Genomic DNA, 57671 nt, shown 5'->3' with positions numbered 1-57671 from the left:
GACAAGCAAAAGTGGATGAACTGAAAATCCAGGTTGAAAAAGGAAATTATAAATTGAATGCACAAGCAACGGCTAAGGGTCTCATCGATTTTTACCGGAAATGAATTTTCCATGAAAAAGAAGCTTGAATGAAGTGGACGGAGCAAGTTTCCGTCCTTCATTTATGAGCGGAGGAGGCAGCGAAATGACTGCACGGACCATCATCGGATCGCTTGAAAAATTGATCAAGCTTCATAAAAGCTTCAATCAATTGGCGATACGAAAAACGGCCATTTTGAAAGCGAATGATACCGAGGCGATTACTGCCCTGCTGATTTCGGAACAAAAGCAGATTAAAGCGATTAGTCAGACGGATAAGGAAAGAGAAAGGGCAGTCGAGGAATTTCTTGCAGCCAATGGAACGGCGGGACAGGCAGCCTCCATCCATACCGTGACGGAACTGACAGGACCAGAAGAAACGGAAGTCCTTGAAATGCTAAAAGCGGCATTGATCGATGAAGTGGCAAAGCTGAAGGAGCGGAACGGTTTAAATCAGCAATTGATCTATCAGTCCCTTCAATTATCGGGATATCCAGGAAATAAATAAGAAGAAAAAATCCTCCAATAAATACACGAATCCGTATGAAAGTCTATCAGTGGATGGCGTGTTCTATGATAAAAGAAATTGATTTCCTTACCTTTTGGAGTCCAAACGGTTTCCATGTTAAATATTTTTAAATTTTCTGTAAATAAAATAGGCTTAATTTTTTCTTTCTAGCATAGCATTTGATATAATGGAGCTAGGGCAGACATCAACCCTTTCCAAACCTTCCGACAATTGTTTCATTATTTCGACATATTTCATGATGTGTTTCTAAAAGGAACCGGAGGGGTATTGTAGAATCTAACTGTATAGTCTTAATTTAAGGAGGACTCACTTTATGAATTACAACGTACGCGGTGAAAACATTGAGGTAACTCCAGCAATTCGAGAATACGTCGAAAAGAAAATTGGCAAGTTAGAACGATATTTTAACAATACACCAGATGCAAATGTGTTAGTCAATTTAAAAGTGAACAATAATACTTCAAAGGTCGAAGTGACGATTCCCATGCAGAATTTGGTTCTTCGCGCTGAAGAGGAAAATGCGGATATGTATGCTGCCATTGACTTGATCAATGATAAGCTTGAACGCCAAATTCGTAAACATAAAACGAAGGTCAATCGCAAGTTCCGAAACAATCTATCGACTACACCCGATGCATTCGCCTTCAATACGGAAGCTGACGAAGTGGTGGATGAATTCGAAGACGATAATGATATTGAAGTGGTCCGCAATAAACGCTTTGATTTAAAGCCAATGGACAGTGAAGAAGCTATTTTACAAATGAATATGCTTGGTCACAGTTTCTTCGTTTACACGAATGCGGATACTAATACAACAAACGTAGTGTACCGCCGAAAGGATGGACGCTATGGATTGATTGAACCTAGTTAATTATTATTCTAATATCAAAAAGCACAGCCCAGCCTCTGGGGTGTGCTTTTTTGCATGTTGATAGAATCCGTTAGAACGTAAAAAAGATTTCTTCTTTTGGTTCTCTAAAAAATACAATGTTCACTTAAAAGAACAAAATTTGTTCTTCATTAAGATAAAAAGTTGGTTTTACCTAATCAAATACCCCTATCTTTTGCACTATACTCGAATCATCAGTTCTTTAAAAAGAACAATAAGTTATTTGTAGAAAACAATTTGATCAAGGTGCAGAGGGGTGCGGATTATTTGTATCGAAAGAATTGCCATACATGCCATAGGGCTTCTTTTAGCAGTGCGGAATATGGAAAGTGGCTTTGCCCGACCTGCGGTGAGGATTTGACTTCGCAAAAAGCCCACGATGCACTTACAATCGAAAGAATCAATACACCCCAAAGAAATTTTAAGAAGAGTAAAACGAAATTGAATTAGTCTATGAAAAATCACCTGAACTTCAAATTTTCTTAATATTGTAATATTTTGTCGGATGAAAGTTTTTGCATTTATGTGGATTACCGACATAAAATAGCAATATATGGAGTGTGTATCCGTTATAATATGATTATAGGTAATGTATTTGGTAATAAATACCACGACAAAGGCAAACTCCTTGAAAAATGAGGGCGCAAAGGCACAGGTCTAAGGTCCTTGTGACTAGGATGGCTGGTCTGCCTGAAATACAAGAGTATTTTAGGAGGTAGAAGAGGTGGCTAATGTGGAAATGGATCAAGAATGGGTGAAATTGATTTCTGAAGCAAGAAGCTTGGGTTTCAAAAAAGAGGAAATCATTGCTTTTTTTAAACGGGAAAGCCTTGAGGCAATTTTTGAGGAGAACGATGGAAAATAGGTTCCGAACAAATTCGAGAACATCCCTATAAACAATGGTTCGATCATAGCTGTTTATAGGGTTTATTCTTCCTTGGGATTCTTGTGAGTCTAGCTTATTCAAACTGTATTCTTCAGGATTATGTAAGTAAACTAGTGCACTACCATTCTACTCTTCTTTATCTTTTCTCCATTTATTAAATTCGATGAATTCCCTGAATTGTTGTTTTGAGACACCCGAATTCATGGCTTCCTCAACGATTTTCATCCAGTCATTGTCCAAGGTTTCCTTATTTGGTGCATCGTAAAGCAGGGCATCAACTGGGATGTTAAGTACGGAGGAGATTTTTTCAAGAAATTGAATAGAAGGATTCGTTTGTAAGTTCCGCTCGAGCGAACTTAAATAAGACTTTGCAACACCTGCTTTATCGGCAAGTTCAGTCATCGACATTTTCTTTTCTTCTCGCAGTTTTTTTACACGTTCACCAATCATCAATACCACCTCGAAACATGTTCTATTTATCTTCCGCTAATAAGTTTCGGCAGCCCACCTTATCATTCAAAACATGACGCCTGTATTGGATTACCTTGACATGCTATCTCTAGAGAGGACACAGCATCTAGTGATGGAAGGTTATGGATAATTCACATTTGCATATGGAATAGTGGGGAGTTTGCAACATATTTTTTATACTTTCTCCTATTTTAACAGTTTTACTCCTCATTTATCCATTGTTTTTCGCAAGAATTGCATTCAGGTCTATACCAGCGAAGTGACATGAAGTTGTACCTCTATGATAGAAGTGGTAAAATTAAGCGTGCATTAGTAATAATAGAAGGTGTGTTTCTTCTTACTTATATGAATTTTGTCATTGAACGATCATTACCATAATAGAGGAGCGTTATTGAATGCTTAATATATTAAATAAAGTTTTTGATCCGAATAAGCGAGAAATCAAACGTTTAGAAAAAATCGCCGATCAGGTCGAAGCGCTGGCTGATGAGACTGCTGCGTTATCGGATGAACAGTTGCGTGCCAAAACGGAAGAGTTTAAAGAGCGTTATCAAAATGGGGAAACCGTTGATGATTTGCTTGTCGAGGCTTTTGCGGTTGCGCGTGAAGGGGCAAAACGTGCTCTGGGCTTATATCCTTACCGTGTTCAAATCATGGGTGGGGCATCCCTTCATGATGGAAATATCTCCGAGATGAAAACAGGGGAAGGTAAAACCTTAACATCCACGATGCCGGTTTATTTAAACGCGCTTACCGGTAAAGGTGTACATGTCGTTACCGTCAATGAATACTTGGCACACCGTGATGCCACCGAAATGGGTGTATTGTATGATTTCCTCGGTTTGACCGTCGGGTTGAATTTGAACAGTCATTCCAAAGAAGAAAAGCAGGCAGCGTATAATGCTGACATTACGTACAGTACGAATAATGAGTTAGGTTTTGATTATCTTCGTGACAATATGGTGTTATATAAAGAACAAATGGTACAGCGTCCGCTGCACTTCGCTGTCATCGATGAGGTCGATTCGATTTTGATTGATGAGGCGAGAACGCCATTGATCATTTCCGGTTCGGCACAGAAATCGGCTCAGCTTTATATCCAGGCCAATGCGTTTGTGAGAACCTTAAAGAAAGATACGGACTACACATATGATGAAAAGACAAAAGGTGTTCAGCTGACGGAAGATGGGATGAATCGAGCTGAAAAAGCGTTTAATATCGATAATTTATTCGATATTAGTCACGTTACTTTGAATCATCATATCAATCAGGCGTTAAAGGCTCATGTTTCCATGCATTTGGATGTGGATTATGTCGTCCAGGAAGGCGAGATAGTCATCGTTGACCAATTCACCGGCCGTTTGATGAAAGGCCGCCGTTACAGTGAAGGTCTCCACCAGGCGATCGAAGCGAAAGAAGGACTTGAAATTCAAAATGAAAGCATGACTCTTGCGACGATTACATTCCAGAACTATTTCAGGATGTATGAAAAACTTTCAGGTATGACCGGTACAGCCAAAACGGAAGAAGAGGAATTCCGCAATATTTATAATATGAATGTCATTGCGATCCCGACAAACAGGAATATCATCAGGGATGACAGGGCAGATCTTATATATGCGACAACTGATGGGAAATTCAAAGCTGTTGTGGAAGACATCGCCGAACGTTATACAAAGGGTCAGCCTGTGCTTGTCGGTACGGTTGCCATCGAAACATCTGAGGTCATATCTGCCTATTTATCCAAAAAAGGCATCCCTCACGATGTTTTGAATGCCAAGAACCATGAGCGTGAAGCGGAAATCATTGCGAATGCGGGTAATCAAGGCTCAGTTACGATCGCTACTAACATGGCAGGTCGCGGTACGGATATCAAGCTTGGTGAAGGTGTCAAGGAGCTTGGGGGCCTTGCTGTCATCGGCACGGAACGTCATGAAAGCAGGCGTATAGATAACCAGCTGCGTGGCCGGTCCGGCCGTCAGGGAGATCCAGGGGTCACTCAATTCTATTTATCAATGGAAGATGAATTGATGCGCCGCTTCGGTTCGGATAATATGAAAAACATGATGGCACGCCTAGGTATGGATGATTCCCAGCCAATTCAAAGTAAAATGGTGACAAGGGCCGTTGAATCCGCACAGAAACGGGTCGAAGGCAATAACTTCGATTCACGTAAGCAATTACTGCAGTATGATGATGTTCTCCGTCAACAACGGGAAATTATCTATAAACAGCGTTTCGATGTCATGGAAAGTGAAAACTTACGTGAAATCGTCGAAACGATGATCACGGCATCCATCCAGCGAAATGTTGTCGCGTTTGCTCCAATGGGCGATGAGGAAGGCTGGAATTTACAAGGCCTTGTCGACTACCTGAATGGTAACCTATTCAATGAAGGTTCAATCACTGTGGCTGATTTGGAAGGGAAAAACGAATCGGAATTGGTTGAGTTCATTTTAGCAAAAGTGAAAGAAGGCTATGACCAAAAAGAAGAAGAGCTATCTGAAGAACAAATGCGTGAATTCGAAAAAGTAATCGTTCTTCGTGCAGTCGATAGTAAGTGGATGGACCATATTGATGCAATGGAGCAGCTGCGCCAAGGGATCCACCTTCGTGCTTATGGTCAAATCGATCCGCTTCGTGAATATCAATCCGAAGGTTTTGCGATGTTTGAAGCGATGATTGCTTCAATGGAAGATGAAGTCGCGAAATACATCATGAAGGCTGAAATCCGCAACAATTTGGAACGCAAGGAAGTCATAAAAGGACAAGCGGTCAATCCGAAGGAAGAAGACGGGGGAAAAGTGAAAAAAGCCCCTGCCCGTAAAAAGGAAGACGTTGGAAGAAACGCGTTATGTCCATGCGGCAGCGGTAAAAAATATAAGAATTGCCATGGCAATTTAGGCTAAAGTTAGGTGTATAATGAAGATGAGACGGTTAAGTCCAAGGCTAGCCGCCTCTTTTCATGTTTAGTTTGCATATAATGAATTGGTTTATTGTAATGAAGGGAATCCCTCTTCAGGGATTTTTTTTAACATACTTAATGAGGTGAAGAGAAATGGAATTAGCAGAAATAAGAAATGAACTTGAACGGACAGCGCAGCGATTAACGGACTTTAGGGGGTCTCTTTGACTTAGATGAAAAAGAGGCACGAATCGCACAGCTAGAAAATGAGATGACACATCCCGATTTTTGGAATGATCAGCAAAAAGCACAAACTGTCATCAATGAAACGAATGCTTTGAAAGAACAAGTCAATCAATTGTCCGACCTGAATGAATCATATGAAAATCTGGATTTGACATATGAATTAGTGAAAGAGGAGAATGATCAAGAACTTTTAGCGGAGCTGGAAGAAGAAATTACGGTTCTTGCACAAAAGATGAATGACTTTGAACTTCAACTTTTATTAAGTGAAGAATATGACTCGAAAAATGCCATTCTTGAACTGCATCCTGGTGCAGGCGGTACGGAGTCCCAGGATTGGGGTTCCATGCTGTTGCGCATGTATACAAGATGGGGTGAAAAAAGAGGCTTTAAAGTGGAAACCCTTGATTACCTTCCAGGTGATGAAGCTGGGATCAAGAGTGTTACTTTAATTTTCAAAGGCCATAACGCCTATGGTTATTTGAAAGCGGAAAAAGGGGTACACCGTCTTGTCCGTATTTCTCCTTTCGATTCCTCGGGACGACGCCACACTTCATTCGTTTCATGTGAAGTCATGCCGGAATTCGATGAGACGATCAATATAGAAGTACGCACGGAAGATTTGAAAATCGACACGTACCGGGCAAGTGGTGCAGGTGGTCAGCATATCAATACAACGGACTCGGCGGTCCGGATCACCCATTTACCTACGAACACCGTGGTAACGTGCCAAAACGAGAGATCTCAAATCAAAAACAAGGCCCAGGCCATGAATATGCTGAAAGCCAAATTGTATCAACGTGAAATTGAACAGCAACAAGCGGAATTGGATGAAATCCGCGGAGAGCAAAAGGAAATTGGCTGGGGAAGCCAAATTCGTTCTTATGTTTTCCATCCGTATTCCATGGTTAAAGATCACCGTACTAGTGCGGAGACCGGAAACTTGGGAGCTGTCATGGATGGGGATATCGATATGTTCATTGATGCGTACTTGCGTTCAAAATTATAAGATCAGCCAGTCGGACCGGTTTCCCCGGTCCGGCTTTTTTTATGATTTTCCCTTTTTAATGAATCTTCTGGCTGACATTTACAGGATTGAAAAGGGATGCTCTACCTCGTTCGGCCAATACTAGATAATAATGATGGTTCGAGGAGACTTATGCAAAATGAAGAGAAGATACAGGGAGCAGAGGCACCCTTTCATTCAAAAGTTAACGGAGTATGGATTGGTGATTGTCGGTTCGTCCATAATTGCCATTGGTTTTAATGTGTTTTTACTGCCTAACCAGGTCGCATCCGGAGGGGTCAGCGGGATTAGCACGATTCTCGATTCAACTCTCGGTTGGGAGCCGGCTTATGTTCTTTGGGGTTTTAATATCCCTTTGTTCATTGCGGGGCTTATTATCCTCGGAAGGCATTTCGGAGCCAAAAGCCTGATTGGAACCTTGTTCCTGCCTTTAGTGGTATTTCTGACAAAGGATTGGGAGGCATGGACGAATGATGCATTGCTTGGTTCGATTTGCGGGGGGATGATGGTCGGACTTGGGCTGGGGATTGTCTTTCGCGGCAAGGGTTCCACTGGGGGGACCGATTTGGCGGCACAGATTTTCCATAAATATACCCATCTGTCATTGGGGACCTGTGTGGCTGTCATTGATGGAATCATCGTTTTAAGTGCTGCCATCGTTTTTGATATTGAAAAAGGCCTTTATGCATTGATTGGACTATATGTGACAAGCAAGACGATCGACCTTGTCCAGATTGGATTGAATCGTTCGAAGATGTCACTGATCATCACGAATAAAGAAATGGAAGTAAGGGATGCTATCATACATGAGCTGGACCGGGGTGTAACAGGCATATCTGGGTATGGCGGCTATACGGATGATACTCGTCCAATTTTGATGTGTGTAATAGACCAGTCGGAATTCACCAAATTGAAACAATTGGTGAAACTCGTTGACCCTAAAGCGTTTGTAATTGTAATGGACGCGTCGGAGGTACTTGGGGAGGGTTTTAAACTAGATTGAAATTGGTATAATGTTCTTGTGCTGGTATAAATCAGAGGGGGTAAGTTCAATGAAAATGAAGTGGTTAGCCTTAATTCTGGGTACTTCTTTGGCCTTGGCTGCATGCGGTGGGAACGATGATGCTGCAGATAAAGAGCCTGCAAGTGAAAATAGCGAAACGTCTACGGCAGGTGCCGGTGATGCCGCAAAAATTTATGAAAACAAATGTTCAAGCTGCCATGCAGTGAATCTTGAAGGCGGCGTGGGCCCCAACTTGACGAAGGTAGGTTCCAAGCTATCAAAAGAAGACATTGAAAAAGTCATTGCGAATGGCCAAGGCGGAATGCCAAAAGGTATAATCAAGGGCAAGGAAGCGAGCATGGTCGCTGAATGGCTTGCTGAACATAAATAATGATTAATGAAACGTTCTGCTTAGCGGGACGTTTCATTTAGCCTCTATTAAACCCTCGAAACAACTCACGATCAACCACTTATCAAGCAATCAAATCCTGGAATTATTACATAGATGTTGATATATGTCTAACTGAAATGAAACTGTAATATTTTTTATGCTTAATTTGACAAAATATGATGTTATAATGTTTCTGTGCTCAAGTAAGGGAGATTCCTGTCAGATTTCAGTGAAAATTGTCGAAAAGCTGTAGATACATAGTGATAATCCAAGCAAATTAGGTGGTTTTAGAATGATAGAAATGATAGATGTGAAAAAGACATACCCAAATGGCGTAATTGCCATTAATGGAATCAATGTAAAAATAAAGCCAGGCGAATTCGTTTATGTAGTTGGTCCGAGCGGTGCCGGAAAATCGACCTTCATCAAAATGATGTATAGGGAAGAAAAGCCTACAAGCGGTAATATCTTGGTCAATGGCGTAAGCCTGCCAAGTATCCGCAATTCGAAAGTTCCTCTATTCCGCCGTAATATCGGTATGGTATTCCAAGATTTTAAACTCCTTCAAACATTCACTGCATATGAAAATGTTGCTTTTGCCATGGAAGTTATTGAAAAGGAACCAGAAGAAATCAAAAAGAGAGTCATGGAAGTTCTTGATCTGGTTGGCATTAAACATAAAGCGAGAATGCTTCCTTCCGAGTTATCTGGTGGGGAACAGCAAAGGGTGGCAATAGCCCGTTCGATCGTCAATGATCCCAAGGTAGTCATAGCCGACGAGCCTACAGGTAATCTTGATCCCGAAACATCATGGGAAATCATGAACATATTCGAAGAAATTAATAAACGCGGAACTACACTGGTCATGGCCACACATAATAGGGACATCGTCAACAATATTAAACGACGTGTTATTGCCATTGAAAGTGGAAAAATAGTTCGCGATGAACATCGAGGTGATTACGGATATGAAATTTAGAACATTGCTCCGTCACTTCCGTGAAAGTTTTAAAAATATTGGCCGTAATGGATGGATGACGTTTGCTTCAGTCAGTGCAGTAACGGTCACTCTAACTTTGGTTGGCGTCTTTTTAGTGCTCATGATGAATTTAAATCATATCGCGGGAAATGTGGAGAAAGATGTCGAAGTTCGTGCACATATTGATAATGCGGCGAATGATGACGATATAAAAGCTATCGGTAAGCAAATTACGGAGATAAACGGTATCGAATCAGTGATTTTCTCTCCAAAAGATGAAGAGCTTACTAATTTAATAGATGATTTAGGAGATAATGGTGAGGCTTTTAAACCATTTGAACAGGATAACCCATTAAGGGACGTTTATGTTATCAAAACGAAATCTCCGCAAGATGTCATCAAGGTGGCAAAAAAAATCGAAGGTATGGAATATATCCAAAGTGTTAAATATGGACAAGGCTACGTCGAGAAACTATTCAGCTTTGTTAATATAGCTAGAAACATAGGGATCGTTCTTATTGTAGGCTTACTATTTACTGCAATGTTCCTGATTTCGAATACGATTAAAATTACCATTGTAGCCAGAAGAAAAGAAATTGAGATCATGAGATTGGTAGGAGCGACGAATACATTCATCCGTTGGCCATTCTTCTTGGAAGGACTTTGGTTGGGAGTCCTCGGTTCCATCATTCCGATAGGACTGATTGCAGTACTCTACTATAATCTTTATAAATATGCAGCACCGCAGATTACGTTCAAATTCATAGATTTCCTGCCTGCAAATCCGTTTATTTATCAAGTATCGGCCATCCTCATCGTAATTGGTGCGGTTATCGGAATATGGGGCAGCTTGATGTCCGTCAGGAAGTTCTTGAAAGTTTAAATTGTATCTTTACTCGAAAGCCAAAAGTAGCCAGACATAAATAGAGAGACGTTACAATGCAAGGATGTAACGGGTTGAAAGGGGAAATGAAACGTGAAAAAAAATATCATTGCCATGAATGCCTCCATCATGATCGGGTTGGGAAGCATTCTAGCGGCACCTTCGGTTTATGCTGAGTCTATATCGGATTTAGAGAAACAGAAAGAATCCATCCAGGAAAAACGTTCAGGTGTTGAATCGAATATTTCCGACACGGAAAAGAAAATCGATAGCCTGCAGGATAAGCAAATGACAGCGGAAGACCAAATCGCTGCCATTGAAGCGAAAATCGCAGAGTCCGCAAAAAAAATCGATGCTAAAAATGCTGAAATTACACAAACGAAAAAAGAAATCGAGGCATTGAAAGAAGAGATTAAAGTATTAAAAGAGCGGATCGCGAAACGTAATGAAGTATTGAAGGAAAGGGCACTTTCTTTCCAGGAGACTGGCGGGGACGTGAACTACCTTGAAGTATTATTCGGATCATCCAGTTTTGGGGATTTAGTTGACCGTGTCGGAGCTGTAGCGACAATCGCTGAAGCCGACCGCGATATTTTAAAGCAGCACGAGCTGGATAAAAAGGATCTCGAAGAAAAGCAAAAAGCCGTTGAAACGAAGCTTGCCAGTTTAGAAGTGGCAAAAGCTGAACTATTGGAAATTCAAAAGCAACAAAAACAGCAGAAGCAAGAAAAGGATGCATTGGTTAAAAAATTAAAGCAACAAACTGAAAAGCATGAACATGAGAAGATGGGTCTAGAGGAAGAAAAAGCGAATCTTGCTGCTCAAGAAAAAGCCATCAAATCAGCCATCAGCTTGGAACATCAACGTCTTGCCGAATTGGAAGCAGCTCGTAAAAAAGCGGCAGCCGAAGCGAAAAAACGTGCAGAGCAAGAAGCGGCACAAGCGGCTGCACAAGCAGCATCCCAAGCATCACAAGCAACCGAAACAAAAAAACAATCCACTTCTTCAGGATATAGTGCAAAAAGCAACAGTTCATCATCATCTTCACCCGCTTCGTCTAATGTAAGTCAAGCGCCAGCCGTATCATCGGGTACTTTCACTAGACCTAGTGCAGGATATGTATCTTCAACAATGGGTGAACGCTGGAATAAACAGCATGCCGGCATCGATATAGCTGCTAGTGGAACGGTTCCGGTTGTAGCGGCAGCCGACGGGGTCGTAAGCCGTTCTTACTTCTCAAGTACATACGGTAACGTCGTCTTCGTTACCCACTCGATCAGCGGTCAGCAATGGACTACTGTGTATGCACACTTAAGTTCTAGACAAGTAGGCGAAGGTGCTGTAGTTGCCAAAGGTCAACAAGTGGGCATCATGGGTAACACAGGACATTCATATGGTCAGCATTTACACTTTGAGCTACATAAAGGCTCATGGAATTATAGTAAGTCAAATGCTGTTAATCCATTAAACTATATACCTAATTAATACCCAATATATCAAATGAAAAACAGACCAGGATAAATTCCTTGTCTGTTTTTTTATGTGGTGTCATCATTTTCTATAAGCATATTCTTTTCATTCCCCTCATATAGTGAAATACATATCAGGTCAGAAATGGGGATAAATATGGTCAAAAAATGGGTACTTCCTCTAGCAATCATCATGTCACTAGCCATTGGAGCAGTGGGGGGCATATATTGGACAAGCCTTCCGGCCAAGAATGAAGCAAAGGATGAAAGCCAAGAAATATCGAAGGATAAGGAATGGGCAAAAGTGGAACAAGCTTACGGCTTAATCGTAAGTCAGTATGTAGAGCAGGTGGATGGCTCCAACCTGGTTGAGGGTGCCATCCAAGGCATGCTGTCAGCGCTGAAAGATCCTTATTCCGTATATATGGACAAGGAGACCGCTAAGCAATTCAATGAAACCCTTGACTCCTCTTTTGAAGGGATCGGGACTGAAATCGGAATGGAAGATGGTAAGGTCATAATTGTTTCTCCTTACAAAGACTCGCCTGCAGAAAAAGCTGGATTAAAGCCGAAAGATCAAATCCTCAAGGTGAATGGTCAAAGTGTAGAAGGGCTGGATCTGTATGAAACACGCCTGAAAATCCGCGGCGAAAAAGGGTCACCCGTCAAAATTGAAATAAAGCGGGCAGGGATTGATAATCCACTTGAATTCAATATGGTGCGCGCCGAAATTCCATTGGATACCGTATTTTCATCAATTAAGGAAGTCGGCGGAGAACAAATCGGTTATATCGAGTTGACCACATTCTCGGAAAATACTGCAAGTGATTTCAAAAAGCAGATTAAGAAGCTGGAAAAGACGGGAATCAAGGGCTTGGTCATAGATGTACGCGGCAATCCAGGCGGCCTTCTTTCCAGTGTGGAAACGATTCTTGGCGAGTTCATCACAAAAGACAAGCCCTATTTGCAAATTGCCGAAAGAACGGGGGAAACACAATCGTTTTTCACAAGCCTTAAGAAAGCGAAAAGTTATCCCATTGCCGTCTTGACGGATAAAGGGAGCGCATCTGCCTCGGAAATCCTGGCTGGCGCCATGCAAGAGGCGGGAGGCTATCCATTGGTTGGCGAGAAGACTTTCGGTAAAGGCACAGTACAGCAAGCTGTACCAATGGGTGATGGCAGTAAGATTAAACTTACGTTATATAAGTGGCTGACTCCTTCAGGGAACTGGATCCATAAAAAAGGGATCGAACCGACGATCAAAGTCAAACAACCGGAGTATTTTAATGCCCATCAGCTGGCGATTGAGAAGGTGTTGGAGCGGGATATGAATGATGAACAAATCCAGTATGCCCAAAGCATTCTGAAAGGACTCGGATTTGAACCGGGTCGTGAGGATGGATATTATGATTGGAGTACAGAAATCGCAGTAAAGGCATTCCAAAAACAATTCGGCCTGGAAGTGACCGGTAAGCTGGATGCTAAAACCGCAGCGCATCTGGAATCCGCCATTCTGGAAAAGATCCAGGATGAAGATAATGATATCCAGTTACGCACGGCTTTGAATTATTTAGTGAAGTAACTTGATGGCATCGTTCCCCTTGGAGCGGTGCCTCTTTGCATTTAATCGTTCCTTGCCTGCCAACTTGAGATAAACCTAATTTTTCTGCATCTTAATAGGCATGGAGGCTACATTTTTGATAGAATAGGAGGTAACTGACCAGAACGAAGTTTGACAAAATTTTGATTACTTTTGAGGATGGTGGATAGAAATTGACAACGGATTGGCTGATTGCATGCTTAATGGGATTAGGAAAACTTTTCCTTCACCCTTTGCTTTATGTTTCGATTGCCTATTGCTTATTCATCGGCTATCTTCGCGTTAAACGGGAACGCCATGATTTTAATACGAAGATCTACAGTTTTTCCATGGAGCTGCGTTCCATGCTGCCTCTAGGATTGATAGGGGGATTGATCCTTTCCTTCCTCACGCTGGCCACCGGACTCGCCATTCCTTTGGCGGCAATGTCCATCATGGCAGTGGTTACGGTTTTGGCGATGCTATCCATGAAAAAGAGGTTTGTTTCCCCCGTTTATACAATGGGGCTCACTTTCTTTATCCTGTTCTTTCTATATGATAGAGATATCGAGCTGACGTTATTTCAGGATTCCCTTAATCAGCTAGATCGGTCCGTATATCCGACACTTGTTATTTTAATGGGGTTATTACTGATTGCTGAAGGGTTTTTGATTGTTGCTAATGGAAGTAAAAAGGTCTCTCCTCACCTGGAGGTATCCAAAAGGGGGCAGCCGATAGGTGTGTATGTTTCACAGCGGGTCTGGCTAATTCCCATGTTCGTTATGATTCCTGGAGGACAACTTCCAGCGCCTTTCGAATGGTATCCGGTTTTTACAATCGGGGACATGTCCCTGTCGCCGATCGTACTGCCCATTTTAATCGGCTTTAAGCAACAAGTTCATGGGACGCTCCCGGAACTGGCAATTAAGGCGCAAGGCAAAAAGGTTGGGGCATTGGGAATTGTGATTGCGGTATTGGCTGCAGCTGGTTACTGGTACCCTCCATTGGCAATCATAACGGTTGTTTTGGCAATTCTTTGCCGTGAATTCCTGCATCATTCCCAAAAGGCAATGGATCAAAAGCTTCCATTTTATTTTTCGAAAAGTAAGCTGGGTGTCCAGATCTTAGGCGTTATCCCTCAATCTCCGGCAGATAAAATGGGGTTGCAAAAAGGCGAGGTCATTTCGAAAATAAATGGGGTCGTCGTCAGGGAAGAAGAAGAGCTATACAGGGCGCTGCAAATAAACCGGGCACATTGCAAGCTCGAGGTCATCGATAATAATGAACAGATTCGTTTTGTGCAAAGAGCTCTATTTGACGGGGAGCATTACGAACTGGGCCTCTTGTTCGTTGACGATCAATTGAAGGAAAGCGGACAAGTGGGTTAATGATATAAAATAAAAGGCCTTTTCTCGAATTATATCGAGAAAAGGCCTTTTTCAATGGAAACGTGTTATTACTTTTCAAGCATGATTTTTTCTATATCTTCCAGCATTTTATTAGCTGCAATTACTCCGCCAGCTGTATTCCATGTTGCGTCGCTGACCTCATGGGCATTTCCGTTTTTGACTGCATCAAGGTTTTTCCAAAGTGGATCATTCGTCCATTCTTTTGCTGTGCTTAGGGCTTGTTTGTCGCCTTCAGGAGCGTAGGTGAAGTAGAAGAGAATATCTCCATCCATTTTAGGGATGACTTCTTTTCCAACCTCAATGGCAAGGTTGCCTAATTTATTATCTGCAGTGAAAAGTTCCTTCTGTTGTTCTGCACGTTTAAATCCTAATTGATCGAAAATCACTCCAGAGAATGAATCTGTGTAATAAATACGAGTAGTTCCAGCCATGAAACGAACAATGGAAACTTCTTGATTTACTTTATCACCCAATTTAGCTTTAAGATCTTCAGTATTTTTATCGAATTCCGCAATTACATCGTTACCTTTTTCTTCAAGGTTCAAGGCTTTTGCATAAAGTTTGAAGTTCTCTTTCCAATCTCCTCTTAGCGTTTCCGAGAAAACGGTAGGGGCGATTGCATTTAATTTATCATAAACAGCTTCTTGGCGTATCTTGCTTCCGATAATCAAGTCAGGCTTCAGTGATGCGATTTTCTCTAAGTTAACTTCATGTTCAACACCAACAACTTCGACCCCATCCATATCATCTTTAATATGATCGTACCAAGGGTCACCAAGCCATGATTGAACGGCACCAACAGGTTTAATTCCTAAAGCGATCAATGCTTCAGTACCTTCATTTGTTAAAACGACGACTCTTTTAGGCGTTTCTTTCAACTCGGCAGTGCCCATGGCATGCTCAATTGTGTAGCTTTTCTCCTCTTTCTTGTCTTCAGCTTTATTTCCATCGGCCTTTTCATCCGAATTCCCGCAAGCTGCTAGAAGAAAGACTGCAAATATTGTAAAAAGCGTTAATAAAGACTTAAATCTAAACATTTATGTATCCCTCCCAATTTGTCAGCAAATGATAATCATTCGCACTTAACAGCATCATCATAAAATGAATATACTTTTCTGTCAATATATAATTGAAAATGATTCTCAAATTCGTTGACATAATCCTGTTAACGCCAGTACAATTGAATTAAATACTGATATACAAACGTGATTGGAAAGGTAACTGGATATGTTATTAAAAAATTCATGGCAGAAATGGATGGGGCTGTTCATTACCATTCTTTTGCTGCTGTTTTTACTGTGCTCAAGCATTGTATACGGTTATACGGATACAACATGGAAAATGGCCATCGATGCTTTTACCGATTTCAATGGGACGAATGAACACATTGTCATTCAATCAGTCAGACTTCCGCGAGCCCTGATCGCTTCGGCCATCGGTGCAAGTTTAGCCATCTCCGGGGTTTTGATGCAAACGCTAACTAAAAACCCCCTCGCCTCCCCGGATATATTCGGGGTCAACGCCGGGGCGGGATTGGCGGTGGTCACGGGTGTCACCGTTTTTGGGATAAGTAATCTTCAAGTATTCACATGGCTGTCATTCCTAGGGGCCGCCATAGCCGCGATAAGCATATTTATGATTGGAAGCATGGGACGCGGCGGCTTGACACCGATGAAGCTGACATTGGCAGGTGCAGCCATGACGGCGATGGTAGCCTCACTTACACAAGGTCTTCTTGTTTCTAATGAGGCTCTTTTAGAGCAAGTCCTATTCTGGCTTGCCGGATCCGTTTCCGGTAGAAGCCTGGACAATTTAGTTGCCGTCCTGCCTTATCTTGCGGCAGGCTGGGTCCTTGCCTTGATCATGTCCGGTAAAATGAATGTGTTATCCATGGGTGAAGATGTTGCAAAGGGTCTTGGACTGAATATAGTATTCCTTAAACTGGTCCTGGGGCTGGCAATCATCCTGCTCTCTGGCGGATCAGTAGCGGTTGCGGGTCCGATTGGCTTTATAGGAATCGTCGTTCCGCATCTTACCCGTTCTATAGTTGGCATCGATCATCGCTGGTTGATTCCCTTCTCTGGACTTTTCGGGGCGGTGCTTTTGATTGCAGCAGATGTCATATCCAGGTATATCCTGATGCCTCGCGAAGTTCCGGTTGGAGTCATGACAGCCATAATCGGGACCCCATTCTTTATTTATATAGCTAGAAAGGGGTTCAGCGGTCGATGAAGTCATATAAGAGCTTTCGTTTGTTTAATGAAAAAATATCATTCTTGATGGATAAAAAAGCCATGATCGTGATTTTCATATTATTTTTAGTCACTTCACTAGTGTTTGTGATCAGTACTGGAGTGGGTGAAATGAATATAAATCCCCTAAGCGTTCTCCAGGTCTTTATCGGAGGGGGGACGGAGAGCGACCGGCTTATTATCCACTCTTTCCGCCTGCCTAGAATAATTGTTGCCCTGTTGGTAGGGATGGGCCTTGCTGTAGCTGGGGGTATCCTTCAAGGGATGATTAGAAACCCACTTGCTTCGCCTGATATCTTGGGGATTACGGGAGGAGCGACTGTAGCGGTCGTTGGATTCTTGGCCATTTTTAGCGATAAGAACCATTCATTAACGGTGAGCATCAATTGGTTGCCGGTAGCTGCATTCATTGGGGCGACAGTCGTGGCCTTACTCGTTTATTCATTAGCCTGGAAAAATGGGGTTCCCCCGATCAGGCTTGTGTTGATCGGGATTGGGGTGATGGCTTTAATGAAGGCGCTCACTACGATGATGATGATTCTTGGCCCAGTCTATCAAGCGAGCCAGGCAAACCTTTGGATCACCGGGTCAGTGTCTACCTCCACTTGGAATAATATCGCTGTACTGGCACCATGGACGATTCTATTCCTGCTAATTGCCTTCCTGTATGCCAGGAATATTAATTTACAGGAGCTAGGCGATGACCTGGTAACGGGGCTTGGGGGGCATGTCCAAAAACAGCGGTTTACATTATTGATGATCAGTACGGCCTTGATTGGCGGTTCCACAGCTTTTGCTGGGGGAATAGGGTTTGTGGGATTAATGGCACCGCACATGGCCAGAAGGCTGGTTGGTTCTAGTTTTGGAGTGTTACTGCCGACTTCGGCTTTGCTTGGCGGCATCCTGGTTATGGTGGCGGATTTGATTGGACGGACTTTATTCTCACCTTTGGAAATACCGGCTGGTGTCTTCACAGCGAGCATCGGGGCACCATATTTCATTTATTTACTATATAAAACGAGGAATTCGTAATTCCGGTAAATGCAAAAAGAAGCAGTCATCCTAGGGATGGCTGCTTCTTTATTTCTTTAAGCTTCTTTAGCTGCTTCGATTTCGATGGTAAGCGTGATTTGATCGCCGATCAGTACGCCGCCTGTTTCTAATGCCGCGTTATAGGTTAGACCATAATCACTGCGTTTGACTTTCCCTTTTCCGCTGAAGCCTGCTTTTTCATTTCCCCACGGATCTTTCCCTTGGCCTTCGAAGGTGATGCTGAAAGTTTCTTCTTGTGTAACTCCATTAAGAGTCACATTTCCAGTTACATCGTATTCATCTTCATCCGTTTTCACGATTTTCGTTGATTTGAATGTTAATGTAGGATTTTTTTCTACATCAAAGAAGTCAGCGGAACGTAAGTGATTGTCCCTGTCTGCATTGCGTGTGTCGATACTAGCCACATCAACGGTAAAATCAATCTCTGCAGTCGTTAGATCCGATGGGTTTGCTAGAATGCTTGCCTCGAACTTATTAAAACTTCCTTTTACTTTGGCGATCATCATATGTTTTACGGAAAATTCAATAGCGCTGTGAGTCGGGTCGACTATCCATTTTGTATTAGTCATATTTATTCCTCCTGATTATTAATCTTGAATTTATATATCTTTAATTTGAGATATCTTAACTTAATGTAATTATAAGAGCTGAAAGCAATAGTGTCAACTGAAAGTTTTCCTTAATTTTGAAAACATGAAAAACCCTGTGCATTTATGGGGCACAGGGTTTTCAGAATGTAGACAAACTCGATGAAAATCAAGCTTGTCTCAGTTTTTATGAAGGTTTATAAAACTCGAATGATGATTTCAACTCCAGGCACTCGCTTTCCGCGGGCGGTCCGGAAGCCTCCTCGGCGCTCTTTCCGCCTGTGGGGTCTCCCCTCGACGCGCTTTTCCCGCAGGAGTCTCGCACCCTCCGTTACAAACGACTTTGTTTTGAAATTTTAGGTAGTCTACAAACTCAAACCCTGTGCATTTATGGGGCACAGGGTTTTTAATGAAGAAGGGTAAAGCGGACATCTTTATTAATTGGCCTGTTCTTTCTCTTCTTGATTGGTCACTTTACCCGGCCAAAAAGCACGGCGGCCAAGGAGGGAGGTGATTGCAGGAACAAGGAACGGGCGCACAATGAATGTGTCCATTAACACACCAAGGGCGGTAATGAGCCCGAATTGGACCAATACTTGAATCGGAAGTGTGGCTAGAACGGAAAAAGTGGCTGCCAAGATTATTCCGGCGGAGGTGATGACACCGCTAGTTTCGGCAACGCCCTTTCTGATGGCCTGCTTGATTGGCATCGTTTCTTTCTTACGCCAAATGCTTGAAACCATGAAAATATTATAATCTTCTCCAAGTGCGACCAGGAATACGAAAGAATAAAGTGGAATTGTCCCCTCTATCGCATCGACACCAATGAAATAGTGCAGGATAATCCAACCTAACCCCATAGCTGCAAAGAATGAGAGAATGACTGTCCCCATTAAATACACCATGGCTGTCACAGATCGCAAGTAGGCTAACAGGAGCAGGGAAATCAGGACGATGATGATCGGGATGATCATAAATTCATCGGATTTGACGGTATCCCTCTTATCGAATTGAGTCGCAGTCTGCCCGCCAACCCAAACCTTTTCATCTACGGAAGATATATTGGCGGCTTTCAATTCTTTCTCCGCCATTGTGCGGATTTCCGGAATGGAATCTATGGCCTCGATATCATATGGGTTGATGTTGAATGTGACCTCATAGGATTGCAGATCTTTATTCGATTTACTTGAGACTGGATCGGCAACAGTTTCCACAATATCCATCCCTTTTAATGCCGGTGCTAAATCAATATCTTCACCATCCGTATCGACAACCACTGTCGCCGGTGCCAGTTCGCCTGGTGAATACGAGTCGGAAATGACAGAATAGCCTTCACGGGAGTTCATATCTTCAGGGAAGGAAGAGAGAATATCATATGAATATTTTATTTGTGAAGAATATCCAGCTAAAACACTGAAGATGATCAGGCATGTAAGAATGACGGTCCATGGCTTGGTTGTGACGATATGGCCAATCCAGTTACCGATGCGGCCTTCTTTATGCTTTTTGACGGCTTTTCCCTTTTTCTTGGCCCGTGCTTCTGCCATTTCAGGTGTACGCGGGACGATTGGGAAGAAGGAAGCCCTTCCGAATACAGAAAGCAATGCAGGTACAAGTGTTAAAGCTGCCAGCATCATGATTAAAATCGACAAGCTGAATGGTACAGCGAAACGGTGGTAGGCTCCGTATTTGGCTACAAGCAATGTTAGCAGGGAGATGACGATCGTTAGGCCGCTCATCGCAATGGCGCCTGATGAATCTTTAAATGCTGCGATCATGGCTTCCCGTTTGCTTGCATGATTCCTTAATTCACTTCTGTAGTGAGAAATTAAAAATAGGCAATAGTCCGTTCCGGCACCGAATAATAATACGGTCATGATTGAAATGGCCTGTGAATCGACTGTAATCCAACCATGATCTGCCATGAAGCCAAGGATCGGGCTTGTGACAATATAGGCGAAGCCTACTCCGATTAAAGGAATTATGGCTAAAAGCGGGGAGCGGTAAATAAGTAATAATACGACAAGTACAAGTATTACTGTCGCTAAAAGCAATTTGAAATCAGCACCTGAAAATAAACCCGTTGCATCGACTGATATCCCTACAGGGCCTGTCACTCGAAGGGATAATTCATCTGAATCGGTCGGGACCTTGAATGGGTCCGTTCCAATGCGCTCCGTTACTGCTTCATTAATGCTTTCAAGATTTTTTTCGAGAATTTCAGTCTCGGTCTTTTCTTTAAAGAAAAGCGGCTGTACGAAAGTCGTTTCATCTTCTGAAACCGATCCTTTAAGAGCAGGCAACGGAATTTCATGAAGCGGCGGTAAGAAAGATTGCTGTGTTAATGGATTATCTGTCAGTTCCTTGGAAAGATACTGGATTTCAGCCAAGTCGGCCTGTGTCAGTCCACCTTCCCGATGCCATGTAAGCAGGGCAGGTATTCCAGAGGAATTTGGAAACTCTTCTTTAATAAGTTTATCAGCCACGACAGAAGGCGAGTCTTCAGGCAAGTCTGAGGCATTATTTGCTGTTCGATCATTAACGGCAGGCAATGTGAAGGTTAATGCGATTGCTGCAATTATCCATGCGGCAATGACAATCCAACGACTGGTTTTTCCTGACATCACCCTGCCAAGTCTTCCTATTATTGATTCGTCCAATGAAGGCACCCCGCTTTTTAAATTTTTTATCCTCATTTCATTATAGTGGTGTGATGTTGACTTATACAAAAATGGGTATGCTCACTCCAACTACTAAACTCTTTAAGTTGTTAATGGCATGAAAATAGGCTCATCGATATATAGGGGAAAAGTACTTATTTACCTAATTTCAATTAAATTTTGAAGATCGGAGAGTTAAATATAGGAAATAGGGGAAAGTATAGTAGTATTGTGGCCTTTATTAACAAAGGAGGGATTTTTTTGTCTGATAAATCCAAAAAAACAAATGATGAAACGAATGAAACATTAACGAACAGGCAAGGGCACCCGGTAACGAATAACCAGAGTCTAAGAACTGTAGGGAACAGAGGTCCTAGTACACTTGAGAACTATGATTTCCTGGAAAAGATCAGCCACTTCGATAGGGAGCGCATCCCTGAACGGGTTGTGCATGCCCGCGGTGCAGGTGCGCATGGTTATTTCGTTCCGACAGGTAAAGCGGGGGACGAGCCGATTTCAAAATATACGAGAGCGAAGGTTTTTCAGGAAGAAGGTAAAAAAACCCCGGTATTCGTGAGATTTTCATCTGTTATTCATGGAGGGACGTCCCCGGAAACGTTACGTGACCCAAGGGGATTTGCCGTTAAATTTTATACGGAAGATGGAAACTGGGATCTTGTAGGCAATAACCTGAAAATTTTCTTTATCCGTGATGCTATGAAATTCCCGGATTTGATTCATGCATTCAAACCGGATCCGGTCACGAATATTCAGGACGGCAGGAGGATTTTCGATTTTTGCTCGAGTTCGCCTGAAACATTCCATATGGTTACCTTTGTGTTTTCCCCTTGGGGCATCCCAGCTAACTACCGCATGATGCAAGGATCAGGGGTCAATACTTATAAATGGGTGAATGAGGAAGGGAAAGCGGTGCTCGTCAAGTATCATTGGGAACCGAAACAAGGGATCAAGAACCTGACGCAGCAAGAGGCCAATGAAATTCAAGCTACGAATTTCAATCATGCCACACAGGATCTATATGAAGCGATCGAACGCGGGGACTATCCGGAATGGGATCTCAACGTACAGATCATGAGTGATGATGATCATCCTGAGTTGGATTTCGATCCGCTGGATGATACGAAGATCTGGCCGAAAGATGAGTTCCCATGGCTGCATGTCGGTACGATGGTATTGAATAAAAACCCTGAAGATTATTTCACTGAAGTCGAACAGGCTGCATTCGGTACCGGTGTCCTAGTGGATGGACTGGATTTTTCTGATGACAAGATGTTACAGGGACGTACATTCTCTTATTCCGATACACAGCGTCACCGTGTTGGCGCGAATTATTTGCAACTGCCGATCAATGCTCCAAAGAAACGAACGGCCACGAATCAGACTGGCGGACAGATGCAATATGAAGTTGGCAGAGGCAGCCAAAGCCCCCACATCAACTACGAACCATCCACTGTCGGCGGCTTGAAGGAAGCCAATCAAACGGGCAAAGAGTATACACCTATGGTGGAAGGGAAACTTGTCCGTGAGACAATCGATCGCCAAAACAATACGAAACAGGCTGGGGAAACGTTCCGGGAATTCGAGGATTGGGAAAAAGACGATTTAATTTCCAATTTAGTGGCGGCATTGGCTCCTGCCGACAAGCGCATTCAGGAAAAAATGATAGCACTTGCCGAAGAGGCCGATGAAGAGTATGGCCGCAGGTTGAAAGAGGGACTGGCCGCGGCATCTGAACATACGGAATCTTCAAAACCACTGGGTGGGACGGATAACCCTGAGGACGCCGTTAGAAAAGGACATGGAGCGGATCCATATTGATTGAACTGAAAAGAAGCAAACTTCCTTATAAAGGGGTTTGCCTCTTTTTTTTATGGGCATAATTAATGGATGTGTGGATGCTCTTCCAAGGATGCCTTTTAAAATCAAGCAGGAAATTGATTGGCAAAAAACTTCATAATCATTTAAACTGAAACTACTCTATTTTTCTCTTATAAAGGAGATGAAAAAATGATTAAAATTCTTTCTGCCCTTTTCCTTCCTTGTCTACTTGTCATGCTATTTTCAAGAGTCACCTATAACAATGTCGTAGGCCTTGTTTTAACTGTTGCCTTGATTACAGCTTCCGCATATAAAGGTTATACGCATACAAACTTATTGATCATCGTCGATGCCTTATCCCTGACAGTGGGATTTTGGTTATCAAAAAGAATGATGAAACGTACATCCAAGAGCGCCTGACATCAAAGGTGCTTTTTTTGTACTCAAACTTGTCATTCCCCTCAACACATCATGAAGTTCATTAAAACAAAAAACGAATGGATGTTCGCTTATTGCTGGTTTGTTTTAAGGCTATTGTGGTAGAATGTGTATATATGCTTTATTAAACCGGAATAAATAGAAGGGATATAGGCATGTCCCGTTTTCATATAAAAATATTTCAATAGGAGGCCATGCTTGGTGAAGGATAAGTTTGAGTTAGTCTCAAAATACTCTCCTCAAGGAGATCAGCCGGCAGCAATTGAAATGCTGGTCGAAGGGATTAAGGAAGGCAAGGAAATGCAGACGTTATTGGGGGCAACGGGTACAGGGAAAACGTTCACCGTTTCCAATGTGATCCAAAAGATCAATAAACCGACTCTTGTCATTGCCCACAATAAAACGTTGGCAGGGCAGCTTTACAGTGAGTTCAAAGAGTTCTTCCCTAATAATGCCGTCGAATACTTCGTTAGCTATTATGATTACTACCAGCCAGAGGCTTATGTTCCATCCACGGATACATTCATCGAAAAAGATGCAAGCATCAATGATGAAATCGATAAACTGCGTCACTCGGCCACATCATCTTTGTTCGAAAGGAAAGATGTCATCATCATTGCCAGTGTTTCGTGCATATATGGACTCGGTTCTCCTGAAGAGTACCGGGAGATGGTCGTTTCCCTCCGAACTGGCATGGAAATAGACCGGAATGCCTTGCTGCACAGACTCGTGGATATTCAATATGAGAGGAATGATATTGCTTTCCAAAGGGGGACCTTCCGCGTTCGCGGCGACGTCGTCGAAATTTTCCCGGCCTCTCGTGATGAACATTGTGTACGGGTCGAGTTTTTCGGGGATGAGATTGACCGTATCCGTGAAGTCGATGCCCTGACCGGTGAAATTACCGGTGAACGGGAACATATCGCCATTTTCCCGGCTTCCCACTTCGTAACCCGCGAAGAGAAAATGCGGATAGCCATTCAAAATATCGAAACGGAACTGGAAGAGAGACTGAAGGAATTAAGGGAAGATGAAAAGCTCCTTGAAGCACAGCGCTTGGAGCAGCGGACCCGCTATGATTTGGAAATGATGCGGGAAATGGGCTTTTGTTCTGGGATCGAGAACTATTCCCGTCATTTGACGCTTCGTCCCTCAGGTGCGACACCATACACTTTAATAGATTACTTTCCAGAGGATTTCCTATTGGTTGTGGATGAATCACATGTAACTCTTTCGCAAATCCGCGGAATGTTCAATGGAGACCAGGCGCGGAAGCAAGTGCTCGTCGACCATGGCTTCCGTCTGCCGTCTGCGAAAGATAACCGCCCGCTAAGATTTGAAGAATTTGAAAAAAAGGTCCATCAATCCATATTCGTTTCGGCAACTCCGGGACCATATGAACTCGAACATACACCAGAAATGGTTCAGCAAATCATCCGTCCTACCGGATTGCTGGATCCGACGGTAGAAGTGCGGCCGATTGAAGGGCAGATAGATGACCTGATCGGTGAAATACAGGAGCGCGTCAAAAAGAACGAGCGTGTGCTCATAACGACTTTGACAAAAAAGATGTCTGAAGATTTAACTGATTACTTAAAGGAAATCGGCATCAAGGTCCAATATCTTCATTCGGAAGTGAAGACCTTGGAAAGGATAGAAATCATCCGGGAACTCCGAATGGGCAAATATGATGTACTCGTTGGAATCAACCTTTTAAGGGAAGGCCTGGATATTCCGGAAGTGTCGTTAGTTACCATTTTGGATGCCGATAAGGAAGGGTTCCTTCGCTCGGAACGTTCGCTTATTCAAACGATGGGCCGTGCAGCCCGTAATGCCAACGGCCATGTCATCATGTATGCAGACCGCATCACGAATTCGATGGAAATTGCCATCAATGAAACGAGGCGGCGCCGTGAAATCCAGGAGAAGTATAATGAAAAGCATGGAATAATGCCTCAAACCATTCAAAAGGATATCCGTGATTCCATAAGGGCGACGCATGTAGCCGAAGAAGGCGAAGAGTATAAGGAAGATCTTGCACCAAGCCTTGCGAAGCTCCCTAAAAAAGAGCGTTTAAAAGTGATGGCAAGCATGGAAAAAGAAATGAAGGAAGCGGCAAAGGCACTGGACTTCGAGCGAGCTGCCGAGCTGCGTGATTTATTACTAGAGTTAAAAGCGGAAGGGTGACGAAACATGGCAATGGATAAAATTGTGATAAAAGGCGCCAGGGCCAACAATTTAAAGAATATTGATATCACGATACCGAGAGACAAACTTGTTGTGCTTACCGGATTATCCGGATCTGGAAAGTCTTCCTTGGCTTTTGATACGATTTATGCAGAAGGGCAAAGACGTTATGTGGAATCACTGTCCGCTTATGCTCGTCAATTCTTAGGCCAAGTGGATAAACCGGATGTCGATGCGATCGAAGGTTTGTCACCAGCCATTTCCATAGACCAGAAAACGACCAGTCGGAATCCTCGTTCAACTGTAGGGACTGTTACGGAGATCTATGATTATTTAAGGCTGTTATTTGCACGGGTCGGCAGGCCGACCTGTCCGATCCATAATATTGAAATCACCTCACAAACGATCGAACAAATGGTGGACCGCATTCTTGATTACCCTGAGAGAACCAAGCTTCAAGTATTGGCACCGCTCGTCTCAGGCAGAAAAGGGACACATGCGAAGGTTTTGGAGGATGTTAAGAAACAAGGTTATGTCCGCATTCGTGTGAACGGGGAAATGCATGATCTCAGTGAGGAAATCACTCTCGAAAAAAATAAGAAACATTCGATTGAAGTCATCATTGACCGGATCGTCATTAAAGAGGGGATCATGGCCAGGCTTGCAGATTCATTGGAAAGTGCTTTACAGCTTGGCGAAGGCAAAGTCATCATTGACGTAATGGGTGAGGAAGAGCTGCTTTTCAGTGAACATCATGCTTGTCCATACTGCGGATTTTCGATTGAAGAGTTAGAGCCGAGGATGTTTTCCTTCAATAGCCCGTTCGGGGCCTGTCCGGATTGTGATGGCTTGGGGGCGAGGCTTGAGGTGGACCGTGATCTCGTCATCCCGAATAACGAATTAAGCCTCCGTCAACATGCGATTGCGCCATGGGAGCCGACGAGTTCTCAATATTATCCTCAGCTCCTTGAAGCGGTAGCCAACCATTATGGAATAGATATGGATGTGCCCGTTAAAGATTTACCGGAAGAGAAGATGGATAAGGTCTTGCTTGGTTCAGGTAAAGATAAGATATATTTCCGTTATAAAAATGATTTTGGAAGAGTGCAAGAAGGATATATTCCATTTGAAGGAGTTTTAAGAAACATCGAAAGGCGCTTCAAGGAGACGAGTTCAGACTATATTCGTGAGCAAATGCAGAAATACATGTCAGAACATCACTGTCCAACCTGTAAGGGTCACCGTTTGAAGAAAGAGAGTCTTTCCGTGCTCATTCAAGGGGTCCATATAAGTGAAACGACAGCTTTATCAGTGGAAGATGCGTTAGTATTTTTCGATGAGCTTGATTTGACTGAAAAGGAAGCGGCAATTGCGAGATTGATTTTACGTGAAATTCGTGAGCGGCTCGGTTTCCTGGCTAATGTAGGTTTGGAATATTTGACGTTGAGCAGGGCAGCGGGAACATTATCGGGCGGTGAAGCGCAGCGTATAAGATTGGCGACGCAGATCGGTTCCCGTTTAACGGGAGTCCTCTATATTTTGGATGAACCTTCAATAGGGCTGCATCAGAGGGATAACGACCGTTTGATCGAAACATTGAAGAATATGCGCGAAATCGGGAATACCCTGATTGTTGTCGAGCATGATGAAGATACGATGATTGCTGCGGATTATTTGATTGATGTTGGTCCAGGAGCCGGAGCGCATGGAGGGGAAATAGTGGCCGCCGGTACTCCGGAAGAGGTCATGAATGATCCTAAATCCTTAACGGGTCAATATTTGGCAGGGAAGAAATTCATTCCATTGCCATTGGAACGCCGGAAAAATGATGGCCGTGTCATTGAGATAAAAGGTGCTAAGGAAAATAATCTGAAAAACGTTAATGTGAAATTCCCACTTGGGGTCTTTACAGCCGTTACAGGAGTATCTGGATCAGGGAAAAGTACATTAGTGAATGAAATCCTCCATAAATCTTTGGCTCAAAAGCTGAATCGGGCAAAAGCCAGACCAGGTGATTTCCGCGAGATTAAGGGAGTTGAGCATTTAGATAAAGTCATTGATATTGACCAATCACCAATTGGCAGGACCCCACGATCGAATCCAGCAACCTATACGGGTGTATTCGATGATGTTCGTGACGTATTTGCCTCGACTAATGAAGCGAAGATACGCGGTTATAAAAAAGGCAGGTTCAGTTTCAATGTGAAGGGCGGCCGCTGTGAAGCATGCCGTGGTGATGGCATTATCAAGATTGAAATGCATTTTCTCCCAGATGTATATGTCCCATGTGAAATCTGTCATGGTAAGCGTTATAACCGGGAAACACTTGAAGTGAAATATAAAGGGAAAAATATATCCGACATCCTCGATATGACAGTCGAGGAAGGTGTTAGTTTCTTTGAGAATATCCCAAAAATCAAACGGAAGCTACAAACGATTTATGACGTTGGTTTGGGTTACATCAAGCTTGGACAGCCTGCCACCACTTTATCAGGCGGTGAAGCGCAAAGGGTGAAACTCGCTTCCGAATTGCATCGCCGTTCCACTGGGCGCTCATTTTATATCTTGGATGAACCGACTACCGGACTTCATGTCCACGATATAGCAAGGCTGCTCCAGGTGCTTCAGCGGCTGGTTGACAATGGGGATACAGTTTTGGTGATCGAACATAATCTGGATGTCATCAAGACGGCGGACCATATTATTGACCTGGGACCGGAAGGCGGAGATAAGGGCGGTACGATCGTCACTTATGGAACACCTGAAAAAATAAGTGAAGTTTCCGAATCGTATACGGGAAAATACTTAAAACCTGTACTTACCCGTGATCAAATTCGTATGGAAAATTGGATTGAAGAAAAAGAAACAGAGCATGAACATGCTTAAAAGAACAAGCCATCAGGCTTGTTTTTTTGTAGAAAAATGACGGTGTGCATTTAATCAAACATTTGATTAAAGAATGGGAAAACAAGATATTTCCGGGGAAATCAAACATCTTCCTTTTCGGAAATTGTCATTTACGTTTGTCGAATGATGGGAAAAACGGTATTTATGAAACTTTTTAGATATCTAGGCGTATGTATGAATAAAATGATAGAAGAAAGCGAGGAATGTTCATGCAGGAGGAAAGAAAGAAAATTTTAGAAATGATTCAGGATGGAAAGTTATCAGCGGAAGAAGCCATGGGCCTATTGGAAGAATTAGATAAAGCCAGTCAGGAAAGTGAAGCTAAAGAGCAGAAATTGCAAAATGAATTATCGACGGTAGTCGTGGATAAGAAAAGCGAAGGAAGCAATCAGGATACGTTTAAGAAGAATATCCAGTCATCGAAAGAAAAGATTATGGATTTCGTTGAAAGTGCTTTTAAGAAAATCAAAGAAACGGATCTTGATTTCAATTTCGGGAAATCTGTGGAGGTCAGTCATATTTTCCAGCATGATCAAGATTTCCTGAATGTTGTTGATGTAGATATAGCAAATGGGAAAATGAAAATCGCCGCATGGGACCATGATGATGTCCGGGTGGAATGCCAAGCTAAGGTATACCGTGTGGAAGATATAGAAGAAGCCAGGAAAAACTTTTTGGAAGAAGTCGATTTCACGATTGAAAATGGAAAATTGAAGTTCGAGGTTCGTGAAAAATCGATAAAGGTTGATACGACCATGTACATTCCAAGAAAGGAATATGAGGACATTCATGTAAGGATGTTCAATGGAGCAATCACGGCTGAATCATTGAAATCAGAGAACTTTAAAGCGAAAACGGCGAATGGTGCCATTCATATCATGCAGGGTACGGGTGATTTCTGTGAGCTTGAAACTGGTAACGGGATGATCACCATTTCAGATACCAATTTTAATGACTTGGAAGCCGAGACCTTGAATGGAGCGATTAATGCCGATGGGTACTTCAAGAAATTGGATGTTCAAACGTTCAATGGTGAAGTCATCTGTACGAATTCAGGAATGGATTGCGATTCGATCCATGCTAAGTCAGTCACTGGAAAAGTCCAGCTGACCCTGCCTCCAGGCAAGGCGATCGAAGGAGAGTTGAAATCGAATTTAGGAAGCTTTAATGTAACTTTGGAAGGGATGACGATCATCGAAGAGAAAAGTGATGTGGTTCAGAAGGTCCTTAAGTTCAAGACGGTTAAAGAAGAGGTTCCTGTGCTTCATGTTTTTGCAGAAACGAAGACTGCAGCAATAACGGTTTCCTGAAGAAAGGAAAGATCGTTGATATCACTGACGGAGCAAACTGCAGGCAAACTCTCTGAAAACGAGTTTGCCTGCAGTTTTTTTATGAATTGTTCAAAATTTAATAATAAGGTTGATTGGAGAGAAAGGTACGAGACTCCTGCGGGAAAAGCGCGTCTAGCGGAGACCCCGCAGGCGCAAGCCGAGGAGGCTCCACGACCGCCTCTGGATAAGCGAGTGACTGGAGCGGAATCAACATGCAACTTTAGCGAAACCACACCTAAGGGGGTGCTTGGAGTTGGTTCGGGAATATCATTTGATGAAAGATACGTTTTCCTATCCCTTTTGTCTCCAAAGTGAGCCGGCCAATATAAAATGGCGGGCTTTCTTTTATTTATGTTCATCCTCATCTCTTTCCTGTTCACGTGGCCAATCCGTGCGGAGTGAATAAAAAAACGATAAATCGATAATGCATTGTTTGGTTATTAACAGAAAAATGCTAAAATAGAAAAAGTATCTCAAAAAATAGCATCGCTCCAAAAGGAGGAAAGATATATGGCAAAAGTCCGTACAAAGGATATAGTAGAAGCGTTCGGTCTAGAACTTATCAGTGGGGAAGAAGGAATTAACCGACCGATCGTCACGAGTGATTTATCTCGTCCCGGACTTGAAATAGCCGGTTTTTTTGATTATTATCCCGCAGATCGAGTACAGCTGTTAGGTATGACGGAGATGTCCTTTTTTAATCGGTTGAATGAACCGGATCGAATACAGAGGATGGAAGAGTTGTGCCGGGACTTTACTCCAGGCATCATCATTACGCGTGGTCAGGAAGTGCCGATAGAATTGATCGAAGCTTCTGAGCGGGAATCTGTTCCTGTGATGAGATCCAATATGAAGACGACAAGGTTATACAGCCGTCTGACCAATTTCCTTGAAAGCAGGTTGGCACCAACCACTGCCGTTCATGGTGTATTGGTGGATATCTATGGTTTAGGTGTGTTGATCACCGGTAAAAGCGGAGTCGGTAAAAGTGAGACAGCCCTGGAATTAGTGAAACGGGGTCATCGTCTCGTAGCCGATGACTGTGTCGAAATCAGGCAGGAAGATCAAGATACGCTAGTCGGGAATGCCCCGGATTTAATTGAACATCTTCTTGAAATTAGGGGATTGGGAATCATAAATGTAATGACACTTTTTGGAGCTGGTGCAGTCCGCAGCAATAAAAAGATCTCAATCGTCATCAATCTGGAACTATGGGAAAAAAATAAGCAGTATGACCGGGTTGGCCTTGATGAAGAGAAAATGAAAATCATCGATACGGAAGTGACGAAAATTACCGTACCTGTCCGTCCAGGGCGAAATTTAGCTGTTATCATTGAAGTGGCAGCCATGAATTACCGCCTGAAACGAATGGGAGTAAATGCTGCAGAACAGTTTTCAGATCGCTTGAACCATGCCATTGCAGATCCGGAACATGATGAACTTTAAAAGGTTATAGGAAAAGAGGGGACAAAATGGAACAAGGAATACAGCCGCTGAATCCGATAGCGATTGATCTAGGGCCCATCCAGGTACATTGGTATGGGCTAATCATCGGTTTCGGTGTGTTATTGGGACTTATTATCGCATTAAGGGAGTCTGAGCGAAGAGGTCTTGATAAGGAAATATTTACTGATTTGATTTTATTTGCTGTCCCGATCGCGATCATTAGTGCCCGTATTTATTATGTGATCTTCCAATGGGAGTACTATTCACAAAACCCGGGGGATATCATAAAAATATGGAATGGCGGAATTGCCATACATGGTGCGTTGATCGGATCGGTGCTGACTGCAATCGTTTTTGCAAAGGTCAAGAAGGTCTCATTTTGGAAGCTGGTGGATATTGCTGCACCGAGCTTATTGTTGGGGCAGGCGATTGGCCGTTGGGGTAATTTCATGAATCAGGAAGCGCATGGGGGAGAAGTAACAAGGTCATTCCTTGAAAATATGCATTTGCCTGAATTCATCATAAATCAAATGTACATAAACGGTACGTATTATCACCCGACCTTCTTGTATGAATCGATTTGGAATATCCTCGGAGTCATAATTCTCTTAAGTTTACGGAAAGTGAACTTGCGCAGGGGAGAACTGTTTTTAACCTATGTAATATGGTATTCCATCGGACGTTATTTCATCGAAGGATTGCGGACGGACAGTTTGATGCTGACGGAGTCACTGCGTATCGCACAAGTGATTTCGATAGTGTTGGTAGTTGTAGCCATTGCTTTAGTGGTCTATAGAAGGGTCCGCGGGCATGCAGACAAAAGATATTTAGATGCATAGGTAATATGTGAAAAGGGAGAGGGCATAGTGATAGTAGATTCGGTTAAAAAGGGACTTCTTTCAGGCTTGAATACAACCTGGTCTTTGGGGAAAGTGATATTTCCGGTTACTCTGATCGTCACTGTGCTTCAATATACGCCTGTATTGCCGTTCATCATCAACTTGATAGCGCCTTTGATGAATCTCATCGGTCTTCCAGGGGATGCTGCAATTCCGCTTGTATTAGGGAATTTCCTGAATTTATACGCAGCGATTGCAGGCATATTAACGCTTGATTTGACTGTGAAAGAAGTTTTTATCATCGCTATGATGCTATCTTTTTCACATAATTTATTGATCGAGTCAGGTGTGGCGATGAAAACCGGTGTCAAGCTGTGGGTCATCTTAACAGTACGGATCGGGCTTGCGCTTTTGTCCGCGGTCGTCATCAATCTTGTTTGGCAGGGCGGATCTGAAATGGCCCAAGGAACGGCTATCGGGGAAGCTGCAGAGATTAACGGAACGGGGGCAATCCTTTTGCATGGGGTCATTCAGGCCCTTTCAGGAATTGGCCAGCTGGCGGTCATCGTTATTCCGCTCATGGTGGCGGTTCAAATCATGAAGGATTTAAAGTGGCTGGAAGCCTTCTCGAAAGCCCTTGCCCCTTTCATGAAGGTCCTGGGGATGAAGCCGAATGCTTCTATGCCTTTCGTTACAGGCCTGACTCTCGGTTTGGCATATGGCGCAGGCGTAATGATTCAAGCGGCTAAAGAGGATAATGTTTCGAAGAAGGATATGACGATTGCATTCATCTTTTTAGTTGCCTGCCATGCTGTTGTAGAAGACACACTGATTTTTATTCCGCTGGGGATTCCGGTCTTGCCGCTGTTACTTATTCGGCTGCTCACTGCCATTGTTTTAACGATGGTCGTTGCGTATATATGGAATCGGACTGATAGGGTACAGAGAAAGGAAGCTGTATATGAACAGTAACATAACTACATTATTATTTGATCTTGATGGTACGTTGATTAATACAAATGAATTGATCATCGCCTCTTTTACAGAAACTTTAAACCACTTTTGTCCTGGAAAGTACAAGCGGGAAGATATCATTCCATTTATCGGACCGACTTTGGTCGATACGTTTTCTTCCATTGATCCAAAACGTGTGGATGAAATGATCGCATACTATCGGGAGCATAATTGGAGGAACCATGATTTGCTTGTCACACAATTTGACGGGGTGTTCGAAACCGTTCAAACGCTGAAGCAGAGCGGTTATAAATTGGCAGTCGTTACGACAAAGAAGCGTGATGTCGTCGAAAAGGGCCTGCGTTTAAGCAAACTGGATCAGTTCTTTGAAGTGGTGGTCACACTGGATGAGGTGGAAAAGGCAAAGCCGGACCCAGAGCCTTTGGTAAAAGCTTTGCATCAACTCGGTTCGGTCCCTGAAGAAGCGATCATGATTGGCGACAGTTATCATGATATCATGGGCGGGAAAAATACAGGTACAAAAACGGCAGGGGTCTCCTGGTCCATTAAAGGCCGTGAATTCCTGGAAAGCTATCACCCTGATTATATGCTTGAGCAAATGGCGGATTTATTGAATATCGTTGAGGTTGAAAAACTCACGGAGGCTAGAAAAAAATGAGGCGCACGTCCCGCTATCCAGTTGAAGGGGCCAATTCACTATGGCATGTATATAAGACCGTTCCATTCTGGAAAGTCGTCAAGAATTTTGTGGTGATACAGATAGCACGTTACACGCCTTTTCTGGGCATGAAGAATTGGCTATACAGGACTTTTTTACATATGAAGGTCGGGAAGCATACTTCGTTTGCCTTGATGGTCATGCCGGATGTGATGTTTCCGGAAAAAATATCGGTCGGAATAAATACTGTCATTGGCTATAATACGACGATCCTTGCTCATGAATATTTGATTCATGAATATCGTTTAGGAGAAGTGGTCATTGGCGATGAAGTATTGATTGGCGCGAATTCGACCATTCTTCCAGGACTTTCAATTGGTAATGGGGCGATTGTCTCTGCGGGAACGCTTGTCCATAAGGATGTTCCGGAGGGAGCTTTCGTTGGCGGGAATCCAATGAAAATCATATACACCAAAGAGGAAATGCTTGAGAGAGAGCAGCAAACTTCCTTATGATAAAAGAAAGGACTTGCCCCAATATGCGGCAGGTCCTTTTTTAATGGCATTTTGGGTATAACGGAGTCAGTTCATTCTTTAGATGCTCTATCACTTCGTTGATTGATATATTTTCCTGGTTCACCGTCGCTTCATACGTTTCTTTTAAAATTTGAAAAAACCTTTCCTGTGCCTGTTTTTCCATATTGAGCTTGTCCTCCTATCATCTAGTAAAGATTTATGAAGAGGGAGCTGAACGACTTCAGCCCCGCATCTCATTTATCTATTCCGATTTCAATAAATCGGCAACCAATACGTACCGTTCCGGTGCACTACCAATATATGAAAAAGGGTAGCAGGTTGTTACTGTAAGTGTGGCTTTAGGCTTGGGAACGATCACGGTACGGTCATCCGCATCGACGATACGGACCTTCCTCACTTTATATGTAAACGAACCTGCTTCTGTCTTGGCAATCAGCAAGTCACCCTCGCCGACTTCACCTAGATCTCTGAAAATTGTATCTCGATGACCGGATAAAACGGAATTATCCTTTTCACCGGGAAGGACGGACCCCGCATAGTGACCGACGCCCTTTTCGAGTTCATCTTCGTCCGTTCCGTGATAAATTGGGAGTGTTGCCTCGATTTTTGGGATATAAAGCTCACCCATCAAATCACCTGTCTCCGGTCGTTCTTCATATAGTTCAAGCCCATCGGGACTATTTGCTTTCGTCTTCGGATCGGGGAGCTTAGCCGTCGCTTCCGTCGTGTCAGATTCATTCCATTTATATAGGGCATAGCCTTTTAACAGCGTATAAGCGTTTGTCGTTGTAAAATAAAAACCTAAGGTTAAAAAGCAAACAGCAGTGATAAGCAACGATTTTTTCTTATGCCTGGATTGCCTATTTTTGCTCATCTTAATTAGTGAGTCTCGCTTTTCTAATTAATCCGAAAGCGATACCCATCAACACTAAACCGCATAAAGCACCGAATAAATAATTACCTGCCGTTTTAGGAAGCACTCCGCCTTTTTCCGTTTTATGCTCAGGCTTCAAAGGTTTCTTCTTTTCTTTTTTTAACTCAGCCACTTTAGAAATGACCTCGGTGGACTGTTTCATGTCATTGCCGGTTTCTTTCACTAAATCGGAACCGATCATTTCACCAGTCAATGTAAAATCGAGCAGGAAATGGCCGTTTAAATCATAAATGGAAACTAGTAAACTAGCATTCGTCAATTCCTTAAGCTGGAATAATGCCTCAAGGGATAGGTTTGTCGTGACACCAGCCTGAATTAAAGAAAATTTGAATTGAATTTGCAGCAAGCTTTGAAGATCATTATATATCGAAAGCAATTCTGCCACTTGTTCTGCAGATAATTCATCAATTGTTTCAAAATACTCTAGTTGATTCATCCTATCGGAGATCGCCATTAAACGAGATTCAAAAGAAGGGTCTTCGACGATAGGCAAAAGGTGGTTCATGAATCTGTCGAGCTCTTCGTCAGTAAGGCCGATCTCAGTAAAGAGACCATCCATTAAATCGCTGATCTCTTCCTCGTCATATTCTATCTCTTCCTCATCATAATCCATTTCCAAATCGATGATATCCTCAATGTCGTAAATGAAATGGAAGGTATCGATGATGGAATCACCCTCTTCCAGTTCGCCGTATTCCATTAATAATTCAGTAAGTTCAGCTTCTGTCATTTCATATTGTTTAAGTAGATTCTGTAAGGTCTCAGGAGTGACGGCAGGTCCTAATGTTTCACGCAACTCTTCTGCCGATTTCAGTTCATTCAATGTTAAGTCGTAATAGGATAAATACTCTTCCAATTCTTCTTGCGTCATTCTAACTTCAGAAAGGTATGCATTAAGCTCATCCTGGTTGATCTTAGTTGCCGCAAAACCTTTCGTTCCGCTTGAACCCAGTGAAAAAAGAACGATAAGTGCCACAAAAAACGAAAAATATTTCTTCATTCCCATATCCCCCTAAATTTCTCTAATATTGCCAAACACCTATGTATTATAAAACAGCTAAACCAAAAGGTACACATTAATAACAATGAATGGCTAAAGATAGGAAGAAGTATCCGGGGAAAAGGGCTTAAACTGATCATGAAGAATATCCAAGACCGACGTGGTATTGAAGGAATGGGATTAGGCATATTTTCCTTGACGTGAGGTGGGGGCAGGGGTAAACTATTAATAACTTCAACCTGCTACCATATTAGCGAACTAAAGTGATTTAATAGATTATTGCGATTATTTATAGGATTATGTCATTTTATTTGATACTATTTTTATATGTTATCCGAAATTTGGATTTAAGCGTGAAAACCTTGGAAAGATAAAGGATAAACAAAATAGGGAATGGGTGCATCGGTTTTTGCCTATAGGCGGACCGATTGGATATAGATAGTAATCAATATTGCAAAAGGATGTGCAGTCGTGACAAAGCCATTTATGTTTGAAAAACCATTAGGCATGAGAGATACATTGCCGGTGCTGTATGAAACGAAAGTGTCGGCCAGAAATAAAATGAGTGATGAAATCAAGAAGTGGGGCTATCAATTTATTGAAACGCCAGCTTTGGAATATTATGAAACAATTGGCGAGGCTTCAGCAATATTGGATCAACAGTTGTTTAAACTTCTTGATTCCCAGGGGCATACGCTCGTACTCCGTCCCGAGATGACAGCGCCCATTGCACGGGTCGCAGCATCCAAACTGCTAAAACAGCAAATTCCGCTTCGCCTGGCCTATTCCGCGAATGTATACCGGGCACAGCAGCGTGAAGGAGGCAAGCCGGCAGAATTCGAACAGATTGGCATTGAATGTATCGGAAATAAGTCAATAAGTGCCGATGCTGAAATGATTGCCCTGCTTGCGGATGCTCTAAAGGCTGCAGGGCTTCAGGAATTTAAAATTTCCATTGGACATATCGGATTTCTGCAAGAGTTTTTCTTGAGCATTCTAGGTACGGAGGAAAGGGCCTCTATATTAAGGAAGTTTTTGTATGAAAAAAATTATGTTGGTTATCGCGAGCATGTTAAATCACTTCCGCTTTCATCCATTGATAAACAACGGCTTATCGAATTTACCTCCTTACGTGGCGGTGAAGGAACCATGGAAAAGGCGCTTGGGTTGGTTGAAAATAATAAAGGGCAAGATTCTTTGGCTGAACTGAAGGAATTGTCTGCACAGCTAAAAGAATTTGACGTTGAACAATATGTGAGCATCGACCTAACATTGGTCAGTCATATGAGTTATTACACGGGAACTTTATTTGAAGTGTATGCCGGACAAGTCGGCTCTCCAATCGGCAATGGCGGCCGGTATGATAATCTGCTTGAGAAGTTCGGCTGGAATGCTTCAGCCACAGGTTTTGCAATCCGGGTGGATCGTCTTGCAGAAGCTCTTGGGGAGCCGATTCAGCCTGTCGCGCCAGAATGTATTTTATTCAGTCCCGAACGAAGATTGGAAGCGATCGGTTTTGCAAGGGAAAAACGCTCCGAAGGGAAATCGGTAACGATTCAAGATATTACTGTCGTCCAAAATGTCGATGCTTTTACACGGACATTTTCTGAAGTTCATTTATTCGTGGGTAACGGGGGGAATGGAAAAGATGAATAATAGCTTTTTAACGATTGCCATGCCGAAAGGGAGAATATTTGAAGAAGCGGCAGAGCTATTAAGAAGGGCCGGTTTTCGTCTCCCTCCCGAGTTTGATGATTCCCGGAAATTGATCCTTGAGGTGGAAGAAGAGAATCTGCGGTTCATTTTAGCTAAACCGATGGATGTCGTAACCTATGTGGAACACGGCGTCGCTGACATTGGAATTGCAGGGAAGGATGTCATGCTTGAGGAAGAACGTGATGTCTATGAGTTACTTGATTTGAAAATCAGTGCCTGCTACTTGGCTGTAGCTGGACTGCCTGGTACGAAAATAAGTGACATCGCCCCCAAAATAGCCAGTAAATACCCGAATGTTGCTTCCAGCTATTTTCGCGAGCAGGGGGAGCAAGTCGAGATTATAAAGTTGAACGGGTCTATTGAGTTAGCACCGTTAATTGGTTTAGCTGAACGGATCGTCGATATCGTTTCAACCGGGCGGACATTGAAGGAAAACGGTCTTGTGGAATATGCGAAAATCGCCAATGTGACTTCGAGGCTGGTAGCAAACCCTGTCAGCTATCGAATTAAAGAAGCAAGGATTACCGAAATCGTGGAACGGCTAGCAGAAATTATTAAATAGTAAAGAATCGCTAATGAGGTGAAGGTATGAAAATAGAACGGTTTGCTGAAGGGATTTCCCTGAAACGCTCGGTTGAAGCAGGTACTGCCGATCAAAGAAAAGCGGTTCAGGATATTATTTATGATGTCAGGAAAAGCGGAAACGCGGCTTTACATACCTATACCGAACGTTTCGATGGTGTCAGTCCAGGAGAATTGCTTGTATCGGAGCAGGAAATGGAAGAAGCGACAGCGGCATTGACTGGTGAGCAGCTTGATATTATTCAAGAAGCTGCGAATAATATCCGAATGTTTCACGAGAAACAAATTCGAAATTCATGGTTTACGACTGATGATACAGGAACGATGCTAGGACAAAAATTGACACCTCTTGATGCTGTAGGTGTTTATGTACCTGGAGGCACAGCGGCCTATCCTTCGTCAGTATTGATGAATGCACTGCCTGCGATGGCAGCGGGGGTGGAACGGATCGTTATGGTATCTCCTCCAGGGAAAGATGGGAAATTATCGCCAGCGGTTTTGGCAGCCGCCAAAATTGCCGGAGTTAAGGAAATCTATAAAGTTGGCGGGGCTCAGGCCATAGCTGCCCTCGCTTATGGGACGGAAACAATTAAGAAAGTGGATAAAATAGTGGGTCCGGGAAATATATATGTGGCGTTAGCGAAGCGCGAAGTATTCGGGGATGTCGCCATTGATATGATAGCAGGTCCAAGTGAAATAGCGGTCTTGGCGGACGAAACGGCCATCGCTGCAGAAGTAGCGGCAGACTTGTTATCACAGGCGGAGCATGATGCCCGGGCTTGCAGTGTTTTGGTCACGACTTCTACGTCTCTAGCAGAAGAAGTGGCATCAGAAGTGACCAAGCAGGTGGCGTTGCTTCCACGTCATGATATTGCTGCAGCATCGATAAGGGATTATGGAAGAATCGTTGTATGCGGGAATATGGCAGAAGCTGTTGAAGCGATTAATGAACTGGCACCGGAACATTTGGAAATTGTGACCAAAGATGCACTTGAAATCATGGCTAAAATCCGTCATGCCGGTGCAATCTTCATTGGCCGCTTTAGCTCGGAGCCCGTCGGGGATTACTTTGCAGGCCCCAATCATGTGTTGCCTACCAATGGAACCGCCCGTTTTTCCAGCCCGCTGAATGTGGATGATTTCCAAAAGAAATCGAGCATCATCATGTATAGTGAAACGGCCTTCCGCAAAAATGCAGAAAAAATCGCAGCATTTGCCCGAATGGAAGGACTTGAGGCCCATGCCCGTGCCATCGAATCACGTGGTGTGAATGAATCGGGAAAAGGTCCTGAATGATTAAATAAGTGAAATCAGTGATATAAAGACTTTAGACATGCTTTTACATCTTGGGAAAAGGGGTCGTACCCCGTTGAGGAGGAGCTGTAATGGAACGTTTTGCTAGTGTGGAGAGAAAGACGAATGAAACGGAAATAAGTTTGAAGTTTGATGTGGATGGTGAAGGTAATTCCTCCATTAAGACCGGCGTTCCGTTTATGACGCATATGCTGGATTTGTTCACGAAACACGGGAAGTTTGATTTGACAGTAGATGCAAATGGGGATACAGACGTGGATGATCACCATACAACTGAAGATATTGGCATTTGCTTGGGTCAGACGTTATTGGAGGCCCTTGGAGACAAGCGCGGGATAAAGCGTTACGGAAATGCTTTCGTACCTATGGATGAAGCACTCGCCCAGGTTGTCATCGATTTAAGCAATCGTCCGCATCTGGAGTTCCGGGCTGAGTTTCCTTCGCAAAAGGTCGGTACTTTCGATACTGAACTGGTGCACGAGTTTCTTTGGAAATTCGCTCTTGAAGCCAGGATGAACCTTCATGTTGTCGTTCATTACGGTCACAACACACATCATATGATCGAAGCGATATTTAAAGCGCTTGGCCGTGCATTGGATGAAGCTACGACAATCGATCCACGTGTCAAAGGCATCCCTTCGACGAAAGGAATGTTGTAAATGATCGGGATCGTCGATTATGGCATGGGGAATTTATTTTCTGTAAGTAAAGGTCTTGAGCGCCTTGGTGCCGATTCATTTATTTCCGATGACCCAAAAGAACTTTCAAAGTCGAAAGGGATCATACTTCCCGGCGTTGGCTCTTTCAGGGATGCCATGAGTCTTTTGGAAAAACAAAAGCTGGATGAATTCCTGCTGGGATATGTAGCGGATGGGGGATACCTATTAGGCATCTGCCTTGGTATGCAGCTTCTCTTTGATGAAAGTGAGGAAAATGGACCGGCAAAAGGATTATCCCTAATCCCGGGAAAAGTCGTCCGTTTTAAGGGAGTGGATGCGAATGACCAGGTTTATAAAGTGCCGCACATGGGCTGGAATCGACTTGAATTCAAACACGCATCACCAGTGAATGAGGGGCTGGAAGAGGAACATGTTTATTTCGTCCATTCATACTACGTCGATACAGATGAATCATTCGTTACCGCTTCGGCGACGTATGATGTGGAAGTTCCGGCGATCGTCGGTAAAGGGAATGTGTTCGGCATGCAGTTCCATCCGGAAAAAAGCGGGAATATGGGCATGTCACTCTTGAGAAATTATCTGTCATTAGTAGAAGGGAAGGAAGAAGCATGAGCAACTTTACTATTTACCCGGCGATTGATATGCGCGGAGGCAAATGCGTCCGCTTAATCCAGGGAGATTACAATCAGGAAACCGTTTATGGTGATTCCCCCTTCGATATGGCTAAAAGCTTTGCAGACCAAGGAGCCGGTTGGATACATATGGTCGACCTTGATGGAGCTAAAGAGGGAGTAAGAATCAATGATTCATACGTAATTAAAGCGGCAAGTGAGTTAGGTGCCCGCATTCAAATCGGTGGCGGCATCCGAACGGAACGGGATATAGCCCATTATCTGGATAATGGAGTGGAACGTGTCATTCTAGGCAGCTCGGCCGTTTCAGACCCTGATTTCACTAAAGATATGATTAGGAAATATGGAAGCCATATCGCTATCGGGATCGATGCGAAGGATGGCAAGGTTGCCACTCATGGCTGGCTTCAAACGTCTGGAACCCTTGCGGTAGATCTTGGCAAACTACTGGCCGATGCTGGTGCCGAGACCTTTATCGTGACTGATATCGCGACGGATGGCATGCTTTCAGGGCCGAATGTGAAGGGTATATTGGCCATGGCGGAGGCAACTGGTAAAAACGTGATTGCTTCAGGAGGCATTAGTTCACTCGAAGACCTTATCACCCTCAAGGAGTTTGAAGCCCATGGCATTGCAGGGGCTATCATCGGCAAGGCACTTTATACCAACCGCTTTACTGTAGAAGAAGCACTAGAAAAGGTGCGTGGTTAAATGCTCACTAAACGAATTATTCCATGTCTCGATGTAAAAGATGGGCGCGTAGTCAAGGGCATACAATTTGTTTCCCTTAGGGATGCTGGAGATCCGGTCGAACTTGCAGCCTTTTACGATCAAGAAGGTGCCGATGAGCTTGTCTTCCTGGATATTTCCGCATCACATGAAGGCAGGGAAACGATCGTCGACGTCGTTCAAGCGGTAGCGGGCAGCTTGGCAATCCCGTTCACCGTGGGCGGCGGCATTAATTCATTGGCGGATATGAAGAAGATCCTGCGGGCGGGTGCCGATAAAGTATCCCTAAATACAGCAGCCATCCTGCGTCCTGAGTTAATTAATGAAGGTGCTGATTATTTTGGTTCCCAATGTATCGTGGTTGCCATAGACGCCCGATATGATGAAGGGCTTGGGTCATGGCGCGTATATACCCACGGCGGCCGGAAACCGACTGAATGGGAAGTGACCGAGTGGGCGCAGGAAGCCGTATCCCGCGGTGCTGGGGAAATTTTATTGACAAGCATGGATTGTGACGGCGAGAAACAAGGGTTTAATATCGCTTTGACAAAAACGGTATCTGAAGCCGTTTCAGTTCCGGTCATCGCATCTGGCGGGGCAGGCAACGCTGAACATTTCCAGGAAGCCTTCCAAGAAGGTAAAGCCGACGCAGCATTAGCGGCATCGATTTTTCATTATAAAGAAACATCCGTTAAAGAAGTTAAAGCGTTTCTCAAACAACAAGGAGTGGTTGTACGATGAATCTTGAAACTATTAAATATGACGAAAAAGGTCTGGTACCGGCAATTATTCAAGATGCAGGAACAGGCGAAGTGCTGACACTTGCTTACATGAATCAAGAATCTCTGCAATTGTCGATTGAAAAAGGAGAAACGGTTTTCTTCAGCCGTTCGCGCAATGAATTATGGCATAAAGGAGCAACCAGCGGCAATATCCAGAAAATCACCGAAATGAAGTATGACTGCGATCAAGATGCATTGGTCGTGCGGGTCGTGCCTGCAGGACCTGCGTGTCATACTGGGGCAACAAGCTGTTTTAGCGAAACGATTTACCAAAACGGTGAAGCCGGACAAGGCGTGAAGGCAAATGTGACTTTCTTGACGGAATTAGAAAGATTGATTGAAAAAAGAAAATCGGAAATGCCTGAAGGTTCATATACGACCTACCTATTCGATAAGGGCGTTGATAAGATCCTGAAGAAAGTCGGTGAAGAAGCGGCAGAAGTGATCATTGCTGCTAAGAACCGTGATGCAGAGGAACTTTCGATGGAAAGTGCCGATCTCCTCTATCACTTATTCGTTCTTCTTCAAGAGCAGGAGCTGCCTTTCCAAGCGGTGCTTGATGTATTGAAGGCTAGACATGCCGATAAGGACGAACCGAAAGAAACCGAATGAATGGTGATTGCCCTCCGTCAATAGGAGGGCTTTTGTGTGTGTTTACGATGGCGGTCAGTGATCCTGAATCAACATATGACAGGGAAAATGCTTCAATTTTTCTTGAAGAAGGCATGAGGATTCCCGTTTTCCATTTTCTTGAATTGTTCGGCAAATTTTCTCCAATATGTTATAATACTATGGTTAATCAACTTGTAGATGGAGGATTACATGAGTAAAGACTCTAAATTTGGCCAACAGGCAAAAATTCTAACCTTTCACCCAACAGGTGAGTATTATTTCACCAAGGGTTTAAAAGCTTATCATAGACGGGAATTACCTAAATCAAAGAAATACCTGGAACGTGCGCTGGAACTTGAACCTGCTGAACCGATGATAGCTTGTCAATTGGCTATCACTTGCTCGGAAATCGGTGAATATAATTATTCAAACAACCTTTTGGAAAACATCTTGGATGTGATGGATCCTTATATGTCGGAATGTCATTACTTCCTGGCGAATAATTATGCCCACTTAGGCATGTTCAAGGAGGCTTATCGTCACGCCAGTGCTTATCTTGATAAAGAAGAAGACGGGGAGTTCAGCGATGACGCAGAGGATTTGCTTGAATTGATAACTTTTGAGTCGGATGAGTCAGAAGAAAATCCCTTTAAGCATGATGGGCTCATTACCAAACAGGAACAAGCCCGCGAGTACCTGGAATCAGGCAATTTCCCGAAGGCGATCGAAGTGCTGAAAGAAACGATTGCCGAGTACGAGGATTACTGGTCCGCTTATAATAACCTGGCACTTGCCTATTTCTATCTTGGTCAAGTGAATGAAGCTTTTGCAACACTTGATGAGGTACTGGAAAAAAGTCCGGGAAACCTGCATGCGCTTTGTAACCTTGTTGTATTTCATCATTATCAACAGGATGAGGCAAAGGTTGAAGAGCTCATACAGATGCTGGAGAAAATTAGGCCCATGCTATCCGAACACCGTTTCAAGCTTGGAGCGACCTTTGCTCTGATCGGAAATTATGCTTCTGCATATAATTGGCTTAAAGGACTTCAAAAGCAAGGGTTCGAAGGAGATGGAACCTTCTACTATTGGCTTACCATTTCCGCTTACCACTTAGGCCACGAACAGGCTGCCAAAAAGGCATGGAAAAAGGTCGTGGAAATGAACCCGGAAAAGGAAGGCATGGAGCCTTGGGGAGATATGAATGCAACTTCAGATGGTTTTGAACATCATTTTCCTTCTATTATAAAAAGGCTGGAAAGTGAATTCATCGAAGAAAGGCTTTTTGCCATTTTCCTTCTGAAACATTCGGTTCATAAACAGAAGCTATTGAAAAACCAGGTCCTCAACCTAAACCAGAATTTCACTGAATTGGAACGTGATTATGCCGAACTTGTTCAAGGTCCTGCTAAAGATCGCCAATTAACACCGATTGATTTTGCCGATCGCACTGCTGAGTTATTATATCAGCATTTCCAACCGATACAATTAAATGAAGCCGGGCTCTATTTAATGTGGTTTTCCGTATTCATCGAAGCGGTGAAATCCGAGCAGAAGCTAAATAATCCTGCAGGATGGGCATCTGCGGTGGAGTACGTGTGGATTCAGCTTAAAAGTGAGAAGGCGAGCAAACAGGCAATCGCAGACAAACATTTCATTTCGGTGTCCACCTTATCTAAGTACGTGAAGTTGGTTCAAAACTTACTCGGATGAGCAGATATTTGGACGAAAAATTATTTGTTATATAGGATAATAGGTAGGGAACACTAACCGTAGTGAAGGTTCCATTTGTAATGGAATATGGAGGAGTGAAAACATGTCTGAAAAAATTTATGACGTTGTTATTATTGGAGCTGGTCCTGCAGGGATGACGGCAGCAGTCTATACATCACGTGCGAACCTTTCAACATTGATGTTAGAACGCGGGGTACCGGGCGGGCAAATGGCCAATACGGAGGAAGTTGAAAATTATCCTGGATTCGACACTATACTCGGACCTGAACTTTCAACGAAAATGTTTGACCATGCAAAGAAATTCGGTGCGGAGTATGCCTATGGGGATGTTAAGGAAATCATCGACGGTGAAGAGTATAAAACGATCAAAGCCGGTTCAAAGGAATTCAAAGCACGTTCAATCATCATTTCATCTGGTGCCGAATACAAGAAAATCGGCGTTCCTGGCGAAAAGGAATTGGGCGGCCGCGGTGTATCGTATTGTGCAGTTTGTGATGGTGCATTCTTCAAGCAAAAGGAACTGTTCGTTATCGGCGGCGGAGACTCTGCTGTTGAAGAGGGTGTGTACTTAACCCGCTTTGCTTCGAAAGTGACGATCGTTCACAGACGTGACGAACTTCGTGCTCAAAAGATTCTTCAAGATCGTGCATTTGCCAATGAGAAAATTAACTTCATCTGGAATCACACTTTGAAGGAAATCAATGAAAAAGGCGGCAAGGTCGGCGGTGTCACACTAGTTTCCACTGAAAACGGAGAAGAGACAGTGATGGACGCAGACGGTGTATTCATTTATATCGGAATGCTTCCGCTAACGAAACCATTTGAAAACTTGGGCATCTTGAACTCAACAGGCTATATTGAAACGAATGATCGGATGGAAACACGCGTACCTGGTATTTTTGCCGCAGGTGATGTTCGTGAAAAAACATTGCGCCAAATCGTTACAGCTACAGGCGATGGAAGCATTGCCGCCCAATCCGCTCAGCATTTTGTTGAGGAACTTCAAGAAAAATTGCAGCCAAAGGCTTGATTTCACAAGAATATACAATCGTAATTCCGTTTTAACGAGGTTGTAACATGCGTGAAATAATGATTCGGTATAGTAGGGGGTAGAAGTTGACCCCCTTTAATTATAAACGTTTAAGGACACAGAATAAGTTTCTGTGTCTTTTTTTTGTTTTCCTGCTTTGAGACTATATCTTTAGTTCCAATTTTTAGGGTGTCCTCAGCGTTTTTTAATGTGAAACAAGTCGTTCCTTTGCATTTAGGAAGCGAAAGTGGAGAAGAATAGGAGGTAAGCAGGATAAAGGCTTACCTATGTGATTCCTTGCGATTGAAGATTCCCCCAATGCAGGAAGTTTACTTTATTGTTAGCTTATTTTAAAAATAGTATAATGATAAGATATACTAAACATATATATATCTTTCATAAGAAGATGAAAAATACAACTTGTTTGAACTATTAGCATTTATAGATCGCCAAATGGATATCTAGCGGCGGTTTAAGGATATAAACTGAATCTCTTCAACACGGGGGGTGAAGGTTTCTATTAGTCGAGCAGAGCCAATCGAGGTGAAGAACGTGCAGCGTGTCACAAACTGTGTATTGATCAGAGATAATCAAATCCTCTTATTGAAAAAGCCTAGACGCGGATGGTGGGTAGCTCCAGGCGGTAAGATGGAACCTGGGGAATCTGTTCGCGATGCTTGCATTAGGGAATATCGCGAAGAAACGGGCGTTTATTTAAAAAACCCTTCCATCAAAGGTATTTTCACCTTCATCATGAAGGACGGAGATAAAGTTTTATCAGAATGGATGATGTTCACTTTCTTTGCAACGGATTCCGATGGTGTAAATGTGGATGTTTGTGAAGAAGGGGAACTTAGCTGGCATCCGGTTGAAGATGTTAAAAAGCTGATGATGGCTGAAGGTGATTTTCACATCCTGGATTATATGGTTCATGGCAGTGGGATCATCTATGGAACCTTTACCTACACGCCTGAGTTCAAGCTGCTTTCTTACCGGTTGGATCCAGGTTAATTTTTTAGAGATAAAAAAGATTGCTATACATGGGGGCGGAGAAACTATGAGTACAGGGCAGATGAGTGAAACGCAATTGGTCATCATTACCGGAATGTCCGGAGCAGGTAAGACAGTGGCGGTTCAAAGTTTTGAAGACCTCGGCTTTTTTTGCGTCGATAATTTGCCGCCCACGCTGTTGCCAAAGTTTTTGGAGTTAATGAAGGACTCCGGGAATAAGATGAATAAAGTGGCTCTTGTCATGGATTTAAGGGGAAGGGAATTTTTTGATTCCTTGTTTCTTGCACTGGATAATTTATCGGATGCAGCTGCAGTATCACCAAGAATCCTTTTTCTTGAAGCTGATGATGATTCCTTGGTACGCAGATATAAGGAAACGAGAAGGACCCACCCCCTTGCTCCATTAGGCCGGCCATTGGAAGGCATTAAAATGGAACGGGAACTTTTGGACGAATTGAAGGGAAGGGCCCAGTTGATCTTTAATACTTCCCAACTGAAACCGCGCGAATTGAGGGAGAAAATCGCTTCGGAGTTTTCTGCTGATAAAAGTGTCGGTTTTACAGTCAATGTCATGTCGTTCGGGTTCAAGCATGGTCTGCCGATAGATGCCGACCTTGTGTTTGATGTACGGTTCCTGCCAAATCCATATTATATTGACCATATGAGGCCAAGGACTGGCTTGGAACAGGAAGTGTCTAGTTACGTTTTAAAATGGAGTGAGACGCAAAAATTCTTGGAAAAAGTGACCGATCTGCTCGCTTTCATGCTTCCGTATTATAAACGTGAAGGGAAAGCACAGCTTGTTGTTGCGATTGGGTGTACAGGCGGCCAGCATCGTTCTGTAGCATTGACGGAGTATATTTCAAACCACTTCAAAAAGGATTACAGGGTTCAAGTATCACATCGCGATATCGAAAAAAGTAAGGGGAAAGCAGATGTTAGATAAAAAGAAACAGCCTAAGGTTGTGATCATCGGTGGAGGAACCGGCCTTCCTGTTTTGTTGAGAGGGTTAAAGAAGCATCCGGTGGATATAACGGCAATCGTAACGGTAGCTGATGATGGTGGAAGTTCGGGCCGCCTTCGCGAAGATATGGATATTCCCGCTCCGGGTGATATTCGTAACGTGCTGGCTGCGTTATCGGATGTAGAGCCCCTTGTTGAACAAATGTTTCAGCATCGCTTTCAAAGTAAAAATGAGTTGTCCGGGCATTCGCTGGGGAATTTGATACTGGCGGCAATGACTTCGCTGACCGGGGATTTCGTCCATGCGATCCAGGAAATGAGTAAATTCCTTAATGTCCGCGGTAAAGTGCTTCCGGCTGCGAATCAAAGTGTGGTTCTCCATGCAGAGATGGATGACGGCACGATTGTTACAGGAGAGTCCAAGATTCCCTTCTCAGGAAAGAAAATAAAAAAAGTGTTCCTGTCTCCTCATCATATAAAGCCGCTTAGTGAAACTCTCCAGGAAATCAAGCAGGCAGATCTTATAGTCATAGGTCCAGGAAGCCTATATACTAGCATTCTGCCTAACTTACTTGTCCCTGGTTTAGGAGAAGAGGTTGCCCGTTCCAAGGCGAAGAAGGTGTACATTTGCAATTTGATGACACAAGCCGGCGAGACTCTGGATTATAGCGCGAGTGATCATATAAAAGCGATATATGACCATATGGGAAATGCATATATTGACAGGATACTTGTTAATAATGAGGAAATACCAACCGAGATTCAGCAGCGCTATCAAGCTGAATATGCCAAACCGGTCATGTATGATGTGGAAAGCTTAAAAATGATGGGTCTTGAAATCATACAAGAACGCATTTTCAGCTATGAAGGGAATGTAATACGCCATGATACGAAAAAAGTGGCGGATTTGCTTTATAATATGCTTGTATATGAAACAAAAAGCCACATAGAACCGTAGATATAAGCGGGGACGGTTTTTTGATTGATAAAAATAGATTACCTGCGTTCGATTGGGGGTGAAATGGATGTCTTTTGCTTCAGAAACAAAAAAAGAGCTTACAACATTAGAGGGAAAGGATTGCTGCGGTAAAGCGGAATTGTGTGCGCTTATCCGGATGAACGGATCCCTTTCATTTTCTAATCGGAAGCTTGTTGTGGATATTCAAACTGAGAATGCTGCGATTGCCAGAAGGATTTATACGCTGCTTAAAAAAAGTTATGAGGTCCAGGTCGAGCTGTTGGTCCGTAAAAAGATGAAGCTTAAAAAGAACAATGTATATATTGTCAGGATGTCATCCGGAGGGCAGCGGGTTTTAACCGATTTGGAAATTTTAGGCGATGGCTTTGAAATTCTCCATGAAATATCCGATACTATTGTTGGGAAGAAATGCTGTAAGCGTTCTTATCTAAGAGGTGCATTTCTTGCAGGGGGTTCGGTAAACAATCCGGAAACGTCTTCCTATCACCTTGAGATTTTCTCACTTTATAAAGAGCACAATGATGCCCTTTGTGAGCTAATGAATAAGTTTGGCTTGAAGGCCAAGACACTTGAACGCAAGAAGGGGTACATCATTTATTTGAAAGAAGCCGAAAAGATTGCCGAGTTTTTAAGTATAGTTGGCGCCCATTCAGCTTTATTAAGGTTCGAGGATGTACGGATTGTCCGTGATATGCGTAATTCAGTGAATCGGCTTGTGAATTGTGAAACAGCCAATTTGAACAAAACGATCGGGGCATCATTGCGCCAGGTTGAAAATATCCATTATATCGAGGATACGGTAGGACTTAGCATTTTACCGGATAAGCTTCGGGAAATTGCGGAGCTTAGGATAGCGTTTCAGGATATAACCTTAAAGGAACTTGGGGAAATGGTATCCGGGGGAACCATCAGTAAGTCCGGGATTAATCACCGATTGCGAAAGATTGATGAAATAGCTGACAGGCTCCGTGGGGGAGAGGCTATTGCTGCGAAAAAATAAAGCTAACAGGGGAGATCAAGATGGTGGAGAAACAAGTTGAGGTAAAATTGAAAACGGGTTTGCAAGCTCGGCCGGCGGCTCTTTTTGTACAAGAAGCTAACCGCTTTCATTCAGATGTTTTTCTTGAAAAAGAAGGAAAGAAAGTGAATGCAAAAAGTATAATGGGATTAATGAGCCTTGCCATCAGTTCTGGTGTGTCCGTGAAGTTAATCATCGAAGGACGCGATGAAAAAGAAGCATTAGAAGCATTGGAAGAGTTCGTTCAGCAAGAGGGTTAAAAAAGGGGATGCCTAAATGTGCATCCTTTTCTTTTATCATGGAAAAGAAGGCTCCGGAAGTCGCTTATGGCGATGTCCGGAGCCTTTCTTTTGTTGCAGGATTACTTAGAGTTTTTATCATCAAGAACGCTGCGCGTGATGACTTTGTCAATCAAGCCATATTCAAGAGCTCTTTCGGAAGTCATGAAGTTATCACGTTCCGTATCTCTTTGAAGGACTTCGATAGGTTGTCCCGTACGTTCTGCCAAGATTTGGTTCAGTTTATCTTTCAAGTGAAGGATACGGCGGGCAGCAATTTCAATTTCCGTAGCTTGACCTTGAGCTCCTCCAAGTGGTTGGTGAATCATGACTTCACTGTTAGGCAATGCATAACGTTTGCCTTTTTCGCCAGCGGCCAATAGGAAAGCACCCATGGAAGCGGCCATACCGATGCATACTGTCGAAACATTAGGTTTGATATATTGCATAGTATCGTAAATGGCCATACCGGAAGTGATGCTTCCGCCAGGGCTGTTGATGTATAGAGTGATATCTTTTTCAGGATTTTCCGCTTCTAAAAATAGTAATTGAGCAACAATGGAGTTGGAAACATTATCGTCAATTGCACTTCCTAGCATAATGATCCGGTCTTTTAATAAACGGGAGTAAATATCGTAGGCACGCTCCCCACGACTTGTTTGTTCGATAACTGTAGGAATTAAATTCATGTTCATTTCCTCCTTCGATTAAGAGAATCATTTAAATTCTTTATGTATGTATGATACACTTTTTGGTCAATTTAGGTCAAACAAAACAAACCCTATTATGGATAATTTGTTCGACAATTTTCTGGCTAAGGCTCCTTCCTGATAGAATGTTTTATATATTATGCCGCACAGGGATGAATTTCCACATTACCCATAATACCCAAATGATAAAGTTTTAAACCTGATAACCCTTGCAAAGGAGGGAATTCTATCATATAATGAAGTCTGTTGAAAAATATTTTCTATTACGCCCTCGTAGTGCAACGGATAGAACGCAAGCCTCCGAAGCTTGAAATGCAGGTTCGATTCCTGCCGAGGGCATTACCAATCTTCTGCTTAATAAAGTGGGGGATTTTTTATTGGTCATTTTTAGGAGAGTTAAAATTTTTGCCGAAATTGCTCGTTTTCCGTAATATTCCATCTAATCCTGTAATGTCGGTCCTGTCTTGAAAATATTCGCCCATACTATTGAAAAATGGTGATTTTTCAATAAAAGTAGTTGTTAAATTTGCGTTTCTAACATATAGTATTTAAAACAAATAAACTATTCAGAAAAAAATCGTAAGCGTTTTCATGGGTTTTTGTGTAGAATTTTCTCCTGATAATGTAAAATGGAGTGGGGGAGGGATGAATCGATGAGTATGAATATGAAAGCAGGACTTTTTCAACAGCAAACATTAAAGATGGCAATGACCCAGGAGCTCATGCAAGCTATTACATTGCTGCAATACTCCTCGCAGGAGCTATCGGCTTTTTTAGAAAATAAAATGGTGGAGAACCCATTACTGTCAATAGATCAGCCAACATCTTCTTTATTTCAGCCAACTTTTGACCGCAAAAAAGGTAAACGGACTCTTAAAAATACGTATGATGCCAACTATTGGATTGAACAGATCAGTGAAGATACCATATCGCTGGAACAGCATATCATGTCCCAAGTGAATCACCAGCAGTTTTCCGGTGAGCAGCAAAAGGCAATGCTTCTATTAATTCATAACCTTGATGAAAACGGTTACTTAAGGACTCAGCTGGATGATATATGCATCCCAGGCATATCTCCGGCCGTTTTGGAAGAGTGTCTCTCGATTTTACAGGAACTCGAACCGCATGGCATCGGAGCGAGGAATCTTCAAGAGTGCCTTTTGCTTCAAGTGAAAGTAGAAGGGGAGAATCTGCTGGCAGAATCGATCATAGAAAACCATTTCCTCGATTTTGCTGAAAAGCGCTGGAAAGACCTAAGTAAGAAAATCGGTGTTACACTGAAGGAGATTCAAGAGGTCTTTGATTATGTCCAGACGTTGAACCCGCGTCCGGCATCACTCTTTTTTCAGGAAAAACCTTCTTATATAGTGCCGGATGTGGTCGTGGAAGTTCGGGATGGCATGCTGCTTGTCGGGAATTATGATGGTAACACACCCAATCTTAATGTGGATAAAGGGTATTTAAACCGAATGAAGAGCCATAAGGATCAGGGAGTTCAGCGGTTTATCCAGGATAAGTGGCAGGAATACCAATGGATCTCCAGGGGTATCCAACAGAGAAAAGAAACTATATTGAAGGTTATTCAGTGCATCGTCGAAAAACAGCCGGCATGCTTTCATCATGGCCTGAACTATTTGAAGCCGATGACGATGAAAGAAATCGCAGACGAACTTGGCATACATGAGTCCACAGTGAGCCGGGCGGTTAAGGGGAAGTATGTACAGACACCATTTGGCACGATAGAGATGCGGATATTTTTCACTACTTCTTTACAGTCGGTCGGCCTTGATGAGGATATGTCGGGCATGCAAGCGAAAAAGAGCCTCCAGGCAGCCATCAATGGGGAAAATAAACAAAAGCCGCTTTCGGATCAAGACTTGGCAGAACGGCTGAAGGAAGAGCATGGAATTATCCTGGCACGCCGTACCGTTGCCAAGTACCGGGAACAATTAGGGATCCCTTCTTCATCTAAACGAAAAAGATATGACTGAAAAGGATGAGTGGTTTTGGAAACGAACGCGTTTGTTTTATATAGTAGGGATAAATGCCCGTTATGTGATAAAGCCAAGCAGGTACTTGAAGAAGTGAAAGTGGAGTCAGGCATAGGCTATAAGGAAATCGATATCCATACAGATGATGATTTGCTTGAGAGATTCGGGCTGATGATTCCTGTCGTTGAATGGAAAGATGAAATCGTTCAGTTCGGAAACGTTGATAAATCAGCTCTAAATAGGCTTTTGGAAAAATAATTTTTCAAATCATTTGAAGAAACATTCCGTTCCTGCTAGAATAAAATATGTAGCAGGAATATTTTTTTGTTTTAAGTGGGACAGAAAATGACTACGCGGGACGTTAAATGTCCAACTTAACTTTTTAGGAGTTTTAAATATGCGTACATTACTCGAGGTACAAAGAAAATTATTGCCCGATTTCCTTTTGGTTATGCAAAAAAGATATGATATCCTGCGTTATATCAAAATGATGCAGCCGGTTGGAAGGCGCAGTCTGTCCGTGAGCCTTAACTTGACAGAGCGAACGCTTAGAGGCGAGGTTGATTTTCTGAAAAGTCAGAACCTGGTTAACATCTTCAGCTCTGGCATGACGCTGACTGATGAAGGGATTGAAATCCTGGATAAGTTAGAAGGAATAATGCGTGAAGTAATGGGTATAGACATAATGGAAAAGCAATTGCAGGATTTGTTACAGGTGGATGAAGTCATAATTGTCTCAGGAAATTGTGATGAAACCCCATGGGTGAAAAAAGAATTGGGTAAAGCTTGTGCAAACCGTATGAAACGAGAATGGAACTCAAAGAATATCATTGCTGTTACTGGCGGATCGACAATGGCAGAAGTGGCTAATTCGTTGTCACCTGATGAAGCATCCAGGAAATTGACATTTGTCCCAGCCCGCGGGGGAATTGGTGAAGCGGTGCAGAATCAGGCCAATACGATTGTCGAAAAAATGGCACAGAAGGCTCAAGCCTCCTACAGAGTGTTATATGTACCCGATCAATTAAGCGGTGAGGTTTATGCATCATTCCAGAAGGAACCTGCAATTAAAGAAGTGATTTCCCAAATCAAGTCTGCCGATATGATCATTCATGGAATCGGTGATGCCATGGCGATGGCAGAGAGAAGAAATTCTTCGCCAGAAATGTTAAAGAAGCTGTTAGATGGAAATGCTGTAGGAGAGGCATTCGGTTATTATTACGATGAAAACGGCAAAGTTGTTCATAAAGTTTTGACAGTCGGCATCCAGTTAGATGATCTTAGCCCTGAAAAGCGAGTGATAACTGTGGCAGGTGGCAAAACTAAAGCAAAGGCTATCCGTTCCTACATGAAAGGTGCACCTTCATCGACCGTTTTGATCACGGATGAAGCTGCGGCACAAGAGTTAATTCAGGGGAATTACACCCCTTAATATATTTGCGAACTTAAAAGGAGGAATTTTTCATGGCAGTAAAAGTTGGTATTAATGGTTTTGGACGTATTGGACGTAATGTATTTCGTGCAGCATTAAGTAATCCTGGGGTAGAGATTGTTGCTATTAACGACTTAACGGATGCTAATATGTTAGCGCACCTTCTTCAATACGATACAATTCATGGATCTCTTAATGAAAAAGTAGCAGTTGATGGGGATTACCTTGTTGTTGATGGTCACAAAGTAAAGGTATTGGCTGAACGTGATCCTGCACAATTAGCATGGGGTGAACTGGGAGTAGAAGTAGTTGTGGAATCTACTGGACGTTTCACAAAACGTGCGGATGCAGCTAAGCATTTAGAAGCTGGCGCGAAAAAAGTAATCATCTCTGCTCCTGCATCTGATGAAGATATCACGATCGTCATGGGTGTAAACGAAGACAAATATGATGCAGCAAACCACCATGTAATCTCTAATGCTTCTTGTACAACGAACTGCTTAGCTCCATTTGCTAAAGTGCTTCATGAACAATTCGGAATCAAACGCGGTATGATGACTACTGTTCACTCTTATACAAATGATCAGCAAATCCTTGATTTGCCTCATAAAGATTACCGTCGTGCACGTGCAGCTGCCGAGAATATCATTCCTACAACAACTGGGGCAGCAAAAGCTGTTGCACTTGTCCTTCCTGAACTTAAAGGGAAATTGAATGGTATGGCTATGCGTGTACCTACTCCAAACGTGTCTGTTGTCGACCTTGTTGCTGAACTTGAAAAAGACACAACAGTTGAAGAAGTTAATGCAGCATTCAAAAAGGCTTCTGAAGGTGAATTAAAAGGAATCCTTGAGTACAGCGAACTTCCGCTAGTATCAACTGACTATAACGGTAACCCATCATCATCTACAATCGATGCCCTTTCCACAATGGTAATGGAAGGAAACATGGTTAAAGTATTATCTTGGTATGATAATGAAACAGGATATTCAAGCCGTGTTGTTGATTTGATTGACTATTTGGCTAAAAAAGGATTGTAATTAGAATAATAAAAAAACCTCACCAAGGTGAGGTTTTTTTTATCACAGCTCTAAAAAAACTTGGCAGAAGATGATATTATTAGTAAGTCATTAATCAGTCAAGCGTTTACATTTCTTGTTTTTGGATAATTTCCTGGAAACCGACTATAATGAAAAAGAGAAAAGGGGAGTTGGGAAATTTACCCTCTCCCTTTTTGGCTAAAAGAATCAAAAATATGATAACAATATCTAAGGAGGTTCTTGGATTATGAATAAAAAGTCAATTAAAGATATTGAATTAAAGGGGAAACGCGTATTTTGCCGTGTTGATTTCAACGTGCCGATGCAGGACGGAAAGATCTCGGATGATACGAGAATCAAGGCTGCACTGCCGACGATTTCCTATTTGACAGAACAAGGCGCAAAAGTCATCTTAGCTAGCCATCTTGGCCGTCCTAAAGGACAAGTCGTAGAAGAATTGCGTTTAGCACCTGTTGCGGAAAGACTAAGCGAACTTAGCGGCAAAGATGTGCAAAAGGCAGAAGAAGCATACGGCGAGACCGTTCAATCAATCATTGAAAACATGCAAAATGGCGAGATCCTGTTGTTGGAAAACGTTCGTTTCTATCCAGGAGAAGAGAAGAACGATCAAGAATTGGCGAAGTCATTTGCGGCACTGGCTGATGTTTATGTTAACGATGCATTCGGAGCTGCGCACCGTGCACATGCTTCAACTGAAGGAATAGCTCACCATCTCCCGGCCGTTGCTGGATTGCTGATGGAAAAAGAGCTTTCTGTACTTGGAAAAGCCCTATCCAACCCAGAACGTCCTTTTACGGCTATAATTGGCGGAGCAAAAGTAAAGGATAAGATAGGCGTTATCGAAAACCTTTTGGAAAAAGTCGATCACTTGATCATTGGTGGTGGATTGGGTTACACATTCATTAAAGCGCAAGGTCATGAAATCGGTAATTCTTTATTGGAAGAAGACAAAATAGAATTGGCCAAATCTTTCATCGAAAGTGCAAAAGAAAAAGGCGTAAAACTTCATTTGCCTATCGATGCAGTCGTAACTGCTGAATTTTCACCTGATGCAGAGACGGATAATGTCGATATCGATGCTATTCCAAATGATAAAATGGCTCTTGATATCGGACCAAAAACAAGTGAATTATTTGCGGATGTAATCAAAGGTTCCAAGCTTGTCATTTGGAATGGACCAATGGGTGTATTCGAGTTCGATAAATTTGCGAATGGAACGAGAACCGTTGCTCAAGCCTTGGCGGAAGCAAATGATACGTACAGCATTGTTGGCGGAGGGGATTCGGCCGCAGCTGCAGAAAAGTTTGGACTGGCAGAAAAGATGTCCCATATTTCAACTGGCGGCGGTGCATCTCTTGAGTTCATGGAAGGCAAAGAGTTGCCTGGCGTTGTAGCCTTGAACGATAAATAAGATTGAACCGTTACATATTTCAACATTAGAAGGGATGAGAAACCAAATGCGTAAACCGATTATTGCAGGAAACTGGAAAATGAATAAAACACTATCTGTAGCGACTGCCTTTTTAGAAGAAGTGAGCAATTTGATTCCGAAGCAAGATGTAATCGATACGGTTGTATGTGCTCCAGCTTTATTTTTGGATCAGCTCGTTCAAGCAGCAAAAGGAACCGATGTGAAAATCGGGGCACAGAACATGCACTTTGAAGAAAGCGGTGCTTTCACAGGAGAAATCAGCCCAATCGCCTTGGCTGATCTTGGGGTATCCTACGTCATACTTGGTCATTCTGAGCGCAGGGAAATGTTCAACGAAACGGATGAAGCCGTTAATAAAAAAGTTCATGCCGCTTTTGCCCACCAATTGACCCCGATCGTTTGCTGCGGTGAAACACTTGAGCAAAGGGAAGCTGGCGAAACGAATGATTTCGTAGGCAGCCAGATTGAGAAAGGCCTAGCAGGATTATCTGACGATCAATTGAAACAAGCCGTTATTGCTTATGAGCCGATTTGGGCGATTGGAACCGGAAAATCGTCATCTGCTCAAGATGCTAATGAAGTTTGTGCGCATATCCGCTCA

At 43.0% G+C, this 57671-nt stretch carries 55 protein-coding genes, 1 tRNA gene and 1 riboswitch (2 of these 57 cut by a window edge); of the genes, 48 read left to right on the top strand and 8 right to left on the bottom strand.

The window, feature by feature from the left end; all coding sequences use genetic code 11:
- The 4 genes from flgM to sinI form a co-directional block, all read left to right on the top strand.
- Positions 1 to 104, top strand: partial view of a flagellar biosynthesis anti-sigma factor FlgM gene (gene flgM, locus NYE65_RS11285; protein ID WP_063595755.1) — the 3' portion only. Its footprint begins 160 nt before the window's first position; 104 of the gene's 264 nt are visible here — the last part of the coding sequence; the start codon falls outside the window, past its left edge; the stop codon is at positions 102 to 104.
- 80 nt (positions 105 to 184) lie between these two features.
- The gene (locus tag NYE65_RS11280; RefSeq protein WP_340860947.1) at positions 185 to 586 is read left to right on the top strand and encodes a flagellar protein FlgN; all 402 of its coding nucleotides are present in this window, start codon (positions 185 to 187) and stop codon (positions 584 to 586) included.
- Between the two features lie 334 nt (positions 587 to 920).
- Positions 921 to 1478 (top strand): ribosome hibernation-promoting factor, HPF/YfiA family, encoded by a 558-nt coding sequence (gene hpf, locus NYE65_RS11275; RefSeq protein ID WP_048684017.1) that lies wholly within the window; start codon positions 921 to 923, stop codon positions 1476 to 1478.
- A gap of 626 nt (positions 1479 to 2104) precedes the next feature.
- Positions 2105 to 2190, top strand: a riboswitch (cyclic di-GMP riboswitch).
- A 30-nt stretch (positions 2191 to 2220) separates the two neighbouring features.
- Positions 2221 to 2361: a DNA-binding anti-repressor SinI gene (gene sinI, locus NYE65_RS11270; RefSeq protein ID WP_238141632.1), complete on the top strand. Its 141-nt coding sequence runs from the start codon at positions 2221 to 2223 to the stop codon at positions 2359 to 2361.
- Between the two features lie 147 nt (positions 2362 to 2508).
- On the opposite strand, the gene NYE65_RS11265 is transcribed toward sinI, so the two are convergent.
- Positions 2509 to 2832, bottom strand: a complete 324-nt coding sequence (locus NYE65_RS11265; RefSeq protein ID WP_048684020.1) for a helix-turn-helix domain-containing protein — start codon at positions 2830 to 2832, stop codon at positions 2509 to 2511.
- A gap of 416 nt (positions 2833 to 3248) precedes the next feature.
- Between NYE65_RS11265 and secA the strand changes: the two genes are divergently transcribed.
- From secA to NYE65_RS11220, 9 genes are all read left to right on the top strand, one after another.
- Positions 3249 to 5762, top strand: coding sequence for a preprotein translocase subunit SecA (secA, locus tag NYE65_RS11260; RefSeq protein WP_034309885.1), 2514 nt, complete (start codon positions 3249 to 3251; stop codon positions 5760 to 5762).
- 149 nt (positions 5763 to 5911) lie between these two features.
- Positions 5912 to 7010 (top strand): peptide chain release factor 2 gene (gene prfB, locus NYE65_RS11255; protein WP_223255851.1). Its coding sequence is split into 2 segments (ribosomal slippage): positions 5912 to 5974 and positions 5976 to 7010, totalling 1098 coding nucleotides; the frame shifts between segments, so codons are not numbered across the junction.
- A 157-nt stretch (positions 7011 to 7167) separates the two neighbouring features.
- Positions 7168 to 8031: a YitT family protein gene (locus tag NYE65_RS11250; RefSeq protein ID WP_063595768.1), complete on the top strand. Its 864-nt coding sequence runs from the start codon at positions 7168 to 7170 to the stop codon at positions 8029 to 8031.
- A 49-nt stretch (positions 8032 to 8080) separates the two neighbouring features.
- Entirely contained in the window at positions 8081 to 8422 is a 342-nt protein-coding gene (cccB, locus tag NYE65_RS11245; RefSeq protein ID WP_262870918.1) for a cytochrome c551, read from the top strand.
- Positions 8423 to 8714: 292 nt separating this feature from the next.
- On the top strand, positions 8715 to 9401 hold the full coding sequence (ftsE, locus tag NYE65_RS11240; protein WP_034309898.1) for a cell division ATP-binding protein FtsE: 687 nt from the start codon (positions 8715 to 8717) through the stop codon (positions 9399 to 9401).
- Complete coding sequence (gene ftsX / locus NYE65_RS11235) at positions 9391 to 10284, top strand: permease-like cell division protein FtsX (RefSeq protein WP_034309901.1); 894 nt, start codon at positions 9391 to 9393, stop codon at positions 10282 to 10284. The genes ftsE and ftsX overlap by 11 nt, the downstream gene beginning before the upstream one ends.
- A 93-nt stretch (positions 10285 to 10377) precedes the next feature.
- Positions 10378 to 11769 (top strand): murein hydrolase activator EnvC family protein, encoded by a 1392-nt coding sequence (locus NYE65_RS11230; RefSeq protein WP_328175706.1) that lies wholly within the window; start codon positions 10378 to 10380, stop codon positions 11767 to 11769.
- Positions 11770 to 11910: 141 nt separating this feature from the next.
- Positions 11911 to 13335 (top strand): S41 family peptidase, encoded by a 1425-nt coding sequence (locus NYE65_RS11225; RefSeq protein WP_328175705.1) that lies wholly within the window; start codon positions 11911 to 11913, stop codon positions 13333 to 13335.
- 191 nt (positions 13336 to 13526) lie between these two features.
- On the top strand, positions 13527 to 14720 hold the full coding sequence (locus tag NYE65_RS11220; RefSeq protein ID WP_340860946.1) for a PDZ domain-containing protein: 1194 nt from the start codon (positions 13527 to 13529) through the stop codon (positions 14718 to 14720).
- A gap of 68 nt (positions 14721 to 14788) precedes the next feature.
- Here the strand turns inward: NYE65_RS11220 and NYE65_RS11215 are convergent, their stop codons facing one another.
- Entirely contained in the window at positions 14789 to 15778 is a 990-nt protein-coding gene (locus tag NYE65_RS11215; protein WP_034309908.1) for an ABC transporter substrate-binding protein, read from the bottom strand.
- A gap of 190 nt (positions 15779 to 15968) precedes the next feature.
- Here NYE65_RS11215 and NYE65_RS11210 point away from each other — a divergent pair, with 190 nt between their 5' ends.
- Positions 15969 to 16973, top strand: a complete 1005-nt coding sequence (locus NYE65_RS11210; protein ID WP_057278124.1) for a FecCD family ABC transporter permease — start codon at positions 15969 to 15971, stop codon at positions 16971 to 16973.
- A complete protein-coding gene (locus NYE65_RS11205; RefSeq protein ID WP_340860945.1) occupies positions 16970 to 18025 on the top strand; it encodes a FecCD family ABC transporter permease in 1056 nt (351 codons plus the stop codon). The genes NYE65_RS11210 and NYE65_RS11205 overlap by 4 nt, the downstream gene beginning before the upstream one ends.
- Before the next feature lie 56 nt (positions 18026 to 18081).
- Here the strand turns inward: NYE65_RS11205 and NYE65_RS11200 are convergent, their stop codons facing one another.
- Entirely contained in the window at positions 18082 to 18615 is a 534-nt protein-coding gene (locus NYE65_RS11200) for a YceI family protein (protein WP_053536834.1), read from the bottom strand.
- Between the two features lie 455 nt (positions 18616 to 19070).
- Positions 19071 to 21293: an MMPL family transporter gene (locus NYE65_RS11195; protein WP_445670413.1), complete on the bottom strand. Its 2223-nt coding sequence runs from the start codon at positions 21291 to 21293 to the stop codon at positions 19071 to 19073.
- A gap of 255 nt (positions 21294 to 21548) precedes the next feature.
- On the opposite strand from NYE65_RS11195, the gene NYE65_RS11190 reads away from it, so the two are divergent.
- From NYE65_RS11190 to NYE65_RS11145, 10 genes are all read left to right on the top strand, one after another.
- Positions 21549 to 23132, top strand: coding sequence for a catalase (locus NYE65_RS11190; RefSeq protein WP_328175840.1), 1584 nt, complete (start codon positions 21549 to 21551; stop codon positions 23130 to 23132).
- Positions 23133 to 23321: 189 nt separating this feature from the next.
- Entirely contained in the window at positions 23322 to 23552 is a 231-nt protein-coding gene (locus NYE65_RS11185; RefSeq protein ID WP_034309928.1) for a CsbA family protein, read from the top strand.
- A gap of 219 nt (positions 23553 to 23771) precedes the next feature.
- Positions 23772 to 25757 carry an excinuclease ABC subunit UvrB gene (gene uvrB, locus NYE65_RS11180; RefSeq protein WP_328175704.1) on the top strand — a complete coding sequence of 662 codons (1986 nt, stop codon included), beginning with the start codon at positions 23772 to 23774 and terminating at the stop codon, positions 25755 to 25757.
- Between the two features lie 6 nt (positions 25758 to 25763).
- Positions 25764 to 28643 (top strand): excinuclease ABC subunit UvrA, encoded by a 2880-nt coding sequence (uvrA, locus tag NYE65_RS11175; protein ID WP_340860944.1) that lies wholly within the window; start codon positions 25764 to 25766, stop codon positions 28641 to 28643.
- A gap of 230 nt (positions 28644 to 28873) precedes the next feature.
- The gene (locus NYE65_RS11170) at positions 28874 to 29974 is read left to right on the top strand and encodes a DUF4097 family beta strand repeat-containing protein (protein ID WP_328177717.1); all 1101 of its coding nucleotides are present in this window, start codon (positions 28874 to 28876) and stop codon (positions 29972 to 29974) included.
- Between the two features lie 531 nt (positions 29975 to 30505).
- Positions 30506 to 31441, top strand: a complete 936-nt coding sequence (gene hprK, locus NYE65_RS11165) for an HPr(Ser) kinase/phosphatase (protein WP_340860943.1) — start codon at positions 30506 to 30508, stop codon at positions 31439 to 31441.
- Positions 31442 to 31467: 26 nt separating this feature from the next.
- Positions 31468 to 32280 (top strand): prolipoprotein diacylglyceryl transferase, encoded by an 813-nt coding sequence (gene lgt / locus NYE65_RS11160; RefSeq protein ID WP_057278121.1) that lies wholly within the window; start codon positions 31468 to 31470, stop codon positions 32278 to 32280.
- Between the two features lie 27 nt (positions 32281 to 32307).
- The gene (locus tag NYE65_RS11155; RefSeq protein WP_063595776.1) at positions 32308 to 33252 is read left to right on the top strand and encodes a nucleoside recognition domain-containing protein; all 945 of its coding nucleotides are present in this window, start codon (positions 32308 to 32310) and stop codon (positions 33250 to 33252) included.
- Complete coding sequence (gene ppaX, locus NYE65_RS11150; protein ID WP_057278119.1) at positions 33242 to 33913, top strand: pyrophosphatase PpaX; 672 nt, start codon at positions 33242 to 33244, stop codon at positions 33911 to 33913. Before NYE65_RS11155 ends, ppaX begins: the two co-directional genes overlap by 11 nt.
- Positions 33910 to 34428 (top strand): acyltransferase, encoded by a 519-nt coding sequence (locus tag NYE65_RS11145; RefSeq protein WP_096339395.1) that lies wholly within the window; start codon positions 33910 to 33912, stop codon positions 34426 to 34428. Before ppaX ends, NYE65_RS11145 begins: the two co-directional genes overlap by 4 nt.
- 40 nt (positions 34429 to 34468) lie before the next feature.
- Here the strand turns inward: NYE65_RS11145 and NYE65_RS11140 are convergent, their stop codons facing one another.
- The 3 genes from NYE65_RS11140 to NYE65_RS11130 form a co-directional block, all read right to left on the bottom strand.
- Positions 34469 to 34612 carry a hypothetical protein gene (locus tag NYE65_RS11140; RefSeq protein ID WP_156404386.1) on the bottom strand — a complete coding sequence of 48 codons (144 nt, stop codon included), beginning with the start codon at positions 34610 to 34612 and terminating at the stop codon, positions 34469 to 34471.
- Positions 34613 to 34690: 78 nt separating this feature from the next.
- Positions 34691 to 35323: a class D sortase gene (locus NYE65_RS11135; RefSeq protein WP_328177718.1), complete on the bottom strand. Its 633-nt coding sequence runs from the start codon at positions 35321 to 35323 to the stop codon at positions 34691 to 34693.
- A 1-nt stretch (position 35324) separates the two neighbouring features.
- On the bottom strand, positions 35325 to 36383 hold the full coding sequence (locus NYE65_RS11130) for a processed acidic surface protein (protein WP_340860942.1): 1059 nt from the start codon (positions 36381 to 36383) through the stop codon (positions 35325 to 35327).
- Positions 36384 to 36854: 471 nt separating this feature from the next.
- On the opposite strand from NYE65_RS11130, the gene NYE65_RS11125 reads away from it, so the two are divergent.
- From NYE65_RS11125 to NYE65_RS11050, 16 genes are all read left to right on the top strand, one after another.
- A complete protein-coding gene (locus NYE65_RS11125; protein ID WP_328177720.1) occupies positions 36855 to 38039 on the top strand; it encodes an ATP phosphoribosyltransferase regulatory subunit in 1185 nt (394 codons plus the stop codon).
- On the top strand, positions 38032 to 38661 hold the full coding sequence (gene hisG, locus NYE65_RS11120; protein WP_328177721.1) for an ATP phosphoribosyltransferase: 630 nt from the start codon (positions 38032 to 38034) through the stop codon (positions 38659 to 38661). Before NYE65_RS11125 ends, hisG begins: the two co-directional genes overlap by 8 nt.
- Before the next feature lie 26 nt (positions 38662 to 38687).
- Positions 38688 to 39977 (top strand): histidinol dehydrogenase, encoded by a 1290-nt coding sequence (hisD, locus tag NYE65_RS11115; RefSeq protein WP_340860941.1) that lies wholly within the window; start codon positions 38688 to 38690, stop codon positions 39975 to 39977.
- An 89-nt stretch (positions 39978 to 40066) separates the two neighbouring features.
- Positions 40067 to 40654 carry an imidazoleglycerol-phosphate dehydratase HisB gene (gene hisB / locus NYE65_RS11110; RefSeq protein WP_048688005.1) on the top strand — a complete coding sequence of 196 codons (588 nt, stop codon included), beginning with the start codon at positions 40067 to 40069 and terminating at the stop codon, positions 40652 to 40654.
- The gene (hisH, locus tag NYE65_RS11105; RefSeq protein ID WP_268563783.1) at positions 40655 to 41287 is read left to right on the top strand and encodes an imidazole glycerol phosphate synthase subunit HisH; all 633 of its coding nucleotides are present in this window, start codon (positions 40655 to 40657) and stop codon (positions 41285 to 41287) included.
- Positions 41284 to 42018 (top strand): 1-(5-phosphoribosyl)-5-[(5-phosphoribosylamino)methylideneamino]imidazole-4-carboxamide isomerase, encoded by a 735-nt coding sequence (hisA, locus tag NYE65_RS11100; protein WP_258249172.1) that lies wholly within the window; start codon positions 41284 to 41286, stop codon positions 42016 to 42018. Before hisH ends, hisA begins: the two co-directional genes overlap by 4 nt.
- Positions 42019 to 42777 carry an imidazole glycerol phosphate synthase subunit HisF gene (hisF, locus tag NYE65_RS11095; protein ID WP_034309948.1) on the top strand — a complete coding sequence of 253 codons (759 nt, stop codon included), beginning with the start codon at positions 42019 to 42021 and terminating at the stop codon, positions 42775 to 42777.
- On the top strand, positions 42774 to 43430 hold the full coding sequence (gene hisIE / locus NYE65_RS11090; protein ID WP_057278112.1) for a bifunctional phosphoribosyl-AMP cyclohydrolase/phosphoribosyl-ATP diphosphatase HisIE: 657 nt from the start codon (positions 42774 to 42776) through the stop codon (positions 43428 to 43430). Before hisF ends, hisIE begins: the two co-directional genes overlap by 4 nt.
- A gap of 38 nt (positions 43431 to 43468) precedes the next feature.
- Positions 43469 to 43648 (top strand): hypothetical protein, encoded by a 180-nt coding sequence (locus NYE65_RS11085; RefSeq protein WP_340860940.1) that lies wholly within the window; start codon positions 43469 to 43471, stop codon positions 43646 to 43648.
- On the top strand, positions 43641 to 45143 hold the full coding sequence (locus NYE65_RS11080; protein ID WP_053536816.1) for a tetratricopeptide repeat protein: 1503 nt from the start codon (positions 43641 to 43643) through the stop codon (positions 45141 to 45143). Before NYE65_RS11085 ends, NYE65_RS11080 begins: the two co-directional genes overlap by 8 nt.
- Before the next feature lie 103 nt (positions 45144 to 45246).
- Positions 45247 to 46194: a thioredoxin-disulfide reductase gene (gene trxB, locus NYE65_RS11075; protein ID WP_034309960.1), complete on the top strand. Its 948-nt coding sequence runs from the start codon at positions 45247 to 45249 to the stop codon at positions 46192 to 46194.
- Between the two features lie 552 nt (positions 46195 to 46746).
- The gene (locus NYE65_RS11070) at positions 46747 to 47205 is read left to right on the top strand and encodes an NUDIX hydrolase (RefSeq protein ID WP_034309963.1); all 459 of its coding nucleotides are present in this window, start codon (positions 46747 to 46749) and stop codon (positions 47203 to 47205) included.
- A gap of 46 nt (positions 47206 to 47251) precedes the next feature.
- Positions 47252 to 48151: an RNase adapter RapZ gene (gene rapZ / locus NYE65_RS11065; protein ID WP_034309965.1), complete on the top strand. Its 900-nt coding sequence runs from the start codon at positions 47252 to 47254 to the stop codon at positions 48149 to 48151.
- A complete protein-coding gene (locus NYE65_RS11060; protein ID WP_340860939.1) occupies positions 48141 to 49127 on the top strand; it encodes a gluconeogenesis factor YvcK family protein in 987 nt (328 codons plus the stop codon). Before rapZ ends, NYE65_RS11060 begins: the two co-directional genes overlap by 11 nt.
- Before the next feature lie 67 nt (positions 49128 to 49194).
- Positions 49195 to 50148 (top strand): DNA-binding protein WhiA, encoded by a 954-nt coding sequence (whiA, locus tag NYE65_RS11055; RefSeq protein ID WP_063574708.1) that lies wholly within the window; start codon positions 49195 to 49197, stop codon positions 50146 to 50148.
- Positions 50149 to 50168: 20 nt separating this feature from the next.
- Complete coding sequence (locus NYE65_RS11050) at positions 50169 to 50426, top strand: HPr family phosphocarrier protein (RefSeq protein WP_034309974.1); 258 nt, start codon at positions 50169 to 50171, stop codon at positions 50424 to 50426.
- Between the two features lie 101 nt (positions 50427 to 50527).
- Here NYE65_RS11050 and clpP read toward each other — a convergent pair whose 3' ends face one another.
- Positions 50528 to 51133: an ATP-dependent Clp endopeptidase proteolytic subunit ClpP gene (gene clpP, locus NYE65_RS11045; protein ID WP_034309977.1), complete on the bottom strand. Its 606-nt coding sequence runs from the start codon at positions 51131 to 51133 to the stop codon at positions 50528 to 50530.
- Between the two features lie 288 nt (positions 51134 to 51421).
- Between clpP and NYE65_RS11040 the strand changes: the two genes are divergently transcribed.
- The 7 genes from NYE65_RS11040 to tpiA form a co-directional block, all read left to right on the top strand.
- Positions 51422 to 51493: transfer RNA gene (locus NYE65_RS11040), tRNA-Arg, on the top strand.
- A 314-nt stretch (positions 51494 to 51807) separates the two neighbouring features.
- Positions 51808 to 53145, top strand: coding sequence for an RNA polymerase factor sigma-54 (gene rpoN, locus NYE65_RS11035; protein WP_340860938.1), 1338 nt, complete (start codon positions 51808 to 51810; stop codon positions 53143 to 53145).
- A gap of 9 nt (positions 53146 to 53154) precedes the next feature.
- Complete coding sequence (locus NYE65_RS11030; RefSeq protein WP_377330560.1) at positions 53155 to 53403, top strand: glutaredoxin family protein; 249 nt, start codon at positions 53155 to 53157, stop codon at positions 53401 to 53403.
- Between the two features lie 139 nt (positions 53404 to 53542).
- A complete protein-coding gene (locus NYE65_RS11025; RefSeq protein ID WP_034309980.1) occupies positions 53543 to 54577 on the top strand; it encodes a sugar-binding transcriptional regulator in 1035 nt (344 codons plus the stop codon).
- A 32-nt stretch (positions 54578 to 54609) separates the two neighbouring features.
- The gene (gap, locus tag NYE65_RS11020) at positions 54610 to 55617 is read left to right on the top strand and encodes a type I glyceraldehyde-3-phosphate dehydrogenase (RefSeq protein WP_034309982.1); all 1008 of its coding nucleotides are present in this window, start codon (positions 54610 to 54612) and stop codon (positions 55615 to 55617) included.
- A gap of 247 nt (positions 55618 to 55864) precedes the next feature.
- Positions 55865 to 57049, top strand: coding sequence for a phosphoglycerate kinase (locus tag NYE65_RS11015; protein ID WP_262870080.1), 1185 nt, complete (start codon positions 55865 to 55867; stop codon positions 57047 to 57049).
- 46 nt (positions 57050 to 57095) lie between these two features.
- On the top strand, positions 57096 to 57671 hold the 5' portion of the coding sequence (gene tpiA / locus NYE65_RS11010) for a triose-phosphate isomerase (RefSeq protein WP_340860937.1). The gene runs 186 nt beyond the window's last position; only the first 576 of its 762 coding nucleotides appear in the window; the start codon lies at positions 57096 to 57098; the stop codon falls past the right edge of the window.

Source organism: Peribacillus sp. FSL R5-0717 (assembly GCF_038002945.1).
GTDB lineage: Bacteria > Bacillota > Bacilli > Bacillales > DSM-1321 > Peribacillus > Peribacillus frigoritolerans.
The sequence above is the reverse complement of the archived record's forward strand: the minus strand, read 5'-3'. Positions and strand labels throughout refer to the sequence as shown.

Excerpts from the sequence above, each read along its gene's own strand:
- NYE65_RS11215 (WP_034309908.1), bottom strand. The coding sequence starts at position 15,778 with ATGTTTAGATTTAAGTCTTTATTAACGCTTTTTACAATATTTGCAGTC.
- whiA (WP_063574708.1), top strand. The coding sequence starts at position 49,195 with ATGTCTTTTGCTTCAGAAACAAAAAAAGAGCTTACAACATTAGAGGGA.
- ftsX (WP_034309901.1), top strand. The coding sequence starts at position 9,391 with ATGAAATTTAGAACATTGCTCCGTCACTTCCGTGAAAGTTTTAAAAAT.
- hisA (WP_258249172.1), top strand. The coding sequence starts at position 41,284 with ATGAGCAACTTTACTATTTACCCGGCGATTGATATGCGCGGAGGCAAA.
- hisG (WP_328177721.1), top strand. The coding sequence starts at position 38,032 with ATGAATAATAGCTTTTTAACGATTGCCATGCCGAAAGGGAGAATATTT.
- NYE65_RS11130 (WP_340860942.1), bottom strand. The coding sequence starts at position 36,383 with ATGAAGAAATATTTTTCGTTTTTTGTGGCACTTATCGTTCTTTTTTCA.
- NYE65_RS11050 (WP_034309974.1), top strand. The coding sequence starts at position 50,169 with ATGGTGGAGAAACAAGTTGAGGTAAAATTGAAAACGGGTTTGCAAGCT.
- NYE65_RS11280 (WP_340860947.1), top strand. The coding sequence starts at position 185 with ATGACTGCACGGACCATCATCGGATCGCTTGAAAAATTGATCAAGCTT.
- NYE65_RS11145 (WP_096339395.1), top strand. The coding sequence starts at position 33,910 with ATGAGGCGCACGTCCCGCTATCCAGTTGAAGGGGCCAATTCACTATGG.
- rpoN (WP_340860938.1), top strand. The coding sequence starts at position 51,808 with ATGAGTATGAATATGAAAGCAGGACTTTTTCAACAGCAAACATTAAAG.
- NYE65_RS11185 (WP_034309928.1), top strand. The coding sequence starts at position 23,322 with ATGATTAAAATTCTTTCTGCCCTTTTCCTTCCTTGTCTACTTGTCATG.
- cccB (WP_262870918.1), top strand. The coding sequence starts at position 8,081 with ATGAAAATGAAGTGGTTAGCCTTAATTCTGGGTACTTCTTTGGCCTTG.
- NYE65_RS11250 (WP_063595768.1), top strand. The coding sequence starts at position 7,168 with ATGAAGAGAAGATACAGGGAGCAGAGGCACCCTTTCATTCAAAAGTTA.
- NYE65_RS11140 (WP_156404386.1), bottom strand. The coding sequence starts at position 34,612 with ATGGAAAAACAGGCACAGGAAAGGTTTTTTCAAATTTTAAAAGAAACG.
- NYE65_RS11225 (WP_328175705.1), top strand. The coding sequence starts at position 11,911 with ATGGTCAAAAAATGGGTACTTCCTCTAGCAATCATCATGTCACTAGCC.
- hisH (WP_268563783.1), top strand. The coding sequence starts at position 40,655 with ATGATCGGGATCGTCGATTATGGCATGGGGAATTTATTTTCTGTAAGT.
- hpf (WP_048684017.1), top strand. The coding sequence starts at position 921 with ATGAATTACAACGTACGCGGTGAAAACATTGAGGTAACTCCAGCAATT.
- trxB (WP_034309960.1), top strand. The coding sequence starts at position 45,247 with ATGTCTGAAAAAATTTATGACGTTGTTATTATTGGAGCTGGTCCTGCA.
- NYE65_RS11015 (WP_262870080.1), top strand. The coding sequence starts at position 55,865 with ATGAATAAAAAGTCAATTAAAGATATTGAATTAAAGGGGAAACGCGTA.
- NYE65_RS11060 (WP_340860939.1), top strand. The coding sequence starts at position 48,141 with ATGTTAGATAAAAAGAAACAGCCTAAGGTTGTGATCATCGGTGGAGGA.
- NYE65_RS11080 (WP_053536816.1), top strand. The coding sequence starts at position 43,641 with ATGAGTAAAGACTCTAAATTTGGCCAACAGGCAAAAATTCTAACCTTT.
- NYE65_RS11025 (WP_034309980.1), top strand. The coding sequence starts at position 53,543 with ATGCGTACATTACTCGAGGTACAAAGAAAATTATTGCCCGATTTCCTT.
- NYE65_RS11170 (WP_328177717.1), top strand. The coding sequence starts at position 28,874 with ATGCAGGAGGAAAGAAAGAAAATTTTAGAAATGATTCAGGATGGAAAG.
- hisB (WP_048688005.1), top strand. The coding sequence starts at position 40,067 with ATGGAACGTTTTGCTAGTGTGGAGAGAAAGACGAATGAAACGGAAATA.
- NYE65_RS11135 (WP_328177718.1), bottom strand. The coding sequence starts at position 35,323 with ATGAGCAAAAATAGGCAATCCAGGCATAAGAAAAAATCGTTGCTTATC.
- rapZ (WP_034309965.1), top strand. The coding sequence starts at position 47,252 with ATGAGTACAGGGCAGATGAGTGAAACGCAATTGGTCATCATTACCGGA.
- hisIE (WP_057278112.1), top strand. The coding sequence starts at position 42,774 with ATGAATCTTGAAACTATTAAATATGACGAAAAAGGTCTGGTACCGGCA.
- gap (WP_034309982.1), top strand. The coding sequence starts at position 54,610 with ATGGCAGTAAAAGTTGGTATTAATGGTTTTGGACGTATTGGACGTAAT.
- secA (WP_034309885.1), top strand. The coding sequence starts at position 3,249 with ATGCTTAATATATTAAATAAAGTTTTTGATCCGAATAAGCGAGAAATC.
- hisD (WP_340860941.1), top strand. The coding sequence starts at position 38,688 with ATGAAAATAGAACGGTTTGCTGAAGGGATTTCCCTGAAACGCTCGGTT.
- NYE65_RS11210 (WP_057278124.1), top strand. The coding sequence starts at position 15,969 with ATGTTATTAAAAAATTCATGGCAGAAATGGATGGGGCTGTTCATTACC.
- hisF (WP_034309948.1), top strand. The coding sequence starts at position 42,019 with ATGCTCACTAAACGAATTATTCCATGTCTCGATGTAAAAGATGGGCGC.
- NYE65_RS11200 (WP_053536834.1), bottom strand. The coding sequence starts at position 18,615 with ATGACTAATACAAAATGGATAGTCGACCCGACTCACAGCGCTATTGAA.
- uvrA (WP_340860944.1), top strand. The coding sequence starts at position 25,764 with ATGGCAATGGATAAAATTGTGATAAAAGGCGCCAGGGCCAACAATTTA.
- hprK (WP_340860943.1), top strand. The coding sequence starts at position 30,506 with ATGGCAAAAGTCCGTACAAAGGATATAGTAGAAGCGTTCGGTCTAGAA.
- NYE65_RS11205 (WP_340860945.1), top strand. The coding sequence starts at position 16,970 with ATGAAGTCATATAAGAGCTTTCGTTTGTTTAATGAAAAAATATCATTC.
- ppaX (WP_057278119.1), top strand. The coding sequence starts at position 33,242 with ATGAACAGTAACATAACTACATTATTATTTGATCTTGATGGTACGTTG.
- lgt (WP_057278121.1), top strand. The coding sequence starts at position 31,468 with ATGGAACAAGGAATACAGCCGCTGAATCCGATAGCGATTGATCTAGGG.
- NYE65_RS11265 (WP_048684020.1), bottom strand. The coding sequence starts at position 2,832 with ATGATTGGTGAACGTGTAAAAAAACTGCGAGAAGAAAAGAAAATGTCG.
- ftsE (WP_034309898.1), top strand. The coding sequence starts at position 8,715 with ATGATAGAAATGATAGATGTGAAAAAGACATACCCAAATGGCGTAATT.
- clpP (WP_034309977.1), bottom strand. The coding sequence starts at position 51,133 with ATGAATTTAATTCCTACAGTTATCGAACAAACAAGTCGTGGGGAGCGT.